This is a genomic window from Pseudomonas sp. OA65 (assembly GCF_017498305.1).
Lineage (GTDB): Bacteria > Pseudomonadota > Gammaproteobacteria > Pseudomonadales > Pseudomonadaceae > Aquipseudomonas > Aquipseudomonas zanjanensis.
Genome location: NZ_JAGDEZ010000029.1, coordinates 1 through 57,671 on the forward strand (window position 1 = coordinate 1; position 57,671 = coordinate 57,671).

Here is a 57,671-nt window from a genome sequence, read left to right on the forward strand (position 1 = left end):
CGCTTGGGCTGTGGGAGCAAAGCTTGCTCGCGAAACAGGCGCCTCGATTCTGCAAGACCGCATCGCGTCCATCGCGGGCAAGCCTTGCTCCCACATAGCGGGAGCAAGCTCCCTCGCCACAAAAGCTGCCTGGCCCTCGCTGAGCGTATAGCCTTCAATTAAAACCAACCTATTCATATTCCTAAAAGTTAGTTCAAAAATAATTTATACGCGATTAGGGTATATATACCGGACCACCGGACATTCTTGATTTTTGCTCGCCGCATTCATCGCGGCGTTTCTTGAGATGTGAGGTGGATATGGAACGGAACACAATCACCCCAGCGCAGTATGCCAAGGCGCTGCCCGCAGCCACGGAGTGGCTGTAATGTCGGATCTGGCGCAAGCAAAGGTCCAGAGCGACCTGGATATCGCTCCGCTGCTGTTGCCCGCACAGGTGTTGCGCAACGATGCCGAGGCGATCAAAGCCGCCCACGAACTGGCACAGGTCGCCCGTCAACAAGCCGCGCGTCGTGACCAGCAACGCAAGCTGCCCTGGGCGGAAATCGAGCAGTTCACCCGCAGCGGACTGGGCAGCATCGCCATCCCCCGGGCATACGGCGGCCCGCAGGTTTCGTTCGCCACCCTGGCCGACGTGTTCGCAATTATTTCCGCCGCTGACCCGGCCCTCGGGCAGATTCCGCAAAACCAGTTCGGCGTGCTCCAACTGATTCTCGGCACCGGCACCGAACGGCAGAAAAAAATCCTCTTGCAGAGCGTGCTCGAAGGCTGGCGCATCGGCAACGCCGGGCCGGAACGCGGCACCCGCCATACCCTTGAACTCAAGGCCCGGATCACCGCCGACGGTGACGGCTTCATCATTAACGGCCAGAAGTTCTATTCCACCGGAGCACTGTTTGCCCACTGGGTCGCGGTCAAGGCATTGAATGACGAAGGGCGGCAAGTGCTGGCGTTCGTGCGGCGCGGCAGCCCGGGCCTGCGGATTGTCGACGATTGGTCGGGCTTCGGCCAGCGCACCACGGCCAGCGGCACCGTACTGCTGAACAATGTACGGGTGGATGCCGAATTGGTTCTGGACAACTGGCGCATCAACGAAACGCCCGGGGTGCAAGGGGCGATTTCCCAACTGATCCAGGCCGCCATCGATGCGGGCATCGCCCGTGGCGCCATCGACGACACGATTGCCTTCGTACGCGAACGCGCCCGCCCCTGGATCGACGCCAAGGTCGACCGAGCCAGTGACGACCTCTACGTAATCGCTGACATCGGCAAACTGAAAATCGAATTGCACGCCGCCGAAGCTTTGCTGCGCAAGGCCGGACAGGTGTTGGACCAGGTCAGTGCCGCCCCCATCACGGCGCAATCGTCCGCCCGCGCTTCGATTGCCGTGGCCGAAGCCAAGGCGCTCACCACCGAGATCGCCCTGCAGACCAGCGAAAAACTCTTCGAACTGGCCGGCAGCCGCGCCACCCTCGCCGAATTCAACCTTGATCGCCACTGGCGCAACGCCCGGGTCCACACCCTGCACGATCCGGTGCGCTGGAAATATCACGCGATAGGCGCCTACCACCTGAACGGCACCTTGCCGGCCCGACACTCCTGGATCTGACAACCCGACCTCTGGAGCAGCACATGACGCTTTCTCAACACGTCGCGGTGATCACCAGCGATGAACAAGCCCTGATCGTGGCCAGTGACCTGGCCGATGACTTCAAACGCGACAGCGCCTTGCGCGACCGCGAGCGCCGCTTGCCGTATCCGGAACTGGAGGCCTTCTCCCGTTCTGGCCTGTGGGGCATCAGCGTGCCCAAGGCCTATGGCGGCGCCGGTGTTTCCAATGTCACCCTGGCCAAAGTGATCGCCTTGATTTCCCAGGCCGACGGCTCGCTGGGACAGATCCCGCAAAATCATTTCTACGCCCTGGAAGTGCTGCGGGTAAACGGCACTCAAGCGCAAAGACAACGCCTGTATGCCGAAGTGCTCGCCGGCCAGCGCTTTGGTAACGCCCTGGCCGAACTTGGCACCAAGACCGCCCACGACCGCATCACCCAACTGCGCCGCGACGGCGAGGGCTATCGCATCAACGGCCGCAAGTTCTACGCCACGGGGGCGATCTACGCCCAGCGCATCCCCACCTCGGTGGTGGATGAAAACGGCGTGCAACAGTTGGCGTTCGTCCCTCGCAACAGCCAAGGCCTGACGGTGATCGACGACTGGAGCGGTTTCGGCCAGCGCACCACCGGCAGTGGTTCGGTGGTGTTCGAAGACGTGTATGTCGCCGCCGACGACATCGTGCCCTTCCAGAGCGCCTTCGAACGCCCCACACCCGTGGGGCCGCTGGCGCAGATACTTCACGCCGCCATCGACACCGGCATCGCCCGCGCCGCCTACGAAGACGCCCTGCATTTTGTCCGCAATAAAACCCGCCCCTGGATTGACGCCACCAGCGATGTCGCCACCGAAGATCCCCACACCCTCAAGAGTTTCGGCCAACTGAGCATCCGCCTGCACGCCGCCGAAGCCCTGTTGGAACGCGCCGGTGAATTCCTCGACCGGGCCCAGGCCGACACCCGGGCCGACACGGTCGCCGCCGCCTCGATTGCCGTGGCCGAAGCCCGCGCCATCAGCACCGAGATTTCCCTCGCCGCCGGCAGCACGCTGTTCGAATTGGCCGGCAGCCAGGCGACCCTGGCCGAGCATGGCCTCGACCGCCACTGGCGCAACGCCCGGGTGCACACCCTGCATGACCCGGTGCGCTGGAAATACCACGCCGTAGGCAACTTCTACCTCAACGATGAAAAACCGCCGCTGCGGGGGACGATCTGATGGCGGCCGGGAAGAAAAAAATCCTCCTCAATGCGTTCAACATGAACTGTATCGGGCACATCAATCATGGCCTGTGGACTCATCCCGAGGACACGTCGACCCAGTTCAACACCCTCGAATATTGGACCGCCCTGGCGCAATTGCTCGAGCGCGGATTGTTCGACGGGCTGTTCATCGCTGACATCGTCGGGGTCTACGACGTGTATCGACAGTCGGTGGACGTCACGCTCAAAGAGTCGATCCAACTGCCGGTCAATGACCCGCTGCTGCTGGTCTCGGCGATGGCCGCCGTCACGAAGAACCTGGGTTTCGGCCTCACCGCCAACCTGACCTACGAACCGCCCTACCTGTTTGCCCGGCGGATGAGCACCCTCGATCACCTGAGTCGCGGCCGGGTCGGCTGGAACATCGTCACCGGCTACCTGGACAGCGCCGCCAAAGCCATGGGCCTGACGGCGCAAGTCGAGCATGACCGTCGCTACGACCAGGCTGACGAATACCTGCAAGTGCTCTACAAATTGTGGGAGGGCAGCTGGGAAAACGACGCGGTCATCAACGACCGCGAGCAGCGCATTTATGCCCGGCCGGAGAAAGTCCACAAGGTCCGCCACCAAGGCGAGTTCTACCAGGTCGAGGGTTATCACCTTTGCGAGCCCTCGCCCCAACGCACGCCGGTGCTGTTCCAGGCTGGCAGCTCCGAGCGCGGTTTGTCGTTCGCCGGGCGGCATGCCGAGTGCGTGTTCATCAGCGGCCAGAACAAACCGGCGACCAAGGTGCAGGTGGACAAGGTCCGCGCCAGCGCCATCGAGGCCGGGCGCAACCCCGGGGACACCAAGGTGCTCATGGGCCTGAACGTGATCGTCGGCGAGACCGAAGCGGCCGCCTGGGCCAAGCATGCCGAGTACCTGAGCTACGCCAGCGCCGAGGCCGGCGTGGCGCATTTTTCCGCGTCGACGGGCATCGATTTTTCCCAGTACGAACTGGACGAACCGATCCAGTACGTCAAGAGCAACGCCATCCAGTCCGCCACCAAGACCTTGCAGAACAACGACTGGACCCGGCGCAAATTGCTCGAGCAACACGCCCTGGGCGGTCGCTACATCACAGTGGTGGGTTCACCCGAGCAAGTGGCCGACGAGCTGGAGTCCTGGATCGCCGAAACCGGCCTCGATGGCTTCAACCTGACCCGCATCGTCACGCCGCAAAGCTACGTGGACTTCATCGACCTGGTGATCCCCGAGTTGCAGCGACGCGGCTCGTACAAGACTGAATACGACAACGGCACCCTGCGCGAAAAACTGTTTCACGCAGAGGCCCATCTACCCAAGCAACACACCGGTTCGACTTACCGGCACTGACCCTGGGGCTACCGACACTGACCCTGTGGGAACAAGGCACTGTGGGAGCAAAGCTTGCTCGCGATGCAGACACCTCGTTTTCTGGAGACCGCATCAATTTCATCGCGGGCAAGCCTTGCTCCCACATAGCTCTGTTCGCCAAAAAATATGCACCTCCCCCTAAATGACTGGAATAACCGACATGACCAAACACTTCCTCACCCTGCCAGTCAAAACCCTGGCCCTGGCCCTCGGCCTGTTCAGCTCGGCGCTGTTTGCCGCCGACGCACCGCTGAAAATCGGTACCACCGCCGCCTTCGCCATTCCCCTGGAAGCAGCGGTCGAAGAAGCCGGCAAGCAAGGCCTGAAAGTCGAGCTGGTGGAGTTCAGCGACTGGATCGCGCCCAACGTCAGCCTCGCCGCCGGTGATATCGACGTGAATTACTTCCAGCACATTCCGTTCCTGGAAAATGCCAAAGCTGCCGCCGGGTTCGACCTGGAGCCCTTCGCCCCGGGGATCATCAACAACGTCGGCCTCTATTCGAAAAAATACAAAAGCTTCGACGAACTGCCCAAAGGCGCCAGCGTCGCCATCGCCAACGACCCGATCAACAGCGGTCGCGGCCTGCAATTGCTGGCCAAGGCCGGGTTGATCAGCCTCAAGCCGGGCGTCGGCTACAAGGCCACCGAAGACGACATCGTCGCCAACCCGAAGCAACTCAAGATCCTGCAAGTCGAAGCCGTGCAACTGGTGCGCGCTTATGAAGACGCCGACCTGGTGCAGGGCTACCCCGCCTACATCCGCCTGGCCAAGACTTTCGACGCCAGTTCCGCCTTGCTGTTCGACGGCCTCGATCACAAGGAATACGTGATTCAGTTCGTGATCCAGCCCAAGAGCAAGGACGACCCGCGGCTGATCAAGTTCGTCGACATCTACCAACACTCGCCCGCCGTGCGCGCCGCCCTGGACAAGGCCCATGGCAAGCTCTATCAAGCCGGCTGGGAAGGCTGACATGAGCGCCGTCAACGCTCGACTCCGCCACGAAGCCCCAGCGCCACAAAGCGCTGGCCAGACCGAACTGCACCCGGAGCTGAACCGCGCCCACGTACGTTTCATCGGCCTGGGCAAGACCTACAACGGCGCCCAGGGCCCGGTGGCCGCGTTGCAAGGCATCGACCTGGCGATCCAGCACGGCGAGGTCTTCGGCATCATCGGCCGCAGCGGCGCCGGCAAGTCGTCGCTGATCCGCACCATCAACCGGCTCGAACAACCCACCAGCGGCCGGGTGTTGATCGACCGAGTGGACATCGGCGAATTCGATGAGGACCGCTTGGTGGAACTGCGTCGACGCATCGGCATGATCTTCCAGCACTTCAACCTGATGTCGGCCAAGACCGTCTGGCAGAACGTTGAACTGCCGCTGAAAGTCGCCGGCGTGCCCAAGGCGCAGCGCCAGCGCAAAGTCCGTGAGCTGCTGGAACTGGTGGGCCTGCAAGGCAAGCACCAGGCCTATCCGGCACAGCTTTCCGGTGGGCAGAAGCAACGGGTGGGGATTGCCCGGGCGCTGGTGCATGACCCGCAGATCCTGTTGTGCGACGAGGCCACCTCGGCCCTGGACCCGGAGACCACCCAATCGATCCTCGGCCTGCTGCGCGAGATCAACCAGCGGTTGGGCCTGACCATCGTCTTGATCACCCACGAGATGGCAGTGATTCGCGAGGTCTGCGACCGGGTGGTGGTGCTCGAACAAGGACGGATCGTCGAGCAGGGACCGGTCTGGGAAGTTTTCGGCAACCCGCAACATGACGTCAGCCGGACGCTGTTGGCGCCGTTGCAACATGCCATCCCGGAAGAACTGCAAAGCCGCCTGCAGGGGCAGCCGCCGTCGGCGGAGGCGGCGACGGTGCTGCGCCTGCAATTCACCGGCGCTGGTCATGATGAAGTAGACCTTGCCGCCTTGTTCGGTGCCCTCGGTGGGCGGGTGCGCTTGCTGCACGGCGGCATCGAACGGATACAGGGCCACGGGCTGGGGCAATTGCTGCTGGCCGTGAGCGGTTCGTCGTGGGGAGCCGAGGAACTGCGCCAACGAGCGGGCAATTGGGCGCAACGGGTGGAGGTACTGGGGTATGTGGTTTGATCGGTTGTTGCAGGGTTTCATCGACACGTTCCTGATGGTCGGCGTGTCGTCGTTGATCGCATTGCTGGCGGGCATACCGCTGGCGGTGATCCTGGTCACCAGCGGCAAGGGTGGGATTTATGAAGCGCCGGTCTTGAACAAGGCCCTGGGCGCGTTCGTGAACTTGTTCCGCTCGATACCGTTCCTGATTCTGATGGTGGCACTGATCCCGTTCACCCGGCTGATCGTTGGCACGACTTACGGGGTGTGGGCCGCGGTCGTACCGCTGACCATCGCCGCCACGCCGTTCTTCGCCCGCATCGCCGAAGTCAGCTTGCGAGAGATCGACCATGGCCTGATCGAAGCGGCCCAGGCCATGGGGTGCCGACGCTGGCACATCGTCTGGCATGTGCTGCTGCCCGAAGCCCTGCCGGGCATCGTCGGCGGTTTTACCATCACGTTGGTGACCATAATCAACTCCTCGGCCATGGCCGGAGCGATCGGTGCCGGCGGCCTGGGCGACATTGCCTACCGTTATGGCTACCAGCGTTTCGACAGCCAGATCATGCTCACAGTGATCGTGTTGCTGGTGGCGCTGGTAGCGGTGATCCAATTGGGCGGTGACCGCCTGGCACGAGGCTTGAACAAACGCTGACCTGTGGGAGCGGTTGACTTGTGGGGGCAATCCAACCTGTGGGAGCAGTTCAGCCTGTGGGAGCAGTTCAGCCTGTGAGAGCAGTTCAGCCTGTGAGAGCAGTTCAGCCTGTGGGAGCAAAGCTTGCTCGCGACGAACGATAACGCGATCTCCTGACAAGTCGAGGCGTTCGCATCGCGAGCAAGCCTTGCTCCCACAGCCCCCTCACAGGGCTGAGGGTGGGATGCTTTAGACCGCCATCGGCGCGGTCATCGGTGCATGGTGCTGGTAGCCTTCGAGGGAGAAGTCGCTCGGCTCGACCAGCTCCAGCCACTCAGGCTGATACACGCCGGTCTTGGCAAACTCCGGCACGCGCTCGGAAATCACCAGCTTGGGCATCGGGAACGGCTCGCGGGTGAGCTGTTCGTTGAGCATGTCCAAGTGGTTTTCGTAGACGTGGGCATCGCCGATGAAATAGGTGAACCAGCGCGGCGTGTAGCCGGTCAGGCGGCCGATCAGGCTCAGCAGCGCCGCGCCTTCGGTGAGGTTGAACGGCGTGCCCAGGCCCAGGTCGTTGGAGCGGATGTAGAGGGTCAGGGAAATTTCCTTGGTCTCGACATTCGGGTGGAACTGGTAGAGCAGATGGCACGGCGGCAGGGCCATTTCATCGAGCTGGGCGCAGTTCCAGCCGTGGAACAGGATACGCCGGCTGCCCGGGTCCTTGATGATGGTGTCGACGCACTGGCGAACCTGATCGATGGCCTTGTACAGCACCACATAGGCCTGGCCGTTTTCTTCGCCCTCGGCGATCCGCCGGTAACCCTGGGCCAGCGTCTGCTCGATGGCCGCCGGGTTGCTCAGGGGGATCTGCTTGTAAGCGGGCCACTTGCGCCACTGCACGCCGTAGATCTCGCCCAGGTCGTCTTCGCCCTGGCGGAACGGGTTGGCCAGCCATTGGGCGTTTTCGTTGGCGTTCTGATCCCAGACCTTGCAGCCCAGGGCACGGAACTCGGCGGCATTGTTCACGCCACGCAGGAAACCGCACATCTCGCCGATGGCCGACTTGAAGGCCATCTTGCGGGTGGTAATGGCGGGAAAGCCTTCCTTCAAGTCATAGCGCAGCATGGCGCCAGGGAAGCTGATGGTGTTCACACCGGTGCGGTTGGCTTGTTTGGTGCCGTTCTTGATGACGTGGGCCACCAGATCGAGATATTGCTTCATGGGTTACCTGTGTCCTTGAACCCGGGGCCGACGCCCCGGGGTTCGAATTTTAAACCTTGGCCGCCGCAGCCGGCGCGCGATGATAAGCCAGCCAGATCAGCGCCAGGCCACCGATGATCATCGGCAGGCACAGCACCTGGCCCATGGTCAGCCAGTTCCACGCCAGATAGCCGAGCTGGGCATCCGGGACGCGGACGAACTCGACGATGAAACGGAAGATGCCATAGAACAGCGCGAACATGCCCGACACCGCCATGGTGGGTCGCGGCTTGCGCGAGAACAGCCAGAGGATCAGGAACAGTGCCACACCCTCGAGGGCGAACTGGTACAACTGCGACGGGTGGCGCGGCAACTGCGCCGGGTCGCTGAACGGCGGGAAGATCATCGCCCAGGGCACGTCGGTCGGCTTGCCCCACAACTCGGCATTGATGAAGTTGCCAATGCGCCCGGCGCCCAAGCCGATCGGCACCATTGGCGCGACGAAGTCCATCAGCTCGAAAAACGATTTGTTGTTGCGCTTGCCGAACCACAACGCCGCCAGCATCACGCCGATGAACCCGCCGTGGAACGACATGCCACCCTTCCAGACTTCGAAGATCAGCGTCGGGTTGGCCAGGTAGGCGCTCAGGTCATAAAACAGCACGTAGCCCAGGCGTCCACCGACGATTACGCCCATGGACAACCAGAACACCAGGTCGGAGAGCTTTTCCTTGTTCCAGGTCGGGTCGAAGCGGTTGAGCCGTCGCGACGCCAGCCACCAGGCGCCGCCGATGCCGATCAGGTACATCAGGCCGTACCAGTGGATTTTCAGCGGGCCGATAGCCAGGGCTACCGGATCGATCTGCGGGTAAGGCAGCATTGATATTCCTCGTAAACGTCAAAAATACCCGGGCGACGCTGCCACCGCGGGATTAAGCCAGGATTGCGTCAGAACAGAAAACTCAAGCCCACGCAGAATAGCAAGGCGGCGAACAACCGCTTGAGCAAGCGTGGTGACAGCCGATGGGCCAGCCGTGCGCCGAAACGGGCGAAAACCATGCTGGTCAAGGCGATGCCCAGCAGCGCCGGCAAATACACAAAACCGAGACTATGGGCCGGCAGCAACGGATCGTGCCAGCCCAGAATCATGAAACTTAACGCACTGACCAGGGCGATCGGCAAGCCGCAGGCCGATGATGTCGCCACCGCTTGTTGCATTGGCACGCTGCGCCAGGTCAGGAACGGCACGGTCAGCGAACCGCCACCGATGCCGAAAATCGCCGAGGCCCAGCCGATCACCGTGCCGGCCACGGTCAGCCCGGCCTTGCCCGGTACGGTGCGGCTGGCGTTGGGCTTGAAGTCCAGGGCCAGTTGCACGGCAACGATCAAGGCGAACACACCAATGATTTTTTGCAGGTGCGGGCCGGAAATCGCTTCGGCAGTGATCGCGCCGAAACCGGCACCGATCAGGATGCCAACGGTCATCCAGGCGAATATCGGCCAGCGCACAGCGCCTTTGCGCTGATGCTCGCGCACGGCATTGACCGAAGTGAAGATGATCGACGCCAGGGACGTACCGACGGCCAGGTGCGTCAACACCTGCGGATCGAAGCCCTGTAGGGTGAAACTGAACACCAGCACCGGGACGATGATGATCCCGCCCCCCACGCCGAACAACCCGGCCAGCACGCCGGCACAGGCGCCGAGTAGCAGATAGAGCACAAATTCCACCAGTGTGTCCCCGCCCATCCCCGAAATAAGAGCGGCATGGTAACGGATCGAGGGGCTTGGGCTCTACTGAAGGCGATGGATGCCGGGGCGATGTGTGAGTAGAGTGGCTGGAAACACTCGGGTGTCTGCATCACGACACCGGATGGCGAACCGCTGTTGTGGCGAGGGAGCTTGCTCCCGCTGGAGTGCGAAGCACTCCCGAAAAAGCCAGGGTGATCGGTCTGACAAGCCTGGCCCTTGGATTTGGGCTACTTCGTAGCCCAGCGGGAGCAAGCTCCCTCGCCACAAAAACAGTGTCGTTCAGCTTCATTTTTAAACAGGACAACCTGATGTGCCTGATCGTATTTGCCTGGCGCCCCGGCCACGCCCTGCCGCTGATCGTGGCGGCCAACCGCGACGAGTTCTACGCCCGGCCGACCTTGCCCCTGGCCCAATGGCCTGACGCGCCCGATGTGCGTGCCGGGCGCGATCTCGAAGCCGGCGGCACTTGGCTGGGCATCGGCGCCGAGGGGCGCTTTGCCGCGCTGACCAACATTCGCGATCCGGGCCAGTTGCCGGCCTTCAAGTCCCGCGGTGAGTTGGTGGCGCGGTTCCTCACCGGGAATCTGTCGATTGCCGACTACCTGAGCGAAGTCGTGCCTCGCGCTGGCGAGTACGGTGGCTTCAACCTGTTGCTCGGCGACGGTGCCGAACTGTGGCATTACAACGCCCGCGATACCCGGCCGCAGCAATTGGCCGAGGGGGTCTATGGCGTGTCGAACGCTGGGCTGAACACGCCATGGCCCAAGTTGCTCAAGGCCCGGTTGGCGCTGGAGGAGGTGCTGGACGATCCGCAACCCCAGGCCTTGTTGGCGCTGCTGAATGACCCTCAACCCGCGCCCGTGGCGGAACTGCCTGATACGGGGGTGGGAGTCGCGACCGAGATGTTGCTATCGAGTGTGTTCATTGCCAGTCCGGCTTATGGGACGCGAGCGAGTACGGCGCTGATTGTCCATGCCGATGGGACGCGACAGATGGTCGAGCGCAGTTTCGGGCCCCATGGGGGGCATTTGGGGGAGGTGGAGATCAGGACCTAGTTCGGTGGCACCAGGACTGGCCCCTTCGCGAGCAGGCTCGCTCCCACAGTAGACCTCCAGTGAACACCTATATTGTGAACAACCGAGATCCACTGTGGGAGCGAGCCTGCTCGCGAAAGGGGCGCCGCAGGTCTAGAGCGTTTTGTTGGAAGCCGGATTGATCATCCGCGCCAACCCAAGGTTCTTCAGCGCCAGTTGCAAGGAACTATGAATCACCTGCGGGTTGTCGATGGTCATCACTTCCGCCAGCAGTTCCTGGGCCTTGCTGAGGTTGATCTGGCGCAGCATCCACTTCACTTTCGGCAAGTTGGTGGCGTTCATCGACAAACTGTCGAACCCCATCGCCATCAGCAGCACCGCGGCCGCCGGGTCGCCGGCCATTTCGCCGCAGATACTCACCGGCTTGCCTTCGGCATGGGCGTCACGCACCACATTCTGCAAGGCTTGCAGCACCGCCGGGTGCAGGTAGTCGTACAGGTCGGCGACCCGTGGGTTGTTACGGTCGACGGCCAGCAGGTATTGGGTCAGGTCGTTGGAGCCCACCGACAGGAAGTCCACCTGCCGCGCCAGTTCCTTGGTCTGGTACACCGCAGCCGGAATCTCGATCATCACCCCGACCGGTGGCATCGGCACGTCGGTGCCTTCGTCGCGGACTTCGCCCCAGGCCCGGTGGATCAGGTGCAGGGCTTCTTCCAGTTCATGGGTGCCGGAGATCATCGGCAACAGGATGCGCAGGTTGTTCAGGCCTTCGCTGGCCTTGAGCATGGCTCGGGCCTGGACCAGGAAGATTTCCGGATGGTCGAGCGTCACGCGGATGCCGCGCCAGCCGAGGAACGGGTTGTCTTCCTTGATCGGGAAGTAGGACAGGGACTTGTCGCCGCCGATGTCCAGGCTGCGCATGGTCACCGGTTGAGGGTGGAACGCGGCCAGTTGTTCGCGGTAGATCGCCAGCTGTTCCTTTTCGCTGGGGAAGCGCTGGTTGATCATGAACGGCACTTCGGTGCGGTACAGGCCCACGCCCTCGGCCCCACGCTTCTGCGCCCGTGCGACGTCGGCCAGCAGGCCGGTGTTGACCCACAAGGGCATGCGGTGACCATCGAGGGTGATGCACGGCAGGTCCCGCAGCGCATCCAGGCCCAGGGACAGCTGCTTTTCTTCCTCCACCACATCGGCGAACTGCTTGCGCAGCACGTCGCTGGGGTTGGTGTAGACCTCGCCGTGGTAGCCGTCGACGATCATCTGGATACCGTCGACCTTGGAATACGGCAGGTCCACCAGGCCCATCACCGTCGGGATGCCCATCGCCCGGGCCAGGATCGCCACGTGGGAGTTGCCCGAACCCAGTACCGAGACCAGGCCCGCCAGCTTGCCTTCGGGCACTTCGCCGAGCATGGCCGGGGTCAGCTCTTCACTGACCAGGATGGTGTTGTCGGGGTAGACCAGGGTCTGCTGGCGCTCCTGCTGCAAGTACGCCAGCAACCGGCGGCCCAGGTCCTTGACGTCCGAGGCGCGTTCGCGCAGGTAGGCGTCGTCCATCAATTCGAAACGGTTAACGTGGTCAGTCACCACCTGGCGCAGCGCGCCCTGGGCCCACTGGCCGGTCTTGATGACGGTGGTCACTTCGCTGCCCAGGGAGGCATCGTCCAACATCATCAGGTAAACGTCGAACAGCGCGCGCTCTTCGGGACGCAACTGTGTCGCCAGCTTGGCCGACAGGGCCCGCATGTCGGCACGCACGCCTTCGATGGCGGTCTTGAACAAGCCCAGTTCGGCATTGATGTCGGCGACGGTCTTGTCCGGCACAACGTCGAGGTCGGCGGGCGGCAACATGACCACCGCCGTGCCCACTGCCGCCCCCGGTGAACCCGGCACACCGACGAACTTCGCTTCCTGGATGCCCTTGCCCTGGCGGCCGAGGCCGCTGATCGAGCCAGTGGCCTCGGCGTGGGCGATAACCCCGGCCAGTTGCGCGCTCATGGTCACGAGGAAGGCTTCTTCACCTTCGTCGAACTGGCGGCGTTCTTTTTGCTGGATGACCAACACGCCGACGACGCGGCGGTGGTGGATGATCGGTGCGCCAAGGAACGAGGCATAACGCTCTTCACCCGTTTCGGCGAAGTAGCGGTAGCGCGGGTGGTCCGCGGCATTTTCGAGGTTCAGGGGTTCTTCGCGCGTGCCGACCAGACCGACCAGGCCTTCATTGGGCGCCATGCTGACCTTGCCGATGGAGCGCTTGTTCAAGCCCTCGGTGGCCATCAGCACGAAACGATTGGTCTCGGGGTCCAGCAGGTAGACCGAGCAGACCTGGCTGCCCATGGCCTCTTTGACGCGCAATACAATAATCCCCAACGCCGCCTTGAGATCCTTGGCGGAGTTAACTTCCTGGACGATCTTGCGCAGCGTATTGAGCATGGCTCGGGGTCGAACTCCGTCGTCAGTCGCGCGTCAGCAGGCGCGGGGCAAGCTCTTTGAGGGCGCGTCGGTACACCTCGCGCTTGAATGTCACCACCTGGCCCAACGGATACCAATAGCTGACCCAGCGCCAGCCATCGAACTCCGGTTTACCGGTCAAATCCATCCGCACCCGCTGCTCGTTGGAGATCAGGCGCAGGAGAAACCATTTCTGCTTCTGGCCGATGCACAGCGGTTGGCTGTGCGTCCTGACCAAGCGTTGCGGCAAACGATAGCGCAACCAGCCTCGGGTGCAGGCGAGTATTTCGACATCTTCTCGCTCAAGCCCCACTTCTTCATTCAACTCGCGGTACAAGGCCTCTTCCGGCGTCTCCTGGGGGTTGATCCCACCCTGGGGAAACTGCCAGGCGTCTTGATTGATACGGCGTGCCCATAGCACCTGCCCAGCATCATTCGTAAGAATGATCCCCACATTGGGACGGAAACCATCGGGATCGATCACGGCAACAACCTCGCAAACGCATGTCGCCGCATTGTTCCACAAAGGTTGTGAAAGCAGCAACGAGCGTCCCTAGCTTATGTGCACTCTTGTGAAAAGTCCGTATTCTGGACGCCTTTCTTCAGATTTTTCAGCGAGTAACTGCAATGCGGCTGGCTTTATTCGACTTGGACAACACATTGCTGGGCGGCGACAGCGACCACGCGTGGGGCGATTACCTGTGCGAGCGCGGTTTCCTGGACGCCGTCACGTACAAGGCGCGCAACGATGAGTTCTATCAGGATTACCTGGCCGGCAAGTTGGACAACGCCGCCTACCTGAACTTCTGCCTGGAGATTCTCGGTCGTACCGAGATGGAAGTGCTGGCCCAATGGCACTTGGACTACATGCGCGACTGCATCGAGCCGATCGTGTTGCCCCAGGCCATCGAACTGCTGAAGAAGCACCGTGACGCCGGCGACAAGCTGGTGATCATCACCGCCACCAACCGCTTCGTCACCGCGCCGATTGCCGAGCGCCTGGGCGTCGAAACCCTGATCGCCACCGAGTGCGAGATGATAGATGGGCGCTACAGCGGGCGCAGCACGGATGTCCCGTGCTTTCGCGAGGGCAAGGTGACCCGGCTGAACCGTTGGCTGGAAGAGACCGGATACTCGCTCGACGATAGCTACTTTTATAGCGATTCGATGAACGACTTATCGTTGCTGGAGTTGGTGACGCATCCGGTGGCGGTGGATCCGGATCCGAATCTTCGGGCCGAAGCTGAGAAGCGGGGTTGGCCGGTCATCAGTCTGCGTGGCTGAAATAGCTTTCGCGAGCAGGCTCGCTCCCACAGGGATTTTGTGAGCAACGCAAATCCAGTGTGGGAGCGAGCCTGCTCGCGATGGGGCCAGCGCGGTCCCGAGTCTTAAACCGGCTTGGCCCCCATCAACCCCGCAATGGCGACAAAGCAGACAACACTGAACAGCGCCAGGACAAAGGTAAATTTCCCGCCGCCCCCCGCCGACTTGCGCAGTTTGTTCAGCCGCACCAGCAGCCAGAACCCCGCCAGCGCCGCCAAGGTGTAGAGCACGCTGGAAGCCAGCAGCCAGGTCTGCCCCAGTGGCCAGCCGACTTGATGAACCATCCACCAGCCAGTGAAGGGCAGGCTCGCCAGCGCCAGGATCATGACCAGCCAGATGAACAGTCGCGGACGTTGCAGCGTGCGCGCAGCCGCCGTGGCGTCGCCGTTGCGGCGCGTGCGCCAGACCCAGACGGCCAGCCCCAAGGCACCCACCAGCAGTAATACGGTGGCGATGCCGTGGGCGATCTTCAGTGCGGTCAATGTTTCCATGGGTTCGATTCCCTTAAGTCTTGCTCACAGCCTAGCCCGGCTTTATCAACCCAGGAACAACTGATAGGCCGGGTTATCGCTTTCATCCCAGTACGGGTAGCCGATTTCTTCCAGAGCGGCCGGGACCAGGTGGCGCTCATCGTGCGGCACCTGTAGCCCAGCGACCACACGGCCGTCCGCCGCGCCATGGTTACGGTAGTGGAACATCGAGATGTTCCAGCGCCCACCCAGCTTGTTGAGGAAGTTGAACAGCGCCCCCGGACGCTCCGGAAATTCGAAGCGCAGCACCACTTCGTCGATGACATGGGCCGCATGCCCGCCGACCATGTGACGGATGTGCAACTTGGCCAGTTCGTTGTCGGTCAGGTCCAACACCGGAAAACCTTGTTCGGTCAGGCTGGCGATGAGCGCGCTGCGCGGGTCGTTCTCCGGGTGGGTCTGCACGCCGACGAAGATGTGCGCTTCGCTGCCGGTGTTGTAGCGATAGTTGAATTCGGTGATCTGGCGCTTGCCGACCGCTTCGCAGAACGCCTTGAAGCTGCCCGGCTTCTCGGGGATGGTCACGGCGATGATCGCTTCGCGGCCCTCGCCCAGCTCGGCGCGCTCGGCGACATGGCGCAAGCGGTCGAAGTTGACGTTGGCGCCGGAGTCGATGGCCACCAAGGTCTGGCCGCTGATGTTTCGTGACTCGACGTATTTCTTGATCCCGGCCACGCCGAGGGCGCCGGCAGGCTCGGTGATCGAGCGGGTATCGTCGTAGATATCCTTGATCGCAGCACAGATCTCGTCAGTGCTGACGGTGATCACTTCGTCCACGTGGTGCTTGCAGATATCAAAAGTGTGCTGGCCAATCTGTGCCACGGCAACGCCGTCGGCGAACAGTCCCACGGTCGGCAGCACTACGCGCTCGCCCGCGGCCATGGCCGCTTGCAGGCAGTTGGAGTCGTCCGGTTCGACGCCGATGATCTTGATGTCCGGGCGCAGGTATTTCACGTAGGCCGCGATCCCGGCAATCAGCCCGCCGCCGCCCACCGGGACGAAGATCGCATCCAGGCGCCCCGGGTGCTGGCGCAGGATCTCCATCGCCACGGTGCCCTGCCCGGCAATGGTATGGGGATCGTCATACGGGTGGATGTAGACGTAGCCCTTTTCGTCGACCAGTTTCAGCGAATAGGCCAGGGCTTCGGGAAACGAGTCACCGTGTAAAACCACCTTGCCGCCACGGGAGCGCACGCCTTCGACCTTGATTTCCGGCGTGGTCTTGGGCATCACGATGGTGGCCTTGACCCCCAGCACCTTGGCCGCCAGGGCCAGGCCCTGGGCATGGTTGCCCGCCGAAGCCGTGACCACGCCGCGTGCGCGTTCTTCTTCGCTGAGCTGGGTCAGCTTGTTATAGGCCCCGCGAATCTTGAACGAGAACACCGGCTGCAAGTCTTCACGCTTGAGCAAGATGCTGTTGCCCAGCCGCTCGGAGAGCTGGCGAGCGGTCTGCAGCGGCGTTTCTACGGCAACGTCGTAAACGCGCGAGGTGAGGATCTTTTTGACGTACTGTTCAAGCATCGGAAAGCATCACTGAGCGGGTTGGGCAGGGCCAAGGAGTCTAACCCGGCTTTTGGCTGGGCGACCACACGATTAAGGCACTTTGAGCGCAGAAACCCCCGTGGCGAGGGAGCTTGCTCCCGCTGGGTCGCGCAGCGACCCCCTTCGATATGCGGTAGACATCAATCACGACTGCTTCGCAGCCGAGCGGGAGCAAGCTCCCTCGCCACACGGGCTCGGTGCCAATCAGGCAATGACCAGGGCCCTTTCGGCGCCTATAATGCCGGCCTTTCGTTCTCTCTCGGCACCTTCGGAGCCCGCATGACCCAGGATCAACTCAAACAGGCCGTGGCCCAGGCCGCCGTCGACCTCATCCTCCCGAAGCTGGATGACAAGAGCGTCGTCGGGGTCGGCACCGGCTCCACGGCCAATTGTTTCATCGACGCGCTGGCGCAACACAAGGGCGCATTCGATGGCGCAGTCGCCAGCTCCGAAGCGACAGCTGCGCGCCTCAAGGGCCACGGGATCCCTGTGTACGAACTCAACACCGTCAGCGACTTGGAGTTCTACATCGACGGCGCCGATGAAAGCGACGCGCACCTGAACCTGATCAAGGGCGGCGGCGCGGCCCTGACCCGCGAGAAGATCGTCGCGGCGGTGGCCAAGACCTTCATCTGCATCGCCGATGCCAGCAAGCTGGTGCCGGTGCTCGGCGCGTTCCCGTTGCCGGTGGAAGTTATCCCCATGGCCCGTAGCCATGTAGCCCGCCAACTGGTGAAACTGGGCGGCGACCCTGTGTATCGCGAAGGCGTGCTGACCGATAACGGCAACATCATCCTGGATGTGCACAACCTGCAGATCACCAACCCGGTGGAACTGGAAAGCCGGATCAACGCCATCGTCGGCGTGGTCACCAACGGTTTGTTCGCTGCGCGTCCGGCGGATGTGCTGTTGCTGGGGACTGCTGATGGGGTGAAGACCCTGCGGGCTGAGTAAGCCTGGGGTCTAGTGATCTGAATTCGAACCCTGTGGGAGCGGGCTTGCTCGCGAATGCGGTGTGTCAGTTGGCACATATGTATCTGATACACCGCATTCGCGGGCAAGCCCGCTCCCACATGGGCTCTGCGCCAGGCCAGGATCAAGGCTATGGCTTCTTGAACACATAGAACAAATTCGGCTCGCTCACCAGGTACAGGGTGCCATCGTCGTCCATGGCGAGGCCTTCGGCCTGGGGCACGGTTTTTTGCAGGCCCTGGCCGCCCTTGCTCAACGACAGCGTGCTCAACGGCCGCCCGTCGATATCCAACTCGATAATCAACCGCGACTCATCGGACAGCGCCAGCAAATGGCCGCTGCGTTCATCGTATTGCAGGCTTGAAAGGTCGCGCACGAACAGCCCGGCATCGCGCTTGGGGTTGTTGATCACATGAACTGCGTAGGACTTTTCCGGATTGAGGTGGGGAAACCCATGCACTTCATAAATCAGCATCGGGTCGCGCTCCTTTGCCACGAACAGGCGTTTGCCCACCGAGTCGTAGGCCAACCCTTCGAACCCCTTGTTGCCGCTCATGTGTACACCGAGGGTCATTTGCTCGGCATCGGCGGCGTCGAGGTATTGGGTGTCGGCGTCCAGGTGAATCTTGATCAGGCGTTGCTGGCGCTCGTCAGTGATGACGTATGTGTCTTCGCTGATGAATTCCACCGCCTCAGGGTCGCCAAAGCCGATCAGGGCGATGCGCCGTAAAATCTTGCCGTCCAGAGACAGCTCGATCAGCTCGGCGTTTTTATTGGTGACGGTGAACAGGCTCTTGCGGATAGGATCGAACGTCAGCGCGGAAACGTCATCGTCCAGCCCCTCGATCACCTGCGCCTCGACCGTGACCCGGTATTGGTCCAAGGCGATGGTCGTTTCGCTGATGGGTTTCCAATAGCTGTTGAGGTTGAACCAGGCGCGCTCGAACAGGCGCAGGTGCTGGCCGGCGGCGATCAGGAGGATCAACGCCAGCGTCAGCAGTATCAGGATCAAGGGTTTGGGGCGGGCGAGTCGACGCATGTTGGGGTGGGCTCGGATAAGAACAGGTGAGTGGAAATACCACGGCTGCCTGAACTGAAACTTAATGGCTGTGTGCCACACCCTACAACGAAGGAAGACTTTTCCTACAGAGTTAGTACTGTCAGCGCTGTTTTTCGAAACGATAGAACAGGTTCGGCTCGCTGACCATGTACAGATTGCCGGCCTCATCGACGGTGACACCTTCAGCACGAGGGATCGTGTCTTTCAGGCCGTTGAAGCCGCCCAGCAAGGTCATGAAACTGACCTGCTCGCCTTTTTCGTCCAATTCCAGCAGCAGGTGAGAGTCGGCCGAAAGCACCAGCGTATGGCCAGTGCGCGGATCGATCGCCAATGCCGAGAGATTGCGCAGGTCCAGTTCATTGCTCACATGAATCTGCTTGTCGCCCTTGAGCAACTGGCTGCCGTCGCTTTTCCAGGTGAACAACGCCGGCGGGCGCTCTTCGCCGAGCACCAGCTGCTGGTTGCGCGGGTCCCAGGCAACCGCTTCGAACCCTTTGTTCTGGTTCTGCGAGGCACCCAGGTCGTAGTGGGGAAAGTCAGTGCTGTTCAGTTCGCGGGTGTTGGCATCCACCTGGACGATCGACAGTGTGTGATTGCGCTCGTCGGTAATGGCCAGCAGGCCATTGGTCATATAGGCCACGCCTTCAGGGTTGCTCCAGCCCACCAAGGGCATCTTGCGCAGCACGTCGCCCTGCAGGGTCAATTCCACCAGGAACGGGTTCTTGCCCATGACGGCGAACAAGGTCTTGGTCTGTGGGTTATAGGCCACATCGGACGCCTCGTCCTTCTCCATGTCCGGCAACGGCTTGGCGTCGATCACGGCGCGATAGTCCGGCAACCAGATGCTTTCCTGGCGCTCGGCCGGGCTCTGGAAATGCTCCGATAGCCAAAGCAGGCCGCGGTCATCCCAATGCATCGCAAACGCTAGCCCATAGGCTGCGGCCATTGCCAGCAGTGACCACGCATACCAGGGCAGGGCGAAGCGAGAGCGGCGGGCAGGTTTGGCGGCAGGCAGTGCTTGGGTTTTGGCCATCAGGGAATGCGTTCCGGAAAGTTCGGCTAGGGGAGTGGCTGGCTCAGATGCCGCATTCCCCGGAATTATCCGGATGGCATGTGAAAAAAACGGTAAATGACCAAATAGGCGCCCTGTATACCCTGTGGGAGCGAGCCTGCTCGCGATAGCGGTCTATCCGACACATTAATGTTGGCTGACACACCGCTATCGCGAGCAGGCTCGCTCCCACAGGGGTGGTGGTACAGGTTGGCTGTTAGCGAACGCTGCTCTCGAAGCGGCTCGCCCCTGCCAGTTCCAGGACCAGTTCATCGCCCGCATTCAGCGGCCCGACGCCCGCCGGGGTGCCGGTGAGGATCACGTCGCCGGCCTGCAGCGAGAAACAACCGGCCATGTATTGGATCATCGGCACGATGGGGTTGAGCATCAGGCTGCTGTTGCCGTCCTGGCGCACTTCACCGTTGATGGTCAGGCGCACGGGAATGTCGGTCAGGTCGGCAAACGTATCCTTCGAGACAAATGGCGCGATCACTGCCGCGCCGTCGAAGGACTTGGCGACTTCCCACGGCAGGCCCTTGGCCTTGAGCTCGGCCTGTTTATCCCGCAGGGTCAGGTCCAAGGCTGGGGCGAAGCCGGAGATCGCGTCCAGGACTTCTTCAACGCTGGGCTTGGTGGACAGTGGCTTGCCGATCAGGACTGCGATTTCCGCCTCGTAGTGCACCGAGCCACGATCGGCGGGAATGCTGAAACCGCCTTCCAGCGGCACCACGCAACTGCCCGGCTTGATGAACAGCAAGGGTTCGGTGGGCACCGGGTTATCCAGTTCCTTGGCATGTTCGGCGTAGTTACGGCCAATGCACACCACTTTCCCCAGCGGGAAATGAATACGTGTACCGTCGACATACTGGTGCTGATAGCTCATTACCGACTCCTGCTTCTTGGATTCATCAGGTATTTTTAGGCGTCAAACCGCGAAAATCTTGCCTGGGTTCATGATGCCGTTCGGGTCGAATACCGCCTTGACGGCTTTCATGTATTCGATCTCCACTGGCGAACGACTATAAGTCAGGTAGTCGCGCTTGGTCATGCCCACGCCGTGTTCGGCGGAAATCGAGCCGTTGTACTTCTCGACGGTTTCAAAGACCCATTTGTTTACGGTCGCGCACTTGGCGAAGAATTCATCCTTGCTCAGGTTTTCCGGCTTGAGGATGTTCAAGTGCAGATTGCCATCGCCGATGTGACCGAACCAGACGATTTCGAAGTCCGGGTAATGTTCGCCAACGATCGCGTCAATTTCCTGCAAGAAGGCCGGGACTTTGGAGACGGTCACCGAAATATCGTTCTTGTAGGGCGTCCAGTGGGAGATGGTTTCGGAGATGTACTCGCGCAATTTCCACAGGTTCTGTAGTTGGGTTTCGCTCTGGCTCATCACGCCATCCAGCACCCAGCCTTGTTCCACGCAGTGCTCGAAGGTCTCCAAGGCTTGGTTGGCGATCTCTTCCGTGGTGGCTTCGAATTCCAGCAGGGCGTAGAACGGGCACTCGGTTTCGAACGGCGCCGGTACGTCGCCACGACCGAGGACCTTGGCCAGGGCCTTGTCGGAGAAAAATTCGAAGGCGGTCAGGTCCAGCTTGCCCTGGAAGGCGTGCAGCACCGGCATGATCGAGTCGAAGTCCGAGGTGCCGAGCACCATGGCGGTGAGGTTTTTCGGCGCACGGTCCAGGCGCATGGTGGCCTCGACCACGAAGCCCAGGGTGCCCTCGGCGCCGATGAACAGCTGCCGCAAGTCGTAGCCGGTGGCGTTCTTGATCAGGTCCTTGTTCAATTCCAACACGTCGCCCTTGCCGGTGACGACCTTCATGCCCGCCACCCAGTTGCGGGTCATGCCATAGCGAATGACCTTGATCCCGCCGGCATTGGTGCCGATATTGCCGCCAATCTGGCTGGAACCTGCCGAAGCGAAGTCCACCGGATAGTACAGCCCATGCTCTTCGGCCTTGTTCTGCAGTTGCTCGGTGACCACGCCCGGCTGGCACACGGCAGTGCGGTCGGTGAGGTTCACATCGAGAATCTGGTTCATGTAGTCGAATGACACCACCACTTCGCCGTTGGCGGCCACGGCAGCGGCGGACAACCCGGTACGCCCGCCCGACGGCACCAGCGCAACATTGTGCACATTGGCCCAACGCACGATGGCCTGGACCTGTTCGGTGGTCTTGGGAAAGACAATGGCCGAAGGCGCCGGGGCGAAATGCTTGGTCCAGTCCTTGCCGTAAGCGTTCAGGGAGTCGGCATCGGTCAGGACCTTGCCAGGCTCAACCAGGGTCTTCAGCTCATCTATCACGGCAGGATGGGTCATCGACAGAACTCTCGAACAATTCATGGTCATCCTGAGAACGCTTCACGTCGCAGGAATGAGTGTTTGCGGGGTGCGTATGCTAGCATACCGACCCCGCAGCGTAGTGCCCAACGGCTGTTCTGCGGCGACGGCTGTCACGCCGGTCGGGCCAGCATGCGCTGTCCGATTCCCTGCCATTTTTCTCCGGGACACAGGTTTACGCAGATGAGCAAGACTTCTCTCGATAAGAGCAAGATCAAGTTCCTTCTTCTCGAAGGCGTCCACCAATCGGCTGTCGACGTCCTCAAGTCGGCGGGCTACACCAGCATCGAGTACATCACCAGTTCTCTGCCGGAAGCCCAGCTCAAGGAAAAGATCGCCGATGCTCACTTCATCGGTATTCGCTCCCGTACTCAACTGACCGAAGAGATCTTCGACCACGCCAAGAAACTGGTCGCGGTCGGCTGCTTCTGCATCGGCACCAACCAGGTTGACCTCAACGCGGCGCGCGAGCGCGGTATCGCGGTGTTCAACGCGCCGTACTCCAACACCCGTTCCGTGGCCGAACTGGTGCTGGCCGAAGCGATCCTGCTGCTGCGCGGCATCCCTGAGAAGAACGCTTCCTGCCACCGTGGCGGCTGGATCAAGAGCGCGGCCAACTCCTTCGAAATCCGTGGCAAGAAGCTGGGTATCATCGGCTACGGTTCGATCGGCACGCAGTTGTCGGTACTGGCTGAAGGCCTTGGCATGCAGGTGTTCTTCTACGACACCGTGACCAAGCTGCCCCTGGGCAACGCCACCCAGGTCAACGACTTGCACGAGTTGTTGGGCATGTCCGACATCGTGACCCTGCATGTGCCGGAAACCGCTGCCACCCAGTGGATGATCGGCGAGAAGGAAATCCGTGCCATCAAGAAGGGCGGGATCCTGATCAACGCCGCGCGTGGCACCGTGGTCAAGCTCGACGCCCTGGCCGACGCGATCAAGGACAAGCACCTGATCGGCGCCGCCATCGACGTGTTCCCGGTGGAGCCACGCTCCAACGATGACATCTTCGAAAGCCCGCTGCGTGGCCTGGACAACGTGATCCTGACCCCGCACATCGGCGGTTCCACCGCTGAAGCCCAAGCCAACATCGGCCTGGAAGTGGCGGAGAAACTGGTCAAGTACAGCGACAACGGTACGTCGGTATCGTCGGTGAACTTCCCGGAAGTGGCCCTGCCGGCGCACCCTGGCAAGCACCGCCTGCTGCACATCCACGAGAACATCCCGGGCGTGATGAGCGAGATCAACAAGGTCTTCGCCGAAAACGGCATCAACATTTCCGGTCAGTTCCTGCAGACCAACGAGAAAGTCGGCTACGTCGTGATCGACGTCGACGCCGAATACTCGGACCTGGCGCAAGAGAAGCTGCAGCACATCAATGGCACGATTCGTTGCCGCGTGTTGTTCTAAGCAGATCTGGCGTGCAATAAAAAAACGGGAGCCCCAAAAGGGCTCCCGTTTTTTTTATCTGACACCCCATCAAACCCCTGTGGGAGCGGGCTTGCTCGCGAAGGCGGTGTGTCAGTGGATATATTGCTGGCTGATACACCGCCTTCGCGAGCAAGCCCGCTCCCACAAGAATCTGCGTTGTGTCAGCCGGTGTTGTGTTACTTCACGTTGACAGTGATTTTCTCGGACACGATCGACGGATCGAACGGCATGTGGCCGCTGTCGCCCAGGATCAGTTGCAAGGTGTGCTTGCCCGGCGCCAGTTTGATGGTGGCCTCGGTTTGCGCCTTGCCGAAGTGCATGTGGTTGGCGTCGGTCGGAATCGGCGCGCCTTCGGCCGGCAGCTTGTCGACATCGATCAGCAAATGATGGTGGCCGGTATTCTTGGTTATATCGCCGGCCGGGGCCAGGGCGATGTCCTTGACGCCGAACTTGACCTTGAATTCCTGGGCGACCGTGGCGCCGTCTTCCGGGGAAACGATGAACACTTCTGCACCTTTGGGCGCCGGCGTCGCGGCACTTGCCAGCATCGAAGCGCCCAATAACAGACCGGCCAACGCGGCACGAGACATAAAGCTTTTCATTTTTTTCTCCAGTTTTTTCATGAAATCCGCCTGGCCATCACAACTTCATGACCAATCGTTGTCGAAGCCTGCAACAACCATAGCAAAGCGAGCCTGAAACGAGCGTCGCTTGTATAAATACAAAGGAGTGACCATGCGCTTTCTGCCTGGCCTGATTTGCCTGCTACCCCTTTTGAGTCCCCTGGCTCATGCCGAACTGATCGACGACATCAATGACCGTGGCGAGCTGCGCATTGCTCTCGAGGCCAACACCGCGCCCTTCAACTTCAAGGAAGACGGCAAGCTCACCGGTTTCGAAGTGGAGCTGGGTGAAATGCTCGCGGCCGAACTCGATGTGCGCCCCGACTTCGTGGTCACCGATGCCGCGGATCTGCTGCCCGGTGTGGAGAGTGGCAAGTACGACGTTGCCATCAACCACATAGCAATGACCCCGGAACTGGCGGAACGTTTCGACCTCAGTACGGCTTATAGCCGCCCGGATGCGCAACTGCTGGCGAGCAAGGAGGAGCCGCAGCGTCCGTTGGTCATGGCGCAGTCGTTCCAGCCGGAAGAAAAGAGCGGCCCGCCGCCGAGCCTGGTGATTCCGTTCCAGAAGGGCAACCCGGCGTTCAAGGCCAGCCTGGATAATGCCCTGGCGCGGATCAAGGATGATGGGAGGCTGGAGCAGTTGTCGCAGAAGTGGTTGGTTAAGCAGGACTGAGGAAAACCTTGAATCAAGCGCAACTCTTGTGGCGAAGGAGTCTGCTTTCGCTCGGCGGCGCAGCCGTCGTAAAGCCGATGACGCCGTCTGCCTGGAAAAATCACATCATCCGGATTGGGGCCGCTTCGCGGCCCAGCGGGAGCAAGCTCCCTCGCCACAGGGGCCAGTGTCCATCCGGTTCGGGTGGGTTTGCCTTCAAGGCCTGCGCCAGACACTCGCCAACCAAGGCTGCTGCTCCCGCGGCAGTCCCGCTGGTCGGTAGTAATGCTCCAGTTCCACGAAGCCGGCTTCGCCAAGCAGCGTGCGCCAGCCCGCGAGGTCGTGGTAGGCGCCGAAGCGCTGGCCGTTCCAGCCTTCCTGGTTTTCGCCCCGAGGGTTGGAGCTGAACAGCACGCCGCCGGGCTTGAGCGTGGCGTGCAATTGCTTGAGCACCCGCGGCAGTTCCTGAACAGGGACATGAAACAGCACCGCGTTGGCGAAAATTCCGTCAAAGCGCTCGGCCGGCAGGTCGAGCGCCAGGAAGTCTTGTTGCCACACCTCGCAGCCGCTGTCCTGGCGCGCCATCCGGGCAAACTCTTCTGAGCCGTCGAGGCCGACCGCGACATGGCCCATGGCCGTGAATGTGCGCAAGTCGCGCCCCGGGCCGCAGCCCAAATCCAGGATGTGCAGCGGTGCCTGGCCCTGGATATGGCGCAGCAAGGCGTCGATGTTCTGGCTGACATCATGGTCGCGGGTGCCTTCGCGGAAGCTCTCCGCCACGGCATTGTAATGGCCCAGGGTCGTGGCAGTGATGGCGTGCAGGTCTTCGGTGGTGTGTTTCATGATCGCGGGCTTGGGTGAGGAGTTTCAGCCGACTATACCGCAAGCCCGCGGACCTGCCTGTGGGAGCGCAGCTTGCTCGCGATTGCGGTCGTCCAGCGGGCATCCATGCTGGATGGAACACGGCTATCGCGAGCAAGCTGTGCTCCCACAGGCTCGTCCATAAGGGGCTTTGTGTATTGGAATTGTGGCAAGGGCTCAATGCCCATGACTTCTGCCCACATGCGAATGCTCCACCTCCGGCGCCACCGCCCCGCTCACCTCCAACCGCTGCAAGATCCCGCATTGATCCAAATCCGGTCCTTCGCCACAGCGATGGCGCAGGTCGATCAGTTGCGTCTGCAGGGCCAACAAGCCATCGATGCGGGCCTTGACGTGCTGGATGTGTTCGTCGATCAGCGCGTTGACGCTTTCGCATTGGTCCTGAGGGCTGTCGCGCAGGGCCAGGAGGCTGCGGATTTCTTCCAGGGTCATGTCCAGGGTGCGGCAGTTGCGGATGAAGGTCAGCCGCTCGGCGTGGGCCTGGGTGTAGACACGGTAGTTGCCGTCGCTGCGGGCCGGTTCAGGCAGCAAGCCTTCGCGCTCGTAGTAGCGGATGGTTTCGACCTGGCAGTCGGTGATTTTCGCCAGTTCTCCGATCTTCATGGTGCGACCTCCCAAATAGGTGCTTGACCCTATAGTGGCTACAGGGTCTTTACTGCGCAACAGGCACTTTTCATGGACGTTACCGATGAGCGATTCCCTTCACATCCACAAAACCGACCACAACCACGGCCACGGGCAGTCCTGCTGCGCCTCGAAAGCGGCGCCGGCGGTGGTCAATCTCGGCAAAACGCCGACGGACGGCGCGCGCCTGAGCAGTTTTCGCATCGAAGCCATGGACTGCCCCACCGAACAGACGCTGATCCAGAACAAGCTCGGCAAGCTCGAAGGCGTGCAGCGACTGGAATTCAACCTGATCAACCGCGTGCTGGGCGTGACCCACGACCTGCCCAGCGACGCGCCGATCATCAAGGCCATCGAGTCCTTAGGCATGCAGGCCGACCCGCTGACCGCGGGCGAGAAACCGCAAAGCCACGACCTGCCCGCCCCGGCCAAGCCCTGGTGGCCGTTGGCGCTGTCCGGCGTGACGGCCCTGGGCGCCGAGGTAATCCACTTCACCAATGCCGCGCCAAACTGGGTGGTCGCGCTGGTGGCGTTGGTGTCGATCCTCAGCGGCGGCCTGGGTACCTACAAGAAGGGCTGGATCGCCCTGAAGAACCGCAACCTGAACATCAACGCGCTGATGAGCATCGCTGTGACCGGCGCCGTGTTGATTGGCCAATGGCCGGAAGCGGCAATGGTGATGTTCCTGTTCACCGTGGCCGAACTGATCGAAGCCAAATCCCTGGATCGGGCGCGCAACGCCATCAGCGGCCTGATGCAGATGGCCCCGGAACAGGCCACCGTGCAGCAGGCCGATGGCAGCTGGCAGGTTCAGGAGGTCAAGGCCATTGCCCTCGGCGCGCGGGTGCGGGTGCGGCCCGGCGAACGCGTCGGCCTGGACGGTGAGGTGATCGCCGGACGCTCGACCGTCGACCAGGCACCGATTACCGGTGAAAGCCTGCCGGTGGAAAAAATCGCCGGTGACAAGGTGTTCGCCGGCACCATCAACCAGGCTGGCGAACTGGAATATCAGGTGACGGCGGCGGCCGATCAATCGACCCTGGCGCGAATCATCCACGCCGTCGAACAGGCCCAAGGCTCCCGGGCGCCGACCCAGCGCTTCGTCGACCGCTTCTCGACGATCTATACCCCGGCGGTGTTTGCCCTGGCCCTGGCGGTGGCGATCATTCCACCGCTGTTCATGGGCGCATTGTGGTTCGACTGGATCTACCGGGCCCTGGTGCTGCTGGTGGTCGCTTGCCCGTGCGCGCTGGTGATTTCCACCCCTGTGACCATCGTCAGCGGCCTCGCCGCCGCCGCGCGCAAAGGCATCCTGGTCAAGGGCGGCGTCTACCTGGAGGGTGGCTACAAGCTCGACTATCTGGCGTTGGACAAGACCGGCACGATCACCCACGGCAAACCGGTGCAAACCGACTATGTGGCCTTGGACCCTACTCTGGAAAGCACAGCCCCGGCCCTGGCCGCCAGCCTCGCCGCCCGCTCCGACCACCCGGTGTCCCGGGCGATTGCCAACGCGGCGGTGGATAAGCAAGTGGTGCAGCAGGCTGTGGATAACTTCGCGGCGCTGGCCGGGCGCGGCGTGCGCGGCGACATCGACGGCCGGACCTATCACTTGGGCAACCACCGCTTGGTGGAAGACCTCGGCCTGTGCTCTCCCGAACTGGAAGAAAAACTCTTCGCCCTGGAAAAACAAGGCAAGTCCGTGGTGCTGCTGCTCGACGCTACAGGCCCCTTGGCGTTGTTTGCCGTCGCCGACACCGTGAAGGACTCCAGCCGCGAGGCCATCCGGCAACTGCATGAACTGGGCATCAAGACCCTGATGCTCACCGGCGACAACGCCCACACCGCCGAAGCGATTGCCGCGCAAGTGGGTATGGATCAGGCGCGGGGCGACTTGTTGCCAGAAGACAAGCTGCAAGCCATCGAAGCGCTGTATACCCAGGGTCACCGGGTCGGCATGGTCGGCGACGGCATCAACGACGCCCCGGCCCTGGCCCGTTCGGAAGTCGGTTTCGCCATGGCGGCGGCCGGCACCGACACGGCTATCGAGACCGCCGACGTCGCCTTGATGGACGATGACCTGCGCAAGATTCCAGCGTTCATTCGCCTGTCGCGGCAGACGTCCAGCATCCTGAAACAGAACATTGTCCTGGCACTGGTGATCAAGGCCATCTTTCTCGGCATCACCTTCGCCGGGTTCGCCACCATGTGGATGGCGGTGTTTGCCGATATGGGGGTGAGTTTGCTGGTGGTGTTCAATGGGTTGCGGTTGTTGCGCAAGTAAGTAAAGGCCAGGGTGACTGGGCTGGCCTCATCGCGAGCAGGCTCGCTCCCACAGGGGGCCTCTGGTGCTCACAGAATAGGTGTGCGCTGAAGATCCCTGTGGGAGCGAGCCTGCTCGCGATGGGCTGCACAGCAGCCCTGATGATTCAACGCCAACTCAATCACGCTTCGGCTCGCGGATCTTGTACCAGGCCACATACAGCGCCGGCAGGAACAGCAGCGTCAGCAACGTGGCGATGATGATCCCGCCGATCATCGCGTAGGCCATCGGCCCCCAGAACACTTCCCGGGCAATCGGGATCATCCCCAGGCTCGCCGCGGCCGCCGTGAGCAGAATCGGCCGGCGGCGGTGTTCGGTGGCCTCCACCACTGCGTCCCAGGGTTCGTAGCCGTCACGTTCGTATTCATCGATCTGGGTCACCAGGATCACCGAGTTACGGATGATGATGCCGATCAGCGCGAGGATCCCGAGAATCGCCACGAAGCCCATGGGCGTGCCCGTCGGCACCAGCGCCAGCACCACGCCAATCAGCCCCAGGGGGGCGACGCTCGCCACCAGAAACAGCTTCTGCACGCTGTGCAGTTGGATCATCAGGAAGGTCGCCATCAGGAACAGCATCAGCGGCACGACGCTGGCAATCGGCCCCTGGGCCTTGCTGCTCTCCTCCACCGTACCGCCCGTGGCGACCTTGTAGCCCACCGGCAGGCCGGCGGCGAACTTGTCGATGTCCGGTTGCAACTGCTTGACCAGGTCGGTGGGCTGGATCTCGTCGCGCACCGCGGCCTTGATGGTGATGGTCGGCTTGCGGTCCCGACGCCACACCAGCGGCTGCTCCAACTCATAACGCACCGTGGCAAACGCCAGCAACGGAATCGAGGTGCCGCTCGGGGTGACGATTTGCAGGTTCTGCAGGGTTTCCGGCGAGCCGCGCTCGGCATCTTCGGCACGGCCAACCACGTTGATCAAATAAATATCGTCGTTGACCTGGGTCACCGGCGAGCCGCTGACAATGCTGTTCATCAGCCTGGCCACGTCATCGGAAGACAAGCCCAATTGCCGCGCCTTGTCCTGGGCAATGTCGATGCGCAGCACTTTGCCCGGCTCGTTCCAGTCGTAGATAATTTCGCCAATGTGCGAGTTCTTGTCCAACTCGGTGGCCAGTTCGATCGCGTGCTTTCGCACTAGGTCGATGTCCTTGCCACTGACCCGGTACTGAATCGGCCGGCCCACCGGCGGGCCCATTTCCAAGGCCTGGACATAGCTGCCAATCCCGACGAAATCCTCACGCAGACGCTTTTGCAGGCGTTCGGTCAACGCCGTGCGCGACTCCAGGCCTTTGCTGACGATCACCAGTTGCGCGTAGTACGGGTTCTGCAGTTGCTGGTCCAGGGGCAGGTAGAAACGAATCGCGCCTTCGCCGATGTAGGTGCTCCAACGCGCGATGTCCGGATCGTCCTTGAGGGTCGCTTCCAGGCGGTCCACGGCTTTGCGGGTCTCTTCCATCGAAGCGTTTTGCGGCAGGTTGAGGTCCACCAGGATTTCCGGACGGTCCGAGGACGGGAAGAACTGGTTCTGCACGAAACGCATGCAAAACACCGCCAGCACGAACAGCAGCACAGTGATACCGATGGCCCACCAGCGATTGCGCATCGCCCACAACAGGCCGCCGTTGAATGCCCGGCCGATCCGCCCCGGCTCGGCGCTGTGGGGTTTGACGTTGGCGCTGAGGATGTGCACGCCGATCACCGGCGCGAACAACACCGCGACGATCCACGATACCAACATCGCCACGGCGATGACCGCGAACAGGGTGAAGGTGTATTCACCGGCGGAGCTGGCGTTCAAGCCGATGGGCACGAAACCGGCCACGGTCACCAGGGTCCCGGTGAGCATGGGAAACGCCGTCGAGGTGTAGGCGAAGGTCGCGGCCTGTTCCTTGCTGTCGCCTTTTTCCAGGCGCGTGACCATCATCTCCACGGTGATCATCGCGTCATCCACCAGCAGGCCGAGGGCGATGATCAACGCGCCGAGGGAAATCCGCTGCATGGTGATGCCGCTGTATTCCATGAACAGGAAGACCATCGCCAGCACCAGCGGAATCGAACAGGCCACCACCAGCCCGGCCCGTACGCCCAGGCTGATAAAGCTGACGACCAGTACAATGATCACCGCCTCGAACAACGCACTGGTAAAGCCGCCGACCGCCTCTTCCACCACCTCGGCCTGGTCCGACACGGTGTGCACGCCAACACCCACTGGCAGGTCGGCGGTCAATTCGGTCATGCGCGCATGCAGCGCCTTGCCGAAATCCTGAATGTTGCCGCCCTTTTTCATTGCAATGGCGAGGCCGATGGCCGGTGTGCCGTTGAAACGGAACATCGGCGTGGCGGGGTCGACGTAGCCGCGACGGATGTCGGCGATGTCGGCCAGTCGATAGAACCGGTCATTGAGCCGCAGGTTGACGTTGGCCAGGTCTTTTTCCGACTGGAACTGCCCGGACGTGCGCACGGAAATCCGCTCCGGCCCGGCATCGATCACCCCGGCCGGGGTCACGGCATTCTGCGATTGCAGGCTCTGCACCACCTGGCGCTGGTCGATGCCCAGGGCGGCGAGCTTGCGCGTGGAGAAGTTCAGGTACAGCACTTCGTCCTGCTCGCCCACCATCTCGACCTTGCCCAGGCCCGGTACGTCACGGATCTCGGCGCGCACCTGTTCCACGTAGTCGCGCAATTGGCGCATCGACAGGCCGTCGCCGGTGAAGGCGTACACCGAACCGTAGACATCGCCGAATTCGTCGTTGAACCCAGGCCCTTGCAAGCCTTCGGGGAAGTCGCCACGAATGTCGTTGATCTTCTTGCGCACCTGGTACCAGATCTCGGGGATTTCCTTGGCCCCGGTGGTATCGCGCAAGTACACGAACACCGTCGACTCCCCTGGTCGGGTGTAGCTTTTTACATAGTCGAGGGAGTCAAGCTCTTCGAGTTTCTTCTCGATGCGGTCGGTGACCTGCCTGAGGGTTTCTTCCTGGGTCGCGCCCGGCCAGCGGGTCTGGATGATCATCGTCTTGATGGTGAACGAGGGGTCTTCCTCGCGACCCAGGTTCATGTACGAAAACACGCCCATCAACAGCGCCACGAACATCAGGTACCAGACGAACGACTGATGCCGCAGGGCCCATTCGGATAAGTTGAAAGGCCCTTTCATCGTGCGTCCTCGTCGAGTTTCACTTTCTGTCCTGGCTGGAGACTGTGCACGCCGGCACTGACCACGCGGTCGCCGGCCTTGATGCCGTTGGCCACCAGCACCGAGTTGGCCGAACGTTCCAGGATCTGCACGTCACGGGGTGAGACGGTCTGGGTGTGCGGGTCGACCAGCCAGATGCGGGCTTTGCCGTCGATTTCTTGCAGCGCGCTGAGCGGCAGCTCGATGCGCGGTTCGATGGTCGAGCTCAGGGTCACGCTGATGGCCGTGCCCAGGCGAAAACCCGGCGGTGTGTCGGTCAGCGTGAGGCGCGCGCGACGGGTGCGGGTCGCGCTCTGGGCCTGGGGTTCGATCTCACGGACGATGGCACTGGTGTGGATGCTCGGGTCCAATTGCGCGGCGACTTCGAACACCACGTCCGTGGGCAATCGTTCGACCAGCCCGGCCGGCAGGTCGATCACCGCTTCCTTGATGTCCGGGCGGGCCAGGGTCACCACTTGCTGGCCGGCGGTGACCACCTGCCCGGCTTCGGCGTTCCAGGCGGTGACGACGGCGTCGTGGTCCGTGTGCAATTGGCTGTAGTTGAGTTGGTCGCGGGCCTGTTCCACCGAAGCCCGGGCCTGTTCAAGGGACGCCCCGGTGGTTTTCAGGTCGGTCTGGGCGATGTCCAGTTGCGCCTGGGCGCCGACGCCACGGTCGAACAGTTGCTGCTGGCGACGGGCATTGGCCTGGGCATTGATGTACTGCGCCTCGATCCGCGCCAGATCGCCCTGGGCGGCACGCAACTGGTTCTGCTGGTCGGTGGGATCGAGCGTGGCGAGCAGGTCGCCCTTCTTCACTTCGGCGCCAACATCGACGTTGCGGCTGGCAATGCGTCCGGGCACGCGGAAACCGACGTTGCTCTCGTAACGCGCCTGAATATTCCCGGCGAACCGCCCGAGGGCCTGCTGGTCGAGGGCCCGGACTTCAACGGACAACACCGGACGCACCGGCTCAGGTGGCGCTTCCTCCTTGGAGCAGGCCGCCAGCAACAGACCGGCCGAGACCATCCACACACGCTTCATGGCTGGGCTCCCGGTTTGGTTTTTTCATAAGTGTTTTCAGCGATCTCGACACGTACGCCGGGGTGCAGCAACTGACCGCCTGCGGTGACGATTTTCTCTCCCCCCTTGAGGCCTTCGCTGATGATGACCTTGCCGGTCAGGTAGCGGCCGACGGTCACCGTCTGCAACTGCGCCTTGCCTTCGCCGTCCACCCGCCACACGGCCGGCTCACTGAGGTTCTTGGTCAGGGCCGACCACGGCAACTCGAAGGCGGTCTTGCCGGCGGACTTGGCCGTGGCGCTGACCACCGACCCCAGGCGCATGCCTTCGGGCAAGTCATCGAGGGTCACCTTGACCTGCACGGTGCCGGTCTGGGCGGACACCGCCGGGGTGATCTCACGCACCGTGCCGGTGGTCTTGATGGTGGGGTTATCCAACAGGCTGATGGTGATCGCAGGGTCAGACGGCGGTTCGCTCAACAGTGACTCGTAGATGTTGAACACCGCGTCGCGTTCACCATCCCGGGCCAGGCTGAAGATCGGCTCCGTGGCCTGCACCACTTGGCCGACTTCCGCCTGGCGCGCAGTGATGATGCCCGGCGCTTCGGCAATCAACGCGGTGTAGCTCAGTTGCTCACGGGCATTGGCCAATTGGGCCTGGGCGGCGGTCAGTGCACTCTGGCTGCTGCGCAGTTGGGCCTGGGCCGCGTCGTATTCGCTCTGGCTGGTGTAGCCCTTGGGCAGGAGTTTCTGTTGGCGCACGAACGCCGCCGCGCTCTGCTTGACCCGCGCCTGCTCGGCGGCCACCTGGGCCTCGGCGGAGTCGACGTTGGTCTGCAGGTCCCGGGGATCGAGCCGGGCCAGCACTTGCCGGGCCGAGACCCGGTCGCCGACATCCACCTTGCGCTCGATGATCTTGCCACCCACGCGAAACGACAGGTCGGCCTGCACCCGGGCCTGGACATCGCCGGTCAGGGTCACCGAGGCCGCGTATTCGCTGGGCACGGCCTGCTGCACGAAAACCCGTGGCAGGGCCTTTTCTTCGGGCTTCTTGTCACCGCACCCCGCCAACAACGCACACACGCCCAAGCCAACAATCAATTTGATTCCGGGACCAGCCATGCAGACTCCTTTGCGTTGTACGGACGTACCAGTGACGATACGACTGTGAGCTTAGAACAGGGTTCACTCAAAGCACAGCAATCGGGCAGACTTGTTCCCGACGCCCATGCAAAGGAAATCTGCATGCTCAAGACATTGGCGGTGGCCAACTATCGATCGATCAATAAACTGGTCATCCCCCTGGGCCGACTGAACCTGATCACCGGTCCCAACGGCAGTGGCAAATCCAATCTGTACCGCGCCCTGCGCCTGCTGGCCGAGACGGCCCAGGGCGGGGTGGTCAACGCCCTGGCCCGTGAAGGCGGACTGGACTCGACCTTCTGGGCCGGGCCAGAGGAAATCAGTCGCCGCATGCGTAACGGCGAGGTGCCGGTCCAGGCAGTTGCGCGCCAGGGCGCCAAGCGCCTGCGCCTGGGGTTCGCCGGCGAAGACTTCAGCTATTGCATCGCCCTGGGCTTGCCGGAGCCCAGTCGTTCGGCATTTTCACTGGACCCGGAAATCAAGCGCGAATGCATTTGGGCCGGCCCGGTGTTTCGGCCGGCCAGCCTGCTGGTGGACCGCAACGGGCCGATGATCCGTGCCCGCGAAGGCCGTTCATGGGATGTACTGGCCCAGCACACGCCGACCTTCGACAGCCTGTTCGACCAGGTCGGCAGCCTGCGCACTTCGCCGGAGGTCCTGCAAATGCGCGAGTTCATTCGTCGCTGGCGCTTCTACGATCATTTTCGTAGCGACGCCGACGCCCCGGTGCGCCAACCGCAACTGGGCACCCGCACGCCGGTGCTGCATCACGATGGGCGCGACTTGGCCGCGGCGCTGCAGACCATTCTTGAAATCGGTGACGACGAAGCCCTGCACGCGGCCATCGGCGACGCGTTCCCCGGGGCCCGCCTGGACATCGAGAAACTGCAAGGCGGACGTTTTGCCATCGCGTTCCAGCAACATGGTTTGCTGCGGCCACTGACCGCCGCCGAACTGTCGGACGGGACCTTGCGCTATCTGTTGTTGGTGGCCGCCCTGCTCACCCCCAGGCCGCCCTCGCTGATGGTGCTCAACGAACCGGAAACCAGCCTGCACCCGGACCTGTTGCCGGCCCTGGCGCGGTTGATCATCCGTGCCTCGGCCAATTGCCAGGTCTGGGTGGTGTCCCATGCCACGCGCCTGATCGCCGCCCTGGAACAGGATGAGCAGTGCAATTGCATTGTGCTGGAGAAAGACCTTGGACAGACCGGGATTGTCGGGCAACGGGCGTTGGATGAACCGGCGTGGCATTGGCCGGATTGAGTGGCGCCTGACAAACCGAATCGCGAGCAGGCTCGCTCCCACAATGGGCCGGTGTTGAGCTCATGCTTTCTCGCCACTGGATTTGCCGCGCAGGCTAAAGACGACTATTTTCCTTGCGCCGCAGGGAGAATTTTTGTCATCTCCCTCACCCTTACAAGGAAGAAGAACATGGCTGACGTAAAAGTGCCGCAGCGACTGGAACCGCAGGAAATAGTGAAATTATTGGTGGCGTTGCGCCGGGCGTTGAAGACCAGGGTGGGCTGATTTGCGCGTTTGATCTTGTGGCGAGGGAGCTTGCTCCCGCTGGCCTGCGTAGCAGGCCCCCGACAGTCTTCAGGTAGACCGCGATAGCAGGTTTTGCGACTGCTGCGCAGCCGAGCGGGAGCAAGCTCCCTCGCCACAGGTAATCCTGTCCCCTACCCAAGCAATCTTTCGAGCGTAAAAAAAACGCCGACGCTGTATCAGCCGTCGGCGTTTGAAACCGCAAAAGGGTCTACCGCGCGAATCAGAACGCCGGCAGTACCGCGCCGCTGTATTTCTTCTCGATGAACGCCTTCACTTCAGGGCTGGTCAGGGCCTTGGCCAGTTTCTGGATGGCCGGGCTGTCCTTGTTGTCCGGACGGGCCACCAGGAAGTTCACGTAAGGCGAGTCCGAACCTTCGATCACCAAGGCGTCCTTGGCTGGGTTAAGACCTGCTTCCAAGGCGTAATTGGTGTTGATCATGTCCAGGTCGACCTGATCCAACACACGCGGCAGCATGGCCGACTCCAGTTCCTTGAACTTGAAGTTCTTAGGGTTCTCGGCAATGTCCTTCGGCGTCGCCAGGGCGTTTTTCGGATCCTTGAGTGTGATCAGGCCAGCCTTCTGCAGCAGGATCAGCGCACGGCCGCTGTTGCTGCCTTCGTTAGGGATGGCGATGGTTGCGCCGTCCTTCAGCTCAGCCAGGCTCTTGACCTTTTTCGAGTAGCCGCCAAACGGTTCGACGTGCACGCCGATGACCGTCACCAGGTGAGTGCCTTTGCCTTCGTTGAAGCTCTTGAGGTAAGGCAAGGTCTGGAAGTAGTTGGCGTCCAGGCGTTTCTGGTCGACTTGTACGTTGGGTTGGACGTAGTCGGTGAAAACCTTGATCTGCAAATCCACGCCTTCTTTAGCCAGGGCCGGCTTGATCAGCTCGAGAATTTCCGCGTGGGGTACTGGCGTGGCGGCCACGACCAGTTTCTCTGCGGCCTGGGCTAGGCCCGAGGCCAGGGCTGCCGCCAATGCGGTGAACAACAGAACCTTTTTCATGCAGTGTCCTTATCGAAAATCACGGTCGTCATGGACGACGGCTAAATGTGGGTGTGCCAGTGAAGTGCTATCGCTGGCGTGATGCGGACAATACCGATATTTTTTATTCCTTAACAATATCTTTTATTCAAGTTCATATTCATATTATTCATATACAAGACGACGCTTTTGTGGCGAGGGAGCTTGCTCCCGCTCGGTTGCGCAGCGACCGCAAGAAAGCTTGGGTCCGCTGCGCGGCCCAGCGGGAGCAAGCTCCCTCGCCACAGTTGAATAAGTCCCGGTCTAGAGCGTTTGGCCCAATTGATTGAGCAACGCCTTGAGGGCTGTAAGCTCGGCGTCCGAACCCAGGGCAATGACCTGCGCCACTTGCTGATCGATCAGCTCCAGGGCCGATGGTTGGGACGGCAGATTCAAATGCTCCGGCAAAATTTCATCCCCCGTGCTCACCAACAACGCGAAGTGAATGACGTTCTCCAGTTCGCGGGTATTGCCCGGCCAACTGTGCCGCTCAAGGGCTTGCTGCGCGGCTTCACTGATCAGCGGCACGGCCAGGCCGAGTCGCTGGCTGTAGATGCCCAGGAAATATTCGGCCAGGGACAGGATATCCCCCACCCGTTCGCGCAGGGCCGGCAGTTCGAGCCGGCCTTCGCCCAGATAGTGATAGAGCCGTTCATGGAATTTTCCCGCCGCCACCGCTTGCGCCAGGTCGATGCTGGTGGCCGCGACCAGGCGGACATCCACCGGACTGGGCTGATGGGCGCCGACACGGGTGACTTCATGGTTTTCCAGGGCCGCCAGCAGCTTGATCTGGATCGGCAGCGGCAAATCGCCGATTTCATCCAGGTAAAGGGTGCCGCCGTTGGCCGAACCGAACCAACCGGCCCGGCTGCTGGCGGAGCCGCTGTAGCTGCCGGCGGCATAGCCGAACAGTTCGGCGTCGGCGTAGGTCGGGCTGATGGCGCCGCAGTTGACCGACACAAACAATCCGCCGCGCTCGCTTTCGCGATGGATATGCCGGGCCAGCAGTTCCTTGCCGCTACCGGTTTCGCCGCGTATCAGCACCGAAATCGCCCGGGGCGCCAGTTGCTCCAATTCCTGGCGCAACTGCCGTGAACGGGGATCGACGAACACCAGCGCCTTGGCGCGAATGCTCAGGGGGCTTTTTTCCGCATCGGGAAAGGTCAGCAAGGGCTGACCGAAGGTTTCATGCAAACTCATGGCAGGCTCCCGCCCCAGACCGCCGGGAGACGGAGGGCGCTAAAATTCAGGCGCGGCGCAGGGCGTGATGCTCCATGCGGTTTTGCAGACGGTAGAGATAAGCGAAACCCTGCTCCCAACGCTGGTGGCCAGACTTCACATTGATATGCCCCGCCCCCGCCAGGATCCCGGCCTCGGCGCCCCAGTTGCGCGCCAGTTCCAAGGCGCGTGGGGCGCTGACGGCGGCGTCGTTGTCGGAGCTGACCACTTGGCTTGGGAACGGCAGCAGATCATTGGGAATCGGCGCGAAGTTGCGCAGCGCCGGGACGCAGGCCGGCCGCTCGACATCCGCCGGCGCCACCAGCAATGCCCCACGCACCTGCCGCAGGTACTGCACCGGCGCGGTGGCTGCCCAATGGGCTACGGTGATGCAGCCAAGGCTATGGGCAATCAGGATCACTGGCGTGCTGTCGGCGGCCACGGCCTCGGCCAGCGCCGCAACCCAGTCTTCACGCCGGGGCGTAACCCAGTCGGCCTGCTCGACCCTGGCGCTGTTGGGCAGGCTGTTCTGCCAGTGGGTTTGCCAATGATTTTCCGGCGATCCTTGCCAGCCCGGCACAATCAGGTAGCGAATCGATTCGTTGCGCATGGGTGCTCTCCTGCGTGTCTGTTCCCGGACGAGTATAGGGAGGAGAGTTACATTATTTAAGGAATAAGAAGGTATTTGTTAATAACCATAAAGAATAATCGTGTATCTCTGTGGGAGCGGGCTTGCTCGCGAAAGCGGTGGGTCAGTTGACGCTGATGTTGCCTGACACGACGCATTCGCGAGCAAGCCCGCTCCCACAGGTTCGTGCATCACTCACTGCGGCCCTTTCGCAACAGCACATCCAGCTGATCCACCACCACCGCCCAGTCCGCATCCTCGAGTATTTCGTCGCGCAGCAACTGCCGCTGGCCCTCGCTCCAGAAGAAGGCATCGGACAGGTGCAGGTCGGGTTTAAGGGGAGAATGGCTGGCAATGAATTGATCGATGCTGACGGCATCGTCCGGCAGGCCGAGTTGTTTGAACAAGGCGGGAAGCGTATGGATCGGGGTTTCCATGCGGGACTCCTGAGCATGAATGGATGGCAGGGTTCTATTCCTGCAGTCTAGTCCCTCGGAGCCGAGCACACCGTGGCGAGGGAGCTTGCTCGCGCCGGGCCGGTGCGACGCTTCGGGCGAAGTGGTCCCACGATTTTTGCGGTTGCTGCGCAACCGAGCGGGAGCAAGCTCCCTCGCCACGAAAGCGGGGTTTGATCCCGCTACCGAGGTAGTGACTTCAACGCCTCGTAAGGCCCCTGCGCCCAGCGCATGACCCGCTCACGCAACAGCGTCGAAGCCTCCCGGCGCTTGTCCTCGGTATCGCCAACAAACGCCTGCGCCGGCTGCTTGGCGTGCTGCCCCACCGTCGCGAATACTTGCTTGCGCTGCTGATCATCGAGACCGAAAAACGTCGCCAGCCTGCCTGTCATTGCCTCGGGCAGTTCGGTGTAGTTGAGCGCCACTCCAGACAACGCCTGGCAGTGTTCCAAACCCGTCGCCAACAACCGTCCCACCCGACGCGAGATGAAATCCTCCCGGCTGCTGAATGGCAGTCCATCGTCCAGAACACTCGTCCCGATCATACCCGGCACCATGTGCATGCCGGGACGGCGCAGGTGAGAGACAGAGATTTCCAAGGGGTCGCGGTACACGAACAACCAGGGCGTGTCGGGAAAGCACTCACGCAACAGTGGCAGCTCACCGATGTTCCACGCATCGAGCTTGACCACCAGCCGTTGCTCCACGCCTCGGCGGCGCTGCCCATAAGCCGACATCAAGCCCTTGAGCGCCATACACCGTTCGGCGGGCGGCAGATCACTGCGCAGCAGCGTATCCAGGGGCGGCGGTTCCGAGATGACGATATGGTCATCCAATTGGGCGAGCATCTGGCTGATCAAGGTCGAGCCACAACGGGAAGCGTGGAAAATGAACGCGCTGGGCGCAAGTCCCAAAGTTTGTCGTTGCCATTGACCGAGCGCGGCCAAGGGAGTCTGGCGGCGGAACGCCTGGTTGAAGGGCAGGCGCAGGGCGTCTTCCACCGCATCTCCAAAGAACGGCTGAGACAGTCGCATGTCGCCGAACCAGCACCAATCGACCCGCCACTGCCCGGCCTCTTGCCATACGCGGATCGGCAGCCAACCGTGCAGGTTCAGGTCTTCCACTGTTCTCTCCACTGCTGGCGGCCGTTGCGCATGGCAGTACGCAGTTCTTCCCGGGTGAAATGAAGCCCTCGTTCGGCTCCCAGCGCCAGCGCCGATTCAATGAAAACGTCGAGGTCAGGCAGGCTCTGCAAGGTGCGGGCGAGGTCTGGATCGGCTTCCACGCGTTGTTGAAAAAGGGCGAAGTCGCTTTGCCTGATGCTGGCGGCGGGGGTGGTGGATAAACCATCGGCGATCTGCTGGACCAGCCACGGCCCGGGGCGACAATCGAGCACCAGGTGAACCCGCGACTGAGCGCTTCGATTCACAACGCGATGAGGCCGCGCCAGGTCGAGAAACCAGCACTCGCCCGCCGTCATCGGAATGATTTGGCCATCCAGGAAAAAATCCACGTCAGGTGGGCTGAGCAGCGGAACGTGCAAACGCAGATCAGCGTCCGGCCCGCCCAGGTCATAGTCGCGATGTTCGTGGATGCACCCACCGGGCCCGAGCCGCAGCAACCGGGCCGAGACGATCTCCAGCGGCCAATCTCGCAACGCCTCATGCCAGCGAATGTCCGCTGTCCAAGGCGCGCGATGCACGGGCTGACCGCGTCCGGGCGACAGTTCGGTGATGGCATCGGCCGCCGAAATCAGCGCCACGCCGCTCCAGTCGCCGCTGTGATAGGCACTGTTGAAGTGCCCCTGCCAGCACGCGTTTTCAACGGCCGCCAGTGCCTGCAACAGCAACGGCAAATTCACCGCCACTGGCAGTCGGGAGAACGCCGGGCGCGCCTTCATGGCTGCGCCCGGTTATTGCGTCACCGTGGCAGGCTTCGGCAGCGTGATATCACCCTGGGCCCAGGCCGCTTCGCGGTTGGCCAGCGCCGTGGCAATCGACTGGACTTCGGTCGATTGCACTTCGTTCGGCAGCGGGTCGAGGCCGGCGCTGGCGAAGATCTGCCCGTAGGCGTTGCGCAGGTCGGCGTAAGCCAAGTCCCGACGCAGGTCGGCCTGCAAGGTGTTCAGTTCACCCTGGATCAGGTCCAACTCGCCAATGCCGGCGGCTTGGTGACGGCTGCGCAATTGACCGACAATCTGCCCGTCGATGTCCGCCAGTTGCTGGCTGGTCTTGAACTGGCGCATCGCTTCGCGATAGTTGGCATTGGCCACGTACAGCTGCGCCAGCACGGCAATCGACATCGCCTGGCGGCGCGCCGACGCCACTTCTTCACCGGCCTTGGCCACGTCGATGGCCGCCGGGGCGGAGATCACGTTGAACAGGTTCCAGGTGACTTTCACGCCATAGTCGGCCCAGCCCTGCTCCACCAAAAACGAGTTGCTGTCGTAATGCCCACCGGCGGAAAACTCCAGCCCCGGCAGCAGGCGCAACATGGCCTTGCGGGTTTCGGCGGCGGTGATGCGGGTCTGGTAATCCTGCTCGCGCAGTTCCGGACGGCTGGCCAGCGCTTCCTGTTCGAGACGGGCCAGGTCGACCTTGAGTTCCGGGATGGTGTATTCATCCTGGGTCGCCAGGGTCAGTTCGGTGCCCAAGGGCAAGTTGATCAGCGTCGCCAATTCAGTCTTGGCAAGGGACAGCGCCCGGCGTTGCTCTTCCAGTTGGCGGGTGGCCTGGATCAGCGAACGCTGGTAACCCAAGGCTTGCACCGGGTCGCCGATGCGCTGTTCGCTCATGCTCTGGCTGTTGTCACGTGCCGCCTCGACCCGGGCCATCAGGCTGTCGATCTGCTTGAGCAGGCGCTCGGCGGCCATGGCGCGCCAGTAGGCCGAACGCACGTCCTGGACGATGGTGTTGATCACCTTGCGCCGACGTTCCTGCACGATCAGCCGCTGGTCCCCGGCTTGCTTGGCGCTGATGTAGCTCACGCCGAAATCGAGCACGTTCCAGACCATGGTCAGGTCCGCCACCTCACGGTCACGGTCCTGGGAGGTCGACGGTTCGAGGGACTGGGTACCGGTTTCCACGCTCTGGCTGCTGGAGGCACTGACGTTGTTACGGCCCACATACCCGGCGTCCAGGGCCATGCGCGGCAGCATGTCGAAACTGGCCAGGTCCAGCTGACGCTTGGCCAGGGCTTCCTCCATGATCTTCAAGCGACCTTCGAGGTTGTACTTCACCGCCCGGGCCATGGCCTGGTGCAGGGTCAGGGGGCCGCTCAGCGGCTCCTGATCCTTGTACATGTTCTGCAGGTCGGTTCGAGCGCGCTGTTCGCTGACGCTACGCTCGATCGGATCGCTGGTGACTGCACAGCCACTCACCACCAACGCCAGCACACTCATACCGAATAACTTCTGACTTCTATTCATTCCCTGGATTGCCCCTGGCTGCCCCAATATTTTTTAGAATTCAGGCCTGCACTTGGCTGATGCCGACCTGTCGTAACGCGGTTGCCAGGCTGTCGACCTGATGTTGTTCAGTGTCCTTGAGCTGTTGCAGTTGTTGACCCAGGGTGGGTGCCCCGAACATCCCGCGCACCCCTTGGGACACATCGCCGCCCTGCATCGACTGGCTACCGAAAGCCTCCATCGATTCGCCCTCGGACGCGGAGTCCTGGCCGAACAGGGTTGAAAGCGTACTGCTGCCGAACACCCCGCCATCGCCCCCACCAAAGCCCAGGAACCCCTGGCCGCTACCGTCGCCGGCGGCGTCAGTGCTGAACACCTGAGCGATATAGCTCGGCGCCAGCGCACCATGGTTGATGAAAATATCCCCGATCGGCCGCAGGCCCCCGCCCACGTCCCGTTGTTCGAACAGCGGCGGGAAGCCCAACGGCGAACCGAGGTTGCCGGTCGGCGGCATGAAGACGATCGGTTGCAGCGGCACCTCGGACGGCGGGATCACCGTGACCGGGTCGGACGTCAGGAACTCCGGCGGCGGCTTCACGTCGTTGGGCACGACGGTGTCGATCGCATAGTTGTTGGACACCGCCACGCTGGCCCCGGCGTTGCCCGTCAGGTCGCTGACGTTGCTGGTGTCCAGGGCGATGAAGTTGCTCGGGTCGGTGAGGTTCACCGTTGGCGTGAACGTGGCCGTCCAGGTCTTGCCGCCGTCGCTGGTGGTCAGGTTGGTCAGTTCACCGTTGGTGACGCTGAGGTCCGACAAATCAAAATCCGTCACCGCCTCGCTGAAGGTGAAGGTCACCTGGGTCGTCTCGCCCACCGTCAGGTTCGGGTCGGCGACCACGATGGTCGCCGTCGGCCGGCTGGCGTCGAGTGCATAGTTGCTGGAAATCGCGATACCCACGCCAGCGTTGCCGGCCAGGTCCTGCACGGTGCCGGCGTCGAGCAGGATCAGGTTGGTGGCATCGTTGACGCCCGCGGTCGGCGTCAGTGTCGCCGTCCAAGTCAGGCCGCCGTCATTGCTGGCGAGGTTGGACAACACACCATTGGCGACACTGAGGTCGGACAAGTCGAAACCGGACACCGCCTCGCTGAAGCTGATGGTCACGGTGGTGCTCTGGCCAATGCCCAAGGTGGTATCGCCGACGGTGATGGTCGCGCCTGGACGAACCGTGTCGATCGCGTAGTTGTTGGAGTTCACCACGTCGACGCCACTATTGCCCGAGGCGTTGACCACGCCGCTGGTGTCCAGGCTGATCAGGTTGCTGGTGTCGGTGATGCTGGTGGTCGGGGTGAACGTGGCCGTCCAGGTCACGCCGCCGTCGGAGGACGACACGTTGCTCAGGCTGCCGTTGCTGATGGTCAGGTCGCTGTTGTCGAAACCGCTGACCGCTTCCGAGAAGGTAATGGTGACCTGTGAGGTTTCCCCTATCCGCAGCGCACTGTCGGCCACCACGATGGTGGCCGTCGGCACCTGCGTCTCGACGGCATAGTTGGCTGAATCGGTGGTGCCGGTCCCGGTATTGCCGGCCGCATCGCTCACGCCGGTGTTGTCCAGGGTGATCAGGTTGCTGGCGTCGGTCACGCCCAGGGTCGGCGTGAAAGTCGCGGTCCAGGTCAGGCCGCCGTCGCTGCTGCTGACGGCGCTCAGGGTGCCGTTGGCCACGCTCAGGTCAGCGTTGCTGAAGCCGGTCACCGCCTCGCTGAAGGTGATGGTCACCTGGGCGGTTTCACCCGGTTTCAACACCGAATCGCTCAGCACGATGGTAGCGGTCGGACGCTGGCTGTCGACGCTGTAGTTGTTTGAATCGGTGGTGCCGCTGCCGGCGTTGCCTGCCAAGTCGGCGACGCCGCTGTTGGCGAGGGTGATGAGATTGCTGGTGTCGGTGATCCCAGCGGCAGGCGTGAAAGTCGCGGTCCAGGTAATGCCGCCGTCACTGCTGCTCAGGCCGCTGAGGGTTCCGTTGGCGACGGTCAGGTCGGCATCGGTGAAGCCCGTCACGGCCTCGTTGAAGGTGATGGTTACCAGCGAGGTTTCGCCGGCGGCAATGGCGGTGTCGGCGACGACGATGGTTGCCGTCGGGCGCACGGTGTCGATGGCGTAGTTGTTCGAATCGGTGGTGCCGACGCCCGCGTTGCCCGAGACATTGACGACACCGGTATTGTCCAGGGTGATCAGGTTGCTGGTATCGGCAATGCTCGCGCTCGGCGTGAACGTGGCCGTCCAGGTGACGCCGCCATCGGTGGATGACACGTTGCTCAACGTGCCGTTGCTGATGGTCAGGTCGCTGTTGTCGAAACCGCTCACCGCTTCGTTGAAGGTGATGGTTACCTGGCTGGTTTCACCGATGCTCAGGGACGTATCGGCTACTACGATGGTTGCCGTCGGCACCTGGGTGTCGATGGCGTAGTTGGCCGAGTTGGTCGTGCCGGTGCCGGTGTTGCCCGCCGCGTCACTCACGCCGCTGTTGTTCAGGACGATCAGGTTGGTCGCGTCACGCACGCCGAGGGTCGGCGTGAAAGTCGCGGTCCAGGTCAGGCCGCCATCACTGCTGCTGACAGCGCTGAGTGTGCCGTTGGCAACGCTCAGGTCCGAATTGTCGAAACCGCTGACCGCCTCGGAGAAGGTGATGGTCACCAACGAGGTCTCACCGACACTGAGGTTCGAATCGGCCAGCACGATCGTCGCGGTGGGACGGTCGGTGTCCAGCGCGTAATTATTGGAGTCGGTGCCGCCGACATTGAGGTTGCCCGCCAGGTCGATGATACCGCCACTGTTGAGCGAGATGACGTTGCTGGTGTCCGTGACACCCGCGGTCGGCGTGAAGGTGGCGGTCCAGGTGATACCGCCATCGCTGCTGCTCAGCCCCGAGATCACGCCGTTGGCGACCGTCAGGTCGCCACTGGTGAACGCCGTCACGGCCTCGCTGAAAGTGATGGTCACCAGCGAAGTCTCGCCGGCGGCAATGGCCGTGTCGGCCACGACGATGGTCGCGGTTGGGCGTACCGTGTCGACCGCGTAGTTGTTGGAGTCGGTGGTGCCCACGCCGGCATTGCCCGCGCCGTTGATCAAGCCGGTGTTGTCCAGGGTGATGACGTTGCTGGTATCGGAAATGCTGGCGCTCGGCGTGAACGTGGCCGTCCAGGTGACGCCACCGTCGGTGCTGCTCATGGTGCTCAGGGTGCCGTTGCTGACGGTCAGGTCTGAATTGTCGAAGCCGCTGACCGCCGAGTTGAAGGTCACGGTGACCACGGTGGTTTCACCGATGCTCAAGCTGGTATCGGCAATCACGATGGTCGCCGTCGGTACATTGGTGTCGACTTGGTAGTTGTTGGAGTTGGTGGTGCCGGTACCGGTGTTGCCCGCCCCATCGTTGATCCCGGTGTTGTTCAGGACAATGAGGTTGGAGACGTCGGTGACCCCCAGGTTGGGCGTGAACGTGGCGGTCCAGGTGATGCCGCCATCGCTGCTGCTGACCGCACTCAGCGTGCCGTTGGCCACGCTCAGGTCGGAATTGTCGAAACCTGTGACCGCCTCGGAGAAGGTGATGGTCACCAGTGAGGTTTCGCCCACGCTCAACGCCGTGTCGGCCACCACGATGGTCGCAGTGGGACGCTGGGTATCGACCGCATAGTTGTTGGAGTCGGTGGTGCCGCTGCCGGTATTGCCCGCGCCGTCCACGACTCCCGTGTTATTGAGCGTGATCAGGTTGGTGGCGTCGCTGACGCCCGCACTCGGCGTAAACGTCGCGGTGTAGGTGATGTTGTCGCTGGTGCTCAGACCGCTGAGGCTGCCGTTGGCGACGGTCATGTCCGCCAGGGTGAAGCCGGTCACCGCCTCGCTGAACGTAATGGTCACCACCGATGTTTCGCCGACGCCGACGGTGGAGTCGGCGACCACGACGGTGGCGGTCGGACGCGCGGTGTCGATGGCGTAGTTGTTGGAGTCGGTGGTGCCGCTGCCAGCGTTGCCCGCTGCGTCGCTCAGGCCGGTGTTATCCAGGGTGATGAGGTTGCTGGTGTCGCTGGTGCTGGCACTTGGCGTAAGCGTACCGGTCCAGGTAATGCCGCCGTCGCCGCTGCTCAGGCCGGTGACCGTGCCGTTGGCGACCGTCAGGTCGGCGGCGGTAAAGCCCGTCACCGCTTCGTTGAAGGTGATGGTCACCAGCGAGGTTTCGCCGACGCTCAGGGAGGTGTTGGCTACAACGATGCTAGCGGTGGGCCGCTGCGTGTCGACCGCGAAGTTGTTGGAACTGGTCGTGCCGCTGCCATTGTTCCCTGCCGCATCGGCCACGCCGGTACTGGCCAGGATGATCAGGTTGGTGGCGTCGGTGACGCTGGCGCTCGGGGTAAGCGTCGCGGTCCAGGTGATGCCGCCGTCACTGCTGCTCAGCCCGCTCAAGGAGCCGTTGGCCACGGTCAGGTCCGCCAGGGTGAAACCGGTGACGGCCTCGCTGAAGGTGATCGTGACCAGGGAGGTTTCGCCGATGTTCAGCGCGTTATCGGCCACCACAATGGAAGCGGTCGGACGCTGGGTGTCGACGGCGTAGTTGTTCGAGTCGGTGGTACCGCTGCCGGCGTTTCCGGACAGGTCGGCAATGCCGGTGTTATCCAGGGTGATCAGGTTGCTGGTGTCAGTGATGCTGGCGCTCGGGGTCAGCGTCCCGGTCCAGGTGATGCCGCCGTCACTGCTGCTCAGGCCGGTGACCGTGCCATTGGCGACCGTCAGGTCGGCGGTGGTAAAACCACTCACGGCCTCGCTGAAGGTGATGGTCACCACGGAGGTTTCCCCAGCGCGCAGCGCGGTGTCGGCTACCACGATGGTGGCGGTCGGGCGTTGCGTGTCGATGGCGTAGTTGTTGGAGTTGGTCGTGCCCACGCCGGCGTTGCCATTGAGGTCCGCCACGCCCGTGTTATTCAGGACAATGAGATTGGACGTATCGGTGACTGGCGCGTCCGGCGTCAGCGTGGCCGTCCAGGTGATACCGCCGTCGCTGGTGCTTAGGCCGCTGAGCGTGCCGTTGGCGACGGTGAGGTCGGCGGCTGTGAAACCGCTGACGGCCTCGGAGAAAGTAATGGTGACTGTCGAGGTCTCGCCAATCCTCAGGGCGGTGTCGCTCACTACGATCGAGGCCGTGGGCGCCACGGTGTCGTTGACGATGTAATTGTTCGAGTCGGTGGTGCCCACCCCGGCGTTGCCGGCCAGGTCAGCAACACCGGTGTTGTTCAGGGTGATGATGTTGGTGGTGTCGGCAATGTTGCTGGCCGCGGTCAAGGTACCCGTCCAGGTGATGCCGCCGTCGCCACTGGTCAAGGTGCCGACGCTGCCGTTCTGCACCGTCAGATCCGACGCGGTGAGGCCGGTCACGGCTTCGGAGAAGGTGATGGTCACCGTCGACGTGCCGCCGGAGTTCAGGTTGGTGTTGGCCACCACGACCGTCGCAGTGGGCGGCGTCTCGTCCGGCACATAGTTGGTGTTGATGGTGCCGCCATCGCCGTAGACGTTGGCCACCGACGCCGGCGAAACACCCGCCGTACCCGCACTCGTCCCACCCACGCCGCTGCCGCCGACGTTGCCGGCCAGGGCGGCGAAGTTGGCGGCGGTGATCAGGATCGAGCCTTTGTTCCAGATGGCGCCGACACCGACGCCGCCCGCACCACCTGCCTGGAGATAGCTACCGCCCGCCCCGCCGCCACCACCGCCACCCCCGGCGCCGACGTTGTTGGAAATGGTCGAGTTGCCGATGATCCGCAGGGTCGCGCCGGTGTCGTTATAGATACCACCGACCGCACCGCCGCCGTCGCCGCCGAAGTTGTCATACCCGTCACCACCGCCGCCACCGCCGATGGACAAGCCACCGCTGCTGGCCGTACCGCCGGCCGAACCGGTGCTGTAGCCCGGGTAAGCCGCACCGCCGGCGCCACCCGTGGTGGAACCACCACGCCCGCCAATGTTGAAGAAGCCGCCACCCGCGCCGCCCTGCCCGGCCGAGCCATTGGAACCCGTGGAGTTGAGCGTGTCGCCGCCCTTGCCGCCGATACCGCTACCGACCGCGCCACCGCCACCACCGCCGCCACCGGCGTACTGCGGCGTCACACCGCCGCCGCCACCGCCGCCCGAGGCGGCGTTCGCGGTCACCGTGACGTTGCGCAGGGTCAAGGTGCCGGCGTTATAGATGCCTCCGCCCTGGGACACCAGCGCATCGTCGCCGCCGTTACCACCGTTGCCTGCCACCATGCCCCGGGTAATCACCAGGCCATCGAGGGTGGCCGTGGTGCCGGACGTCACTTGCATGATCTGGGTGCGGTTCTGACCGTCGAGAGTCACGTCGGCGACGTTGTCGTTATTGAGGTCGCCATCGATGGTGATGTTTTTGTCGACCACCAGCACCTGGGTCAGGGCGACGGTCATGGTGTTATTGAACGTGACGATGTCGCCGTTCTGTGCCGAGCTCAGGGCAGCGCGCAAAGAACCGATACCCGAATTGAGATTGTTGGTGGCGGTCCAGGTGGCCAGGCCCCACTGGTACTCGCTCATGGCACTGGCCGAGAGCACGTTGGCGCTTTCGATGGTGCCGGTGGCGATTTCCAGCTCCCAGTCGCCGCCCAGGCCGGTGCGGTCGTTGGATGCCGCCACGTCGCGGCCGGTCAACTGCGCCAATGAATCCACCAGGCTCAGGCCCCGCTCGCCTTCGGCGGTGTAGCAGCCGTAGATCAGGATATCGCCGCCGGCGTTCATGTCCTGGCCGATCTGCGCCAGGACTTCGCTGCGGGCCTGGACGTTATCCGCCGACAGGTAGCTGTTGCCCAGCCATAAATCACCGGCGTTACCGTGGGCGATGATCTGCACCGAGCTGACGCCCTGGTGGGTGTCCAGGTAATCGGCAATCTGCTGCAGGCCGTCTTTGGTGGCATCCAGCTGCACCACCTCGGTACCGGGCGCCACGCCTTCGAGCAGGTTGGCGGAATCCTTGACCCGGGAATCGACAAACACCACGGATTTACCCGGCACGGCGGCCTGGGTGGAATCGACCTGGCCCTGGGGCGCTTGAGCGTCGGCCGGCTGGTCCGCCGTGGGGGGCTTGGCCGCCTCGGCAGTGGGTTGGGCGTCCGGCTGCGCGGCATCGGCCACGGTGGCCGCCACCGCGCCGTCGAACAGCATTCGCGGCTCCAGGGACATGATCATTGGCGATGCCAGGGCCTGTGCGCCCTCGGTTACCCGCGATTTGCCTTTGCTCCACCACATGACGATCACCTGGACTCGAACTTTTTGAACGCAAATGAAAAAAACCGCGGTCAGCTGACGGCGGCGTCGGTTTTCATACGAATGACATTGGCGGCGCTGGAGGACCCATCGCGCCAGAACGACAACTCGGCATACTTTTCAAACAGATCCGGCGGCAACAAGGTCCGCCGGGCTTGCGGCGCGACCTTGGGCTTGACCTTGTGCAGGCCGGCCACGCCCAGGGCCTGGTCGAAGGCCGGTGCGTCGTAGGTCAAGTGATTGAAGTCGTGTTCGAACCAGGGCTCGCCGATGAACTCGTACACCAGGCGCATCACCCGCTCCGGGGCCTGGCTCAACAAGTCGTAGTCAACGATCAGCAGCGACTCGGCGTTCTCGCCGTAATAGGCCTCTTTGAGCGCCGTCCAGGCGAACCCCACCAGGCGGTTGCGCTGGGCCAGGGTTTCACAGCGGCTGTAGACGGTGTTGCGCTCATCATCGTCGTTGAACAGCTTGGTGTTCTCGAACGGGTTGGCGCGGTAGAGCCGCTCCAGGCTGTCGAGCACCCAGGCCACGTTGCGCACGCAAGCGATGGTCTTGGCTTGGGGGAACAGGTCCTGCAAGGCTGGCAGGCGTGCGCACCACTGGCGGTTCGTATCGAAGATGACCGGCTTGTCGGCTTTGTCGGCGTAGTAGGAATCGAAGAGGCCGCGCAAGAGGCGGCGGCGCAGGTCGGTGTCGATCACCGAGCCGAACTCGCTGCCGGCGCTGCATTGCTGCAGGACGCTGCTGAACAGCGTGCCGACGGGACTGGTCATGCCGGCATGAAAGCGCGGGTTCTGCAACAAAATGGCAGAGAGCAGGGTCGAGCCTGAGCGCGGTAGACCGGAGATAAAGTGAAACTGCGGCAATCCATTCACCTTGTTTGTAGTCCCTTTGTAGCCGAAGCGTAGCCGAGGAAACAATCTTCGCCTAGTAGTACTTTGATATCAGACTCATCCCAAGCCGTAAAAAAAGATGGACGGTAGCGTCGCCCGGGAACCTGAATCGTTTAAGCCGTGTCGCGACATTTTTCCGCTCGCTTCGCCCGGCAAAATCAAACATCCCGGTCTACGCTCAGCCGTGCGTGACCAGGCCAGGGAATCAAGGAGTCGGGCTGATCGCACTCTTGTCCTTCACGTCCGGGCACTGCAAGACCAATCACCTGAAGGATGAGGAATCTATGGAAGTATTCATCGGCACTATCCAGTCGTTCGCCTTTAACTTTGCACCCAGGGATTGGGCGCTGTGCAACGGGCAGACGCTTGCCCTTTCCCAATACCAGACCTTGTTCGCCCTGATCGGCGTGACGTACGGAGGCAACGGCCAGACCACCTTCATGCTGCCCAACCTGCAAGGTCGCCTGCCGTTGGGCCAAGGCAACGGGCTGGGCCTGACCCCGCGCGTCATCGGCGAAATTGCCGGCACTGAAAACGTCACGGCAACGATCAACAACCTGCCCAACCACACCCATGCCCTCACCGGCATCACCGCCTCGACCACGTTGCAGTTGGCCAACCCGGCCAGCAACCCGGTGAATACGCCCACGGCCACCAACTCGTTCATCGGCACCTCAGGCACCGGGCCGGGCTCGGCGGCGATCTATTCCGACCAGATAGGCGCTTCGCCAGTGCCGCTGCAAGGCGTGACCACCACCGTCAACGGCACGGTGGCCCCCACGGGCGGCAACACGCCGATGACGGTCATGAACCCGTTCCTGGCCATCAACTTCAGCATCGCCCTTCAAGGCTACTTCCCGTCCCGTAACTGATGAGCCGCCGGAGGATTGCGGTCCTCCGGCCTTTTGGAGTGTCGACATGCTGCAACAGGTTCATAGCCGCCATTTCCAACCGCTGCTGGGCCAGACCGGCAGCCTGACCCTCCCCGACGGCAGCTGCCTGCCGGTGCGCTTCGAAACCCTTGAAGAAAGCCCACGGGCGAAGATGCCGAACACCACGCGGATGCCGTTCAGCGTGGAATTCAACAGCCTGGAAGGCACTGAATTCGTCGACGGACTCTGCGCTCTGGAAGTGCCGGAACTGGGCAAGATCGAGGCGGTGTTCGTGTCACGGATACCGCCCATGGGGCGGGATCCGGCGCTGGGGTATTTCTACATCGCGTTTAACTGACTGGACTCATTTCAAACTGTGGTAGCGAGCTTGCTCGCGATGGCGTCAGCCCAGACGACCCGGAACCTGTGGCGAGGGAGCTTGCTCCCGCTCGGCTGCGAAGCAGTCGCAAACCTGACAAAACGGTCCGCCTGGAAAAGACAGAAGGCCTGCTTCGCAGGCCAGCGGGAGCAAGCTCCCTCGCCACAGATTCCGGGTGGATGGAAGATAGCCTTCGCGAGCAAGCTCGCTCCCACAGGGGTACGGCGTCATTCAGTCGCCTTTCGGATACCAGACCAACCGCTCCGCCGCCGGGTTGCGCTCTTGTACTTCGAAACCCAGCGCCAAGTAGTGTCGGCGAGCGTGGGGGTTGCTGGCCCAGACCACGGTCGCCACTGGGCAGCGGATCTGTTGCGCGGCTTTCTGCACCCCTTGCAGCACTGCCCGGCCATAGCCTTGGCCACGGGCCTGGGGAATGAAGGCCAGGTACAGCACGCGAATCTCATTGGGGCCGAAATCCGTGCTCAAGGCGCCAATCGCCGTGCCGAGTTTTTCCACGACGTAATGCATGGCATTGGGAAAGTTCTCCCCCAAGCCTTGCTCCTGCACCTGGAACTGCTGGGCAATCACCTGTTGCACTTGCTCGTGCTCACCGTCGATCCATTGCAAGTCCGGCCGCGCCGCCTGGTACAAGCCCTGCAGGAATGGACCATCGCTGACCCGCGATGGACGCACCACCAATCCTTCTGCCGCCACTGAATCCATGCTTGCCCCCTAGGCCTAGAACCCGCTTTCCCTGACCCCCAACGCCGCCAACCGACGCCACGCCGCTCCCAACACCGACTCGCCCTTGCCCTGCAACACCGCCACGCCACGCAGCGGCTGCACCGGGGCAGACGTGTCGCCCACTGCACTCAAGCGCACACCGTATTGCGCCTGCACCGGCTCGGCCCGTTGTTGCGAGTCGCGGCGCACCGCAATCGGTCCGTGATGGTCGGACGTCAACGCTTGCTGTTCGACCCAGGCCACGCCATTGGTGTCGATTTCATTCAACTGCACAGCCATCGACGGATGCATCGGATCATCCGCGATGAACCGTCCCGTGGCGCCCGGCGCGACCCGCCACAGCTCGGCTTCGGTGAGGTAGCCGCGCAACCGCGAATCGGTCTGCACCACCCGCGCCAGCGCCTGCGTCGGTGACAGCCAGCGCCCTACCGCCAACTGCGGCATCAAATCGCGCACCTGGCCGGCATGGGGCGCACGCAACAACAGCCGTTCGCGCTGGGCCACCAAGCCGCGGTATTCGGCCACTGCTTCGGCCAGTTGCTGTTCGACGATGCCGGCATCGGCGGCGGTTTCGCTGCGCCCGGCCTGACGGCGCATCTGCAACTGCTGGATCTCGATTTCCCGGCGCACAATGGCCAGGCGCGACGCCATGTCCGGCGACTCCAACTCAATCAAGACATCGCCCTGGGCCACGGTCTGGCCGTCGCGCACATTCACCTGCTTGACCCGCGCAGCCACCGGCGCGTGCAAGGCACTGGCACGTCCAGCCTCAAGCATCGCAGGCACTTCCACCGCGCTGCGCCAGGGCAACAGCAACACCAACAGCAGCGCCAGCAACACCAGGCCACTCAGGAACATCCGCCCGCCGTGGGCTTGTTCACGGCGACTCCACCACTGCCGCCACTCATTCACGATGGGCATAAAAATGAACCACACCAATTCCACCATCATCAGAAAAATGCCCAGCACCTTGAAGAACAGGTGATAGACCGCCAGGGCAATCCCGAAAAACAACAACGCCCGCCACAGCCAGGCGCCATAGCCCCACACCAGCAAACGGCGACGCATCTTCGGCGACCAGGGTTCCGGCGCCGCCGCGCCATACCCGAACAAGGCCTCGCGCAGGCGCCAGCGGCACAGGGCAAACGCACGTCCCTGAAGGTTATCCACTGCCCAGAAATCGCTGAGTAGGAAATACCCATCGAAGCGCATAAAGGGGTTCAGGTTGATGATCAACGTGGTGATCCAAGTAGCGCTGGCCAGCATGAACGCCGCGGTACGTGCCGGCCCGTCGGGCAACAGCGACCAGGCCAGCAGCGCGATGCACGCCAGCAGCAATTCGGCCAGGACCCCACCGGCACCGATCAGCAACCGTGCGCGGCGATCCCTGATCCGCCAGGCGTCGCTGACGTCGGTGTAGAACATTGGCAACAGCACCATGAACGCCACGCCCATGCTCTGCACCCGACAACCGGCGCGCTTGGCCATGAAGGCGTGGCCGAATTCGTGGCACAGCTTGGCGAAGAGCAACGCCGCCCCGAACGCCAGCGCACCGCCGAGGCTGAACAGGTGTGGAAACGTCGCGACGAATCGCTGCCAGTCCCGCGATACCAGGAAGATGCCGAGGCCCAGGGTCAGCGGCAGGCCATAACGCAGGATCCCCGGGCCAAACCGCGCCAACCAGGGCCAGGCCCGATTGAGAAAGGCGTCCGGGCGCCACAGCGGAATGCGAAAAAAAAGGTATTGATGCAGCAGTATCTGCCACAGGCTCTGGCGCTGCGCGGCGGTCTTGAACAGATAGCTGTCGCGCTGTTGCGGGTCCATCGCGCTAATCAGATCATGGCCGCGCAAGAAGCCCAGCAACTGTTCCAGCGATTCGCCATTGAGCGGCAGGCCCGGTTCGCGGTTCGCAGCCGCCAGCACCTGCTGCGGATCGCCCAGGGACCAGTGCCGCAACATGCGCATCGCCGCCGCGCCCAGCTTGAAATAGCGTCCGCGCACCGGATCGGCCAAGGTCCACTGCGGCGAACCGTCCGGGTCGGGGGCCGCCGGAGACAGTTGCAGGTCCGGCCGCAGGCTCGGCAGGTCCATGCTACAGGCCTACGCTCTGGCGCAGGCCGGCCAGCGGTCGCCGCAACAGGTACAACGCCAGCGGCGCACGGTCACCAAAAACCTTCGCCGTGCCTCGCAGGCCAATGCGCGGCGCAGTAGCATCGAAACGCGCATCCAATCGATACGCCAGTTGCCCGGCGGCGGTAGGCTGCGCTTCATAGGCCGAGCGCTCGAGCCAGGCCAAGTGCCGCTGCAACGGGTCGCTGTCGAGAAACAACGCCACTTGCGCACCGGGTTCCAGGGCAATCGCGTCGCCCACCGCCAATTCAATGCGCAACTCGGCCTGGTTCGGGTCGGCGATTTCCATCAGGCGCTCGCCGGTCTGCACGGGTTTGCCGAGCCAGCGCTCGGCGTCGGCGAACACCGCAATGCCGTCGCGCTCGGCGCGCACTTCGCTGCGCTTGAGCAGTTCAAGTGCGTAGTTGCGCTCGGCGCGTTTCTGTTCGACGCGGGCGGCGAGCAAGTCAATCTTCGAACTGGATTCAGCGTCGGCAAACGAGCGCTGGGAATTGGCCTTGAGTTCGGCCTCGGCCACGCCCAACGCCCGCTCGGCCACATCGGCCTGAGCCTTGAGACTGGTACTTTCGAAACGCAACAACAGGTCGCCGTTCTTGACGCTCTGGTTGGGCTTGACCAGGAATTCGGCGATCACCCCATCCAACGGCGCCGCCACCACTTGCCCGCCCAGCGGCACCACTTCGGCCGGGGCCAACACGGATTGGCGCACCGGGATCAGCAAGCCCAGCAGCAACAGCGCCACCAGAGCGATTTGACGCTTGCGCGTCCAACGCAGGCGCCATGGCTTGCGCGGTTGCAACGCCAACCACGCATGGCTGTAGGTGTCGCCCAGTTGCGACAGCAGCACTTGTTCGGGTGGTGTCCAAGACAGGTCGCGGGCCAACCACAAACCGCCGAACACCTGGCCCTGATGATCGATCAGCGGCAGCCAGAACACTTGCCCGGCCGACAGGCTGCGCCAGTCTGCCCGGACGGACTCGCTCACCCCATCGGCGGCAATCACCCGGGCCTGGTTCAACTGGCCCAGCTTGAACAACTGCGCCACCGCCTGCTCGACAAACGCCACGAACGGCGCGTTCGGTTCCACGGTACTGACGCCAGTCACGGCCTGGACCTTGCCGGCGATCAACAACGCGGCGTGGCGAAAGCCGAACAGCGCCTGGCCGTCGTTGACCAGGCTGTAGCTCAGTTGCGCAGGCGTCCGCGCAGCCCGGGTCTGGCGTTCCAGATCAAGAAAGCGGGCAAACACCTGTTCGGTGCTGCCCGTAACCGGCGCGTTCACTTCGACTCCGCGAAACGCGCCGTGCCGCTCATGCCGGACAGCAAGCCGCTGGCATCCGGCACGCTCGCCACCAGCAGCAGCGTCTGGCTGCCCTCATCGATGCGCGCGCCCAGGCGCTTGACCGTCGCTTGCAGCGGCTGGCCGGTTTCATCAGGAACGAAGGTAAAGGGCTGGCCGGGCTTGAGCTTGCCCATCCAACGCGAGGGGACCAACAAATGAATTTCCAGCGTGCGGTTGTCGACGACGTCCAGCAATGGTGCGCCGGCCGCGACGCTTTCATAACGCTGGACCTTGCGCACCACCACCTGTCCGTCGAACGGCGCGATCACGCTGCAACGCTTGACCTGAACCTGGTAGACCTGGGATTGCGCCTGGGCCTCGCTGAGCCGCGCCTCGGCCCGCGAGACCTCGAAACGCCCAACGGATTTCAACGCCGCGAGCTGCCGGTTATGGGCCAGTTCCTCACTGGCGCCTCGGCTCGCCGCCTGGGCCGCATTGAGCTGGGCCTGATAGGCCGAACAATCGAAACGCGCCAGGATGTCGCCCTTCTTGAACGACTCGCCCTCACTGAACGGCAACTCGACAATCCGCCCGGCCAACTCACTGGCGAGCACCGCCTGATCCCGCGCCCGAAGCACGCCACGCGCCTCGCTGCCCGACGCACTGGTCGAGACGTTGCTCTCCAGCAACGGATCATCGGAAGCCGGCGCCTGCGCCTGAACCCCGCACGTTACAAAGGCCAATCCCACAACCCAACTACTTAAACGCCGCATGACCGTTACTCCCTGACGGATGGGCGGAGTCTACGACAGCGGTGGGGGGCGTCAAGGGAGTAGCGGTGAAGAGGGGGAAATCTCTGTGGCAACGGTGGTGTTGACCTCGCGATTTCCTCAACTTAGTGATGACCTCACTCAACCCCGTACGCAGAGATTAAATTCTCTGGCCGTTGGGGTGAAAACACCGGCTTTGGCCGGTTTTTTCGTTTCTAGGGATTGAGAACAACTCCAGAGTTGAACGCACTCCTTGTGGCGAGGGAGCTTGCTCCCGCTGGACTGCGCAGCAGTCCCAAACCCTAACGCCTCGGTGTATCAGGCAGATCGCATTCAAATTGCTTGGGGTTGCTGCGCAACCCAGCGGGAGCAAGCTCCCTCGCCACAGGTTCTGTGATCGACGGATCATCGCGCTGCCTACTCCACCAACCTCAGCACCCCATCGCAATACACCACCTCGCGCCCCAACCACCCCACATCAACATGAGGCAATACCGCCGAAGGTTTGCGCAATTCACGCAGCAGCGTCGAGCCGTGGGACAGGCGGCCACCCATGCGCGCGATCACCGCACGGGCGCTTTGATAGTGGGCGTGGCGGCCAGGGTCCAGGGTGTCTTCCAGCAGGATGTCTTTGCCCAAAATGCCCTGGGCCTGCCCCGGGTAGATCAGGAAACCGCTCGCCTGCTCGGTGCCTTCACGACCGTCCTGCCAGAAGCTGCCGTCGCGGCTGCGGATGTGCGGGTGCGGGGCGAACCAATGCGCCTGGTCAGCGGCGGGCATGGCGTGGTGCAGACGGAAAAAGATCCGCATCAGATTGTCGCGATACCACTCGCGCACCTGCAAGTAATAACCGCGCAACCCCGGCAGACCGGCGCCATGGGCCAGGCGAATCGCCAGGGGCCATTGTGGGAATGCCTGCAATGGCAGCGCGGTGGGCGCCGGG

General features: G+C 62.6%; 46 protein-coding genes (1 of these 46 running past the window's edge). 15 read left to right on the top strand and 31 right to left on the bottom strand.

Going from position 1 to position 57,671, the window contains the following annotated elements; genetic code table 11:
• Positions 1–367: 367 nt before the first annotated feature.
• The 6 genes from J3361_RS21195 to J3361_RS21220 all read left to right on the top strand — a co-directional run bounded on the left by J3361_RS21195 (position 368) and on the right by J3361_RS21220 (position 6,935).
• A complete protein-coding gene (locus tag J3361_RS21195; protein WP_207966171.1) occupies positions 368–1,609 on the top strand; it encodes an SfnB family sulfur acquisition oxidoreductase in 1,242 nt (413 codons plus the stop codon).
• Between the two features lie 23 nt (positions 1,610–1,632).
• Positions 1,633–2,826 carry an SfnB family sulfur acquisition oxidoreductase gene (locus tag J3361_RS21200; RefSeq protein ID WP_207966172.1) on the top strand — a complete coding sequence of 398 codons (1,194 nt, stop codon included), beginning with the start codon at positions 1,633–1,635 and terminating at the stop codon, positions 2,824–2,826.
• Positions 2,826–4,184, top strand: coding sequence for an LLM class flavin-dependent oxidoreductase (locus J3361_RS21205; RefSeq protein WP_207966173.1), 1,359 nt, complete (start codon positions 2,826–2,828; stop codon positions 4,182–4,184). Before J3361_RS21200 ends, J3361_RS21205 begins: the two co-directional genes overlap by 1 nt.
• 181 nt (positions 4,185–4,365) lie before the next feature.
• Positions 4,366–5,175 carry a MetQ/NlpA family ABC transporter substrate-binding protein gene (locus tag J3361_RS21210; RefSeq protein ID WP_207966174.1) on the top strand — a complete coding sequence of 270 codons (810 nt, stop codon included), beginning with the start codon at positions 4,366–4,368 and terminating at the stop codon, positions 5,173–5,175.
• A 1-nt stretch (position 5,176) separates the two neighbouring features.
• Complete coding sequence (locus tag J3361_RS21215) at positions 5,177–6,301, top strand: ATP-binding cassette domain-containing protein (protein ID WP_207966175.1); 1,125 nt, start codon at positions 5,177–5,179, stop codon at positions 6,299–6,301.
• Positions 6,291–6,935 carry a methionine ABC transporter permease gene (locus tag J3361_RS21220; RefSeq protein ID WP_207966176.1) on the top strand — a complete coding sequence of 215 codons (645 nt, stop codon included), beginning with the start codon at positions 6,291–6,293 and terminating at the stop codon, positions 6,933–6,935. The genes J3361_RS21215 and J3361_RS21220 overlap by 11 nt, the downstream gene beginning before the upstream one ends.
• Before the next feature lie 228 nt (positions 6,936–7,163).
• Here J3361_RS21220 and J3361_RS21225 read toward each other — a convergent pair whose 3' ends face one another.
• From J3361_RS21225 to J3361_RS21235, 3 genes are all read right to left on the bottom strand, one after another.
• On the bottom strand, positions 7,164–8,135 hold the full coding sequence (locus tag J3361_RS21225; RefSeq protein WP_207966177.1) for a thymidylate synthase: 972 nt from the start codon (positions 8,133–8,135) through the stop codon (positions 7,164–7,166).
• A gap of 49 nt (positions 8,136–8,184) precedes the next feature.
• A complete protein-coding gene (gene lgt / locus J3361_RS21230) occupies positions 8,185–8,994 on the bottom strand; it encodes a prolipoprotein diacylglyceryl transferase (protein ID WP_053117240.1) in 810 nt (269 codons plus the stop codon).
• Positions 8,995–9,062: 68 nt separating this feature from the next.
• Positions 9,063–9,845: a sulfite exporter TauE/SafE family protein gene (locus J3361_RS21235; RefSeq protein WP_207966178.1), complete on the bottom strand. Its 783-nt coding sequence runs from the start codon at positions 9,843–9,845 to the stop codon at positions 9,063–9,065.
• A 329-nt stretch (positions 9,846–10,174) separates the two neighbouring features.
• Between J3361_RS21235 and J3361_RS21240 the strand changes: the two genes are divergently transcribed.
• On the top strand, positions 10,175–10,921 hold the full coding sequence (locus J3361_RS21240) for an NRDE family protein (RefSeq protein WP_207966179.1): 747 nt from the start codon (positions 10,175–10,177) through the stop codon (positions 10,919–10,921).
• Positions 10,922–11,053: 132 nt separating this feature from the next.
• Here J3361_RS21240 and ptsP read toward each other — a convergent pair whose 3' ends face one another.
• Together ptsP and J3361_RS21250 are read right to left on the bottom strand one after the other, a co-directional pair.
• Entirely contained in the window at positions 11,054–13,333 is a 2,280-nt protein-coding gene (ptsP, locus tag J3361_RS21245) for a phosphoenolpyruvate--protein phosphotransferase (protein ID WP_186707334.1), read from the bottom strand.
• 22 nt (positions 13,334–13,355) lie between these two features.
• Positions 13,356–13,835: an RNA pyrophosphohydrolase gene (locus tag J3361_RS21250; protein WP_003186867.1), complete on the bottom strand. Its 480-nt coding sequence runs from the start codon at positions 13,833–13,835 to the stop codon at positions 13,356–13,358.
• A 143-nt stretch (positions 13,836–13,978) separates the two neighbouring features.
• Here J3361_RS21250 and J3361_RS21255 point away from each other — a divergent pair, with 143 nt between their 5' ends.
• The gene (locus tag J3361_RS21255; RefSeq protein ID WP_207966180.1) at positions 13,979–14,635 is read left to right on the top strand and encodes an HAD family hydrolase; all 657 of its coding nucleotides are present in this window, start codon (positions 13,979–13,981) and stop codon (positions 14,633–14,635) included.
• 104 nt (positions 14,636–14,739) lie between these two features.
• Here the strand turns inward: J3361_RS21255 and J3361_RS21260 are convergent, their stop codons facing one another.
• Positions 14,740–15,165 carry a DUF2269 family protein gene (locus tag J3361_RS21260; RefSeq protein WP_207966181.1) on the bottom strand — a complete coding sequence of 142 codons (426 nt, stop codon included), beginning with the start codon at positions 15,163–15,165 and terminating at the stop codon, positions 14,740–14,742.
• Between the two features lie 45 nt (positions 15,166–15,210).
• On the bottom strand, positions 15,211–16,725 hold the full coding sequence (ilvA, locus tag J3361_RS21265; protein ID WP_207966182.1) for a threonine ammonia-lyase, biosynthetic: 1,515 nt from the start codon (positions 16,723–16,725) through the stop codon (positions 15,211–15,213).
• A 300-nt stretch (positions 16,726–17,025) separates the two neighbouring features.
• Between ilvA and rpiA the strand changes: the two genes are divergently transcribed.
• On the top strand, positions 17,026–17,700 hold the full coding sequence (rpiA, locus tag J3361_RS21270; protein WP_207966183.1) for a ribose-5-phosphate isomerase RpiA: 675 nt from the start codon (positions 17,026–17,028) through the stop codon (positions 17,698–17,700).
• Between the two features lie 148 nt (positions 17,701–17,848).
• On the opposite strand, the gene J3361_RS21275 is transcribed toward rpiA, so the two are convergent.
• The 4 genes from J3361_RS21275 to J3361_RS21290 form a co-directional block, all read right to left on the bottom strand.
• Complete coding sequence (locus J3361_RS21275; RefSeq protein ID WP_207966184.1) at positions 17,849–18,757, bottom strand: SdiA-regulated domain-containing protein; 909 nt, start codon at positions 18,755–18,757, stop codon at positions 17,849–17,851.
• 121 nt (positions 18,758–18,878) lie between these two features.
• The gene (locus J3361_RS21280; protein ID WP_207966185.1) at positions 18,879–19,811 is read right to left on the bottom strand and encodes an SdiA-regulated domain-containing protein; all 933 of its coding nucleotides are present in this window, start codon (positions 19,809–19,811) and stop codon (positions 18,879–18,881) included.
• 235 nt (positions 19,812–20,046) lie between these two features.
• Positions 20,047–20,712 carry a fumarylacetoacetate hydrolase family protein gene (locus J3361_RS21285; RefSeq protein WP_207966186.1) on the bottom strand — a complete coding sequence of 222 codons (666 nt, stop codon included), beginning with the start codon at positions 20,710–20,712 and terminating at the stop codon, positions 20,047–20,049.
• A gap of 42 nt (positions 20,713–20,754) precedes the next feature.
• A complete protein-coding gene (locus J3361_RS21290; RefSeq protein ID WP_207966187.1) occupies positions 20,755–22,149 on the bottom strand; it encodes an FAD-binding oxidoreductase in 1,395 nt (464 codons plus the stop codon).
• 204 nt (positions 22,150–22,353) lie between these two features.
• Here J3361_RS21290 and serA point away from each other — a divergent pair, with 204 nt between their 5' ends.
• Entirely contained in the window at positions 22,354–23,583 is a 1,230-nt protein-coding gene (gene serA, locus J3361_RS21295) for a phosphoglycerate dehydrogenase (protein ID WP_207966188.1), read from the top strand.
• Between the two features lie 197 nt (positions 23,584–23,780).
• On the opposite strand, the gene J3361_RS21300 is transcribed toward serA, so the two are convergent.
• A complete protein-coding gene (locus J3361_RS21300) occupies positions 23,781–24,206 on the bottom strand; it encodes a DUF4399 domain-containing protein (RefSeq protein WP_207966189.1) in 426 nt (141 codons plus the stop codon).
• Positions 24,207–24,339: 133 nt separating this feature from the next.
• Between J3361_RS21300 and J3361_RS21305 the strand changes: the two genes are divergently transcribed.
• A complete protein-coding gene (locus J3361_RS21305) occupies positions 24,340–24,906 on the top strand; it encodes a transporter substrate-binding domain-containing protein (protein WP_207966190.1) in 567 nt (188 codons plus the stop codon).
• Between the two features lie 195 nt (positions 24,907–25,101).
• Here the strand turns inward: J3361_RS21305 and J3361_RS21310 are convergent, their stop codons facing one another.
• Both J3361_RS21310 and cadR read right to left on the bottom strand, forming a co-directional pair.
• Positions 25,102–25,728 (bottom strand): class I SAM-dependent methyltransferase, encoded by a 627-nt coding sequence (locus J3361_RS21310; RefSeq protein ID WP_207966191.1) that lies wholly within the window; start codon positions 25,726–25,728, stop codon positions 25,102–25,104.
• A gap of 195 nt (positions 25,729–25,923) precedes the next feature.
• Positions 25,924–26,370, bottom strand: coding sequence for a Cd(II)/Pb(II)-responsive transcriptional regulator (gene cadR, locus J3361_RS21315; protein ID WP_003196623.1), 447 nt, complete (start codon positions 26,368–26,370; stop codon positions 25,924–25,926).
• Positions 26,371–26,455: 85 nt separating this feature from the next.
• Between cadR and J3361_RS21320 the strand changes: the two genes are divergently transcribed.
• A complete protein-coding gene (locus tag J3361_RS21320; protein WP_207966192.1) occupies positions 26,456–28,675 on the top strand; it encodes a heavy metal translocating P-type ATPase in 2,220 nt (739 codons plus the stop codon).
• 156 nt (positions 28,676–28,831) lie between these two features.
• Here the strand turns inward: J3361_RS21320 and J3361_RS21325 are convergent, their stop codons facing one another.
• From J3361_RS21325 to J3361_RS21335, 3 genes are read right to left on the bottom strand one after another with little or no spacing between them, the layout of a single operon-like run.
• The gene (locus tag J3361_RS21325; protein WP_207966193.1) at positions 28,832–31,879 is read right to left on the bottom strand and encodes an efflux RND transporter permease subunit; all 3,048 of its coding nucleotides are present in this window, start codon (positions 31,877–31,879) and stop codon (positions 28,832–28,834) included.
• Entirely contained in the window at positions 31,876–32,940 is a 1,065-nt protein-coding gene (locus tag J3361_RS21330) for an efflux RND transporter periplasmic adaptor subunit (protein ID WP_207966194.1), read from the bottom strand. The genes J3361_RS21325 and J3361_RS21330 overlap by 4 nt, the downstream gene beginning before the upstream one ends.
• Positions 32,937–34,040 carry an efflux RND transporter periplasmic adaptor subunit gene (locus tag J3361_RS21335; RefSeq protein WP_207966195.1) on the bottom strand — a complete coding sequence of 368 codons (1,104 nt, stop codon included), beginning with the start codon at positions 34,038–34,040 and terminating at the stop codon, positions 32,937–32,939. Before J3361_RS21335 ends, J3361_RS21330 begins: the two co-directional genes overlap by 4 nt.
• A gap of 123 nt (positions 34,041–34,163) precedes the next feature.
• Here J3361_RS21335 and J3361_RS21340 point away from each other — a divergent pair, with 123 nt between their 5' ends.
• Positions 34,164–35,324 (top strand): AAA family ATPase, encoded by a 1,161-nt coding sequence (locus J3361_RS21340; RefSeq protein WP_207966196.1) that lies wholly within the window; start codon positions 34,164–34,166, stop codon positions 35,322–35,324.
• Positions 35,325–35,829: 505 nt separating this feature from the next.
• Here the strand turns inward: J3361_RS21340 and J3361_RS21345 are convergent.
• The 9 genes from J3361_RS21345 to J3361_RS21385 all read right to left on the bottom strand — a co-directional run bounded on the left by J3361_RS21345 (position 35,830) and on the right by J3361_RS21385 (position 50,533).
• Positions 35,830–36,612 carry a MetQ/NlpA family ABC transporter substrate-binding protein gene (locus J3361_RS21345; RefSeq protein ID WP_207966197.1) on the bottom strand — a complete coding sequence of 261 codons (783 nt, stop codon included), beginning with the start codon at positions 36,610–36,612 and terminating at the stop codon, positions 35,830–35,832.
• Positions 36,613–36,894: 282 nt separating this feature from the next.
• Positions 36,895–37,830 carry a sigma 54-interacting transcriptional regulator gene (locus J3361_RS21350; protein ID WP_207966198.1) on the bottom strand — a complete coding sequence of 312 codons (936 nt, stop codon included), beginning with the start codon at positions 37,828–37,830 and terminating at the stop codon, positions 36,895–36,897.
• Positions 37,831–37,876: 46 nt separating this feature from the next.
• Positions 37,877–38,458, bottom strand: a complete 582-nt coding sequence (locus tag J3361_RS21355) for an alpha/beta hydrolase (protein ID WP_207966199.1) — start codon at positions 38,456–38,458, stop codon at positions 37,877–37,879.
• Positions 38,459–38,667: 209 nt separating this feature from the next.
• Entirely contained in the window at positions 38,668–38,913 is a 246-nt protein-coding gene (locus J3361_RS21360) for a DUF2789 domain-containing protein (RefSeq protein WP_207966200.1), read from the bottom strand.
• Positions 38,914–39,113: 200 nt separating this feature from the next.
• Positions 39,114–40,055: a sulfotransferase family protein gene (locus tag J3361_RS21365; RefSeq protein ID WP_207966201.1), complete on the bottom strand. Its 942-nt coding sequence runs from the start codon at positions 40,053–40,055 to the stop codon at positions 39,114–39,116.
• Positions 40,043–40,831, bottom strand: a complete 789-nt coding sequence (locus J3361_RS21370) for an aspartyl/asparaginyl beta-hydroxylase domain-containing protein (RefSeq protein ID WP_207966202.1) — start codon at positions 40,829–40,831, stop codon at positions 40,043–40,045. The genes J3361_RS21365 and J3361_RS21370 overlap by 13 nt, the downstream gene beginning before the upstream one ends.
• 12 nt (positions 40,832–40,843) lie before the next feature.
• On the bottom strand, positions 40,844–42,358 hold the full coding sequence (locus J3361_RS21375; RefSeq protein ID WP_207966203.1) for a TolC family protein: 1,515 nt from the start codon (positions 42,356–42,358) through the stop codon (positions 40,844–40,846).
• Positions 42,359–42,398: 40 nt separating this feature from the next.
• A complete protein-coding gene (locus J3361_RS21380; protein WP_207966204.1) occupies positions 42,399–49,637 on the bottom strand; it encodes an Ig-like domain-containing protein in 7,239 nt (2,412 codons plus the stop codon).
• 50 nt (positions 49,638–49,687) lie between these two features.
• Positions 49,688–50,533: a sulfotransferase gene (locus tag J3361_RS21385; protein ID WP_207966205.1), complete on the bottom strand. Its 846-nt coding sequence runs from the start codon at positions 50,531–50,533 to the stop codon at positions 49,688–49,690.
• Between the two features lie 302 nt (positions 50,534–50,835).
• On the opposite strand from J3361_RS21385, the gene J3361_RS21390 reads away from it, so the two are divergent.
• Both J3361_RS21390 and J3361_RS21395 read left to right on the top strand, forming a co-directional pair.
• The gene (locus J3361_RS21390) at positions 50,836–51,423 is read left to right on the top strand and encodes a tail fiber protein (RefSeq protein WP_207966206.1); all 588 of its coding nucleotides are present in this window, start codon (positions 50,836–50,838) and stop codon (positions 51,421–51,423) included.
• A gap of 46 nt (positions 51,424–51,469) precedes the next feature.
• Positions 51,470–51,781, top strand: coding sequence for a hypothetical protein (locus tag J3361_RS21395; protein ID WP_207966207.1), 312 nt, complete (start codon positions 51,470–51,472; stop codon positions 51,779–51,781).
• A gap of 252 nt (positions 51,782–52,033) precedes the next feature.
• Here J3361_RS21395 and J3361_RS21400 read toward each other — a convergent pair whose 3' ends face one another.
• From J3361_RS21400 to J3361_RS21420, 5 genes are all read right to left on the bottom strand, one after another.
• Positions 52,034–52,525: a GNAT family N-acetyltransferase gene (locus tag J3361_RS21400; RefSeq protein ID WP_207966208.1), complete on the bottom strand. Its 492-nt coding sequence runs from the start codon at positions 52,523–52,525 to the stop codon at positions 52,034–52,036.
• Positions 52,526–52,540: 15 nt separating this feature from the next.
• Positions 52,541–54,637, bottom strand: coding sequence for a biotin/lipoyl-binding protein (locus J3361_RS21405; RefSeq protein ID WP_207966209.1), 2,097 nt, complete (start codon positions 54,635–54,637; stop codon positions 52,541–52,543).
• 1 nt (position 54,638) lies between these two features.
• The gene (locus tag J3361_RS21410; RefSeq protein WP_207966210.1) at positions 54,639–55,958 is read right to left on the bottom strand and encodes an HlyD family efflux transporter periplasmic adaptor subunit; all 1,320 of its coding nucleotides are present in this window, start codon (positions 55,956–55,958) and stop codon (positions 54,639–54,641) included.
• A complete protein-coding gene (locus J3361_RS21415) occupies positions 55,955–56,731 on the bottom strand; it encodes an efflux RND transporter periplasmic adaptor subunit (RefSeq protein WP_207966211.1) in 777 nt (258 codons plus the stop codon). The genes J3361_RS21410 and J3361_RS21415 overlap by 4 nt, the downstream gene beginning before the upstream one ends.
• A gap of 414 nt (positions 56,732–57,145) precedes the next feature.
• Positions 57,146–57,671: the 3' portion of an alpha/beta hydrolase gene (locus J3361_RS21420; protein ID WP_207966212.1), read on the bottom strand. Its footprint extends 1,910 nt past the window's final position; only the last 526 of its 2,436 coding nucleotides appear in the window; its start codon lies beyond the right edge, outside the window — the gene reads right to left on this strand; its stop codon occupies positions 57,146–57,148.

Bases quoted from the DNA above. Each gene is read 5' to 3' on its own strand.
- J3361_RS21195 (WP_207966171.1), top strand. From the start codon at position 368: ATGTCGGATCTGGCGCAAGCAAAGGTCCAGAGCGACCTGGATATCGCT.
- J3361_RS21200 (WP_207966172.1), top strand. From the start codon at position 1,633: ATGACGCTTTCTCAACACGTCGCGGTGATCACCAGCGATGAACAAGCC.
- J3361_RS21205 (WP_207966173.1), top strand. From the start codon at position 2,826: ATGGCGGCCGGGAAGAAAAAAATCCTCCTCAATGCGTTCAACATGAAC.
- J3361_RS21210 (WP_207966174.1), top strand. From the start codon at position 4,366: ATGACCAAACACTTCCTCACCCTGCCAGTCAAAACCCTGGCCCTGGCC.
- J3361_RS21215 (WP_207966175.1), top strand. From the start codon at position 5,177: ATGAGCGCCGTCAACGCTCGACTCCGCCACGAAGCCCCAGCGCCACAA.
- J3361_RS21220 (WP_207966176.1), top strand. From the start codon at position 6,291: ATGTGGTTTGATCGGTTGTTGCAGGGTTTCATCGACACGTTCCTGATG.
- J3361_RS21225 (WP_207966177.1), bottom strand. From the start codon at position 8,135: ATGAAGCAATATCTCGATCTGGTGGCCCACGTCATCAAGAACGGCACC.
- lgt (WP_053117240.1), bottom strand. From the start codon at position 8,994: ATGCTGCCTTACCCGCAGATCGATCCGGTAGCCCTGGCTATCGGCCCG.
- J3361_RS21240 (WP_207966179.1), top strand. From the start codon at position 10,175: ATGTGCCTGATCGTATTTGCCTGGCGCCCCGGCCACGCCCTGCCGCTG.
- ptsP (WP_186707334.1), bottom strand. From the start codon at position 13,333: ATGCTCAATACGCTGCGCAAGATCGTCCAGGAAGTTAACTCCGCCAAG.
- J3361_RS21255 (WP_207966180.1), top strand. From the start codon at position 13,979: ATGCGGCTGGCTTTATTCGACTTGGACAACACATTGCTGGGCGGCGAC.
- J3361_RS21260 (WP_207966181.1), bottom strand. From the start codon at position 15,165: ATGGAAACATTGACCGCACTGAAGATCGCCCACGGCATCGCCACCGTA.
- ilvA (WP_207966182.1), bottom strand. From the start codon at position 16,725: ATGCTTGAACAGTACGTCAAAAAGATCCTCACCTCGCGCGTTTACGAC.
- rpiA (WP_207966183.1), top strand. From the start codon at position 17,026: ATGACCCAGGATCAACTCAAACAGGCCGTGGCCCAGGCCGCCGTCGAC.
- J3361_RS21275 (WP_207966184.1), bottom strand. From the start codon at position 18,757: ATGCGTCGACTCGCCCGCCCCAAACCCTTGATCCTGATACTGCTGACG.
- J3361_RS21280 (WP_207966185.1), bottom strand. From the start codon at position 19,811: ATGGCCAAAACCCAAGCACTGCCTGCCGCCAAACCTGCCCGCCGCTCT.
- J3361_RS21285 (WP_207966186.1), bottom strand. From the start codon at position 20,712: ATGAGCTATCAGCACCAGTATGTCGACGGTACACGTATTCATTTCCCG.
- J3361_RS21290 (WP_207966187.1), bottom strand. From the start codon at position 22,149: ATGACCCATCCTGCCGTGATAGATGAGCTGAAGACCCTGGTTGAGCCT.
- serA (WP_207966188.1), top strand. From the start codon at position 22,354: ATGAGCAAGACTTCTCTCGATAAGAGCAAGATCAAGTTCCTTCTTCTC.
- J3361_RS21300 (WP_207966189.1), bottom strand. From the start codon at position 24,206: ATGAAAAGCTTTATGTCTCGTGCCGCGTTGGCCGGTCTGTTATTGGGC.
- J3361_RS21305 (WP_207966190.1), top strand. From the start codon at position 24,340: ATGCGCTTTCTGCCTGGCCTGATTTGCCTGCTACCCCTTTTGAGTCCC.
- J3361_RS21310 (WP_207966191.1), bottom strand. From the start codon at position 25,728: ATGAAACACACCACCGAAGACCTGCACGCCATCACTGCCACGACCCTG.
- cadR (WP_003196623.1), bottom strand. From the start codon at position 26,370: ATGAAGATCGGAGAACTGGCGAAAATCACCGACTGCCAGGTCGAAACC.
- J3361_RS21320 (WP_207966192.1), top strand. From the start codon at position 26,456: ATGAGCGATTCCCTTCACATCCACAAAACCGACCACAACCACGGCCAC.
- J3361_RS21325 (WP_207966193.1), bottom strand. From the start codon at position 31,879: ATGAAAGGGCCTTTCAACTTATCCGAATGGGCCCTGCGGCATCAGTCG.
- J3361_RS21330 (WP_207966194.1), bottom strand. From the start codon at position 32,940: ATGAAGCGTGTGTGGATGGTCTCGGCCGGTCTGTTGCTGGCGGCCTGC.
- J3361_RS21335 (WP_207966195.1), bottom strand. From the start codon at position 34,040: ATGGCTGGTCCCGGAATCAAATTGATTGTTGGCTTGGGCGTGTGTGCG.
- J3361_RS21340 (WP_207966196.1), top strand. From the start codon at position 34,164: ATGCTCAAGACATTGGCGGTGGCCAACTATCGATCGATCAATAAACTG.
- J3361_RS21345 (WP_207966197.1), bottom strand. From the start codon at position 36,612: ATGAAAAAGGTTCTGTTGTTCACCGCATTGGCGGCAGCCCTGGCCTCG.
- J3361_RS21350 (WP_207966198.1), bottom strand. From the start codon at position 37,830: ATGAGTTTGCATGAAACCTTCGGTCAGCCCTTGCTGACCTTTCCCGAT.
- J3361_RS21355 (WP_207966199.1), bottom strand. From the start codon at position 38,458: ATGCGCAACGAATCGATTCGCTACCTGATTGTGCCGGGCTGGCAAGGA.
- J3361_RS21360 (WP_207966200.1), bottom strand. From the start codon at position 38,913: ATGGAAACCCCGATCCATACGCTTCCCGCCTTGTTCAAACAACTCGGC.
- J3361_RS21370 (WP_207966202.1), bottom strand. From the start codon at position 40,831: ATGAAGGCGCGCCCGGCGTTCTCCCGACTGCCAGTGGCGGTGAATTTG.
- J3361_RS21375 (WP_207966203.1), bottom strand. From the start codon at position 42,358: ATGAATAGAAGTCAGAAGTTATTCGGTATGAGTGTGCTGGCGTTGGTG.
- J3361_RS21380 (WP_207966204.1), bottom strand. From the start codon at position 49,637: ATGTGGTGGAGCAAAGGCAAATCGCGGGTAACCGAGGGCGCACAGGCC.
- J3361_RS21390 (WP_207966206.1), top strand. From the start codon at position 50,836: ATGGAAGTATTCATCGGCACTATCCAGTCGTTCGCCTTTAACTTTGCA.
- J3361_RS21395 (WP_207966207.1), top strand. From the start codon at position 51,470: ATGCTGCAACAGGTTCATAGCCGCCATTTCCAACCGCTGCTGGGCCAG.
- J3361_RS21400 (WP_207966208.1), bottom strand. From the start codon at position 52,525: ATGGATTCAGTGGCGGCAGAAGGATTGGTGGTGCGTCCATCGCGGGTC.
- J3361_RS21405 (WP_207966209.1), bottom strand. From the start codon at position 54,637: ATGGACCTGCCGAGCCTGCGGCCGGACCTGCAACTGTCTCCGGCGGCC.
- J3361_RS21415 (WP_207966211.1), bottom strand. From the start codon at position 56,731: ATGCGGCGTTTAAGTAGTTGGGTTGTGGGATTGGCCTTTGTAACGTGC.